The 57,341-nt window shown below is 60.5% G+C and carries 48 protein-coding genes and 3 pseudogenes (1 of these 51 running past the window's edge); 36 read left to right on the plus strand and 15 right to left on the minus strand.

Annotation, left to right across the window (positions count from 1 at the left end):
- Positions 1-329: 329 nt before the first annotated feature.
- Positions 330-1,286 carry a hypothetical protein gene (locus HJB91_RS16005; protein ID WP_221146771.1) on the plus strand — a complete coding sequence of 319 codons (957 nt, stop codon included), beginning with the start codon at positions 330-332 and terminating at the stop codon, positions 1,284-1,286.
- Positions 1,287-1,291: 5 nt separating this feature from the next.
- On the opposite strand, the gene HJB91_RS16010 is transcribed toward HJB91_RS16005, so the two are convergent.
- The gene (locus HJB91_RS16010) at positions 1,292-3,067 is read right to left on the minus strand and encodes a hypothetical protein (protein ID WP_221122586.1); all 1,776 of its coding nucleotides are present in this window, start codon (positions 3,065-3,067) and stop codon (positions 1,292-1,294) included.
- Positions 3,068-3,347: 280 nt separating this feature from the next.
- Here HJB91_RS16010 and HJB91_RS16015 point away from each other — a divergent pair, with 280 nt between their 5' ends.
- Positions 3,348-3,584: a hypothetical protein gene (locus tag HJB91_RS16015; protein WP_210628818.1), complete on the plus strand. Its 237-nt coding sequence runs from the start codon at positions 3,348-3,350 to the stop codon at positions 3,582-3,584.
- 12 nt (positions 3,585-3,596) lie between these two features.
- Here the strand turns inward: HJB91_RS16015 and HJB91_RS16020 are convergent, their stop codons facing one another.
- The 3 genes from HJB91_RS16020 to HJB91_RS16030 are packed head-to-tail and all read right to left on the minus strand — an operon-like array spanning position 3,597 to position 7,348.
- Positions 3,597-4,745, minus strand: a complete 1,149-nt coding sequence (locus HJB91_RS16020; RefSeq protein WP_210628817.1) for an AI-2E family transporter — start codon at positions 4,743-4,745, stop codon at positions 3,597-3,599.
- A 38-nt stretch (positions 4,746-4,783) separates the two neighbouring features.
- Complete coding sequence (gene ppk2, locus HJB91_RS16025; RefSeq protein ID WP_210628816.1) at positions 4,784-5,626, minus strand: polyphosphate kinase 2; 843 nt, start codon at positions 5,624-5,626, stop codon at positions 4,784-4,786.
- Between the two features lie 21 nt (positions 5,627-5,647).
- A complete protein-coding gene (locus tag HJB91_RS16030) occupies positions 5,648-7,348 on the minus strand; it encodes a SulP family inorganic anion transporter (protein ID WP_221124261.1) in 1,701 nt (566 codons plus the stop codon).
- A gap of 557 nt (positions 7,349-7,905) precedes the next feature.
- Here HJB91_RS16030 and HJB91_RS16035 point away from each other — a divergent pair.
- The 3 genes from HJB91_RS16035 to HJB91_RS16045 are packed head-to-tail and all read left to right on the plus strand — an operon-like array spanning position 7,906 to position 10,646.
- The gene (locus HJB91_RS16035; protein WP_210628813.1) at positions 7,906-8,220 is read left to right on the plus strand and encodes a hypothetical protein; all 315 of its coding nucleotides are present in this window, start codon (positions 7,906-7,908) and stop codon (positions 8,218-8,220) included.
- A gap of 39 nt (positions 8,221-8,259) precedes the next feature.
- Positions 8,260-9,678, plus strand: coding sequence for a DUF3300 domain-containing protein (locus tag HJB91_RS16040; RefSeq protein ID WP_210628812.1), 1,419 nt, complete (start codon positions 8,260-8,262; stop codon positions 9,676-9,678).
- Positions 9,679-9,707: 29 nt separating this feature from the next.
- Positions 9,708-10,646, plus strand: coding sequence for a DUF2950 family protein (locus tag HJB91_RS16045; RefSeq protein WP_210628811.1), 939 nt, complete (start codon positions 9,708-9,710; stop codon positions 10,644-10,646).
- 4 nt (positions 10,647-10,650) lie between these two features.
- Here HJB91_RS16045 and HJB91_RS16050 read toward each other — a convergent pair whose 3' ends face one another.
- Both HJB91_RS16050 and HJB91_RS16055 read right to left on the minus strand, forming a co-directional pair.
- A complete protein-coding gene (locus HJB91_RS16050; protein ID WP_221122588.1) occupies positions 10,651-11,139 on the minus strand; it encodes a CYTH domain-containing protein in 489 nt (162 codons plus the stop codon).
- A gap of 35 nt (positions 11,140-11,174) precedes the next feature.
- Positions 11,175-11,642 (minus strand): hypothetical protein, encoded by a 468-nt coding sequence (locus HJB91_RS16055; protein WP_210628809.1) that lies wholly within the window; start codon positions 11,640-11,642, stop codon positions 11,175-11,177.
- A gap of 260 nt (positions 11,643-11,902) precedes the next feature.
- Here HJB91_RS16055 and HJB91_RS16060 point away from each other — a divergent pair, with 260 nt between their 5' ends.
- From HJB91_RS16060 to HJB91_RS16080, 5 genes are all read left to right on the plus strand, one after another.
- A complete protein-coding gene (locus tag HJB91_RS16060; protein WP_221122589.1) occupies positions 11,903-13,702 on the plus strand; it encodes a hypothetical protein in 1,800 nt (599 codons plus the stop codon).
- A gap of 244 nt (positions 13,703-13,946) precedes the next feature.
- Positions 13,947-15,158, plus strand: a complete 1,212-nt coding sequence (locus tag HJB91_RS16065; protein WP_221155564.1) for an alpha/beta hydrolase — start codon at positions 13,947-13,949, stop codon at positions 15,156-15,158.
- Between the two features lie 37 nt (positions 15,159-15,195).
- Positions 15,196-17,349, plus strand: a complete 2,154-nt coding sequence (locus tag HJB91_RS16070; RefSeq protein WP_221122590.1) for a mechanosensitive ion channel family protein — start codon at positions 15,196-15,198, stop codon at positions 17,347-17,349.
- A 60-nt stretch (positions 17,350-17,409) separates the two neighbouring features.
- Positions 17,410-17,892 carry a hypothetical protein gene (locus HJB91_RS16075; protein WP_221122591.1) on the plus strand — a complete coding sequence of 161 codons (483 nt, stop codon included), beginning with the start codon at positions 17,410-17,412 and terminating at the stop codon, positions 17,890-17,892.
- Positions 17,893-17,894: 2 nt separating this feature from the next.
- Positions 17,895-19,121: an HlyD family secretion protein gene (locus HJB91_RS16080; protein ID WP_210628805.1), complete on the plus strand. Its 1,227-nt coding sequence runs from the start codon at positions 17,895-17,897 to the stop codon at positions 19,119-19,121.
- A gap of 206 nt (positions 19,122-19,327) precedes the next feature.
- On the opposite strand, the gene HJB91_RS16085 is transcribed toward HJB91_RS16080, so the two are convergent.
- Entirely contained in the window at positions 19,328-19,909 is a 582-nt protein-coding gene (locus HJB91_RS16085) for a dihydrofolate reductase family protein (RefSeq protein WP_210628804.1), read from the minus strand.
- Between the two features lie 186 nt (positions 19,910-20,095).
- Entirely contained in the window at positions 20,096-21,802 is a 1,707-nt protein-coding gene (locus tag HJB91_RS16090; RefSeq protein WP_221155379.1) for an adenylate/guanylate cyclase domain-containing protein, read from the minus strand.
- A gap of 566 nt (positions 21,803-22,368) precedes the next feature.
- On the opposite strand from HJB91_RS16090, the pseudogene HJB91_RS30780 reads away from it, so the two are divergent.
- From HJB91_RS30780 to HJB91_RS31265, 3 genes and pseudogenes are all read left to right on the plus strand, one after another.
- Positions 22,369-22,565, plus strand: a pseudogene (locus HJB91_RS30780) (hypothetical protein); the annotation flags it as partial.
- A gap of 94 nt (positions 22,566-22,659) precedes the next feature.
- Complete coding sequence (locus HJB91_RS16095) at positions 22,660-23,592, plus strand: L-lactate dehydrogenase (protein WP_221122593.1); 933 nt, start codon at positions 22,660-22,662, stop codon at positions 23,590-23,592.
- Between the two features lie 64 nt (positions 23,593-23,656).
- Positions 23,657-23,911: pseudogene (locus HJB91_RS31265) on the plus strand (tetratricopeptide repeat protein); the annotation flags it as partial.
- Positions 23,912-24,084: 173 nt separating this feature from the next.
- Here HJB91_RS31265 and HJB91_RS16105 read toward each other — a convergent pair.
- Entirely contained in the window at positions 24,085-24,522 is a 438-nt protein-coding gene (locus HJB91_RS16105) for a hypothetical protein (protein ID WP_221155380.1), read from the minus strand.
- Positions 24,523-24,643: 121 nt separating this feature from the next.
- On the opposite strand from HJB91_RS16105, the pseudogene HJB91_RS16110 reads away from it, so the two are divergent.
- Positions 24,644-26,015 (plus strand): annotated as a pseudogene (locus HJB91_RS16110) (transposase).
- A 258-nt stretch (positions 26,016-26,273) separates the two neighbouring features.
- Complete coding sequence (locus HJB91_RS16115) at positions 26,274-26,900, plus strand: tyrosine-type recombinase/integrase (protein ID WP_221155381.1); 627 nt, start codon at positions 26,274-26,276, stop codon at positions 26,898-26,900.
- A 189-nt stretch (positions 26,901-27,089) separates the two neighbouring features.
- Here HJB91_RS16115 and HJB91_RS16120 read toward each other — a convergent pair whose 3' ends face one another.
- Entirely contained in the window at positions 27,090-28,199 is a 1,110-nt protein-coding gene (locus HJB91_RS16120; RefSeq protein WP_221155387.1) for a sulfite oxidase, read from the minus strand.
- A gap of 348 nt (positions 28,200-28,547) precedes the next feature.
- Positions 28,548-29,498, minus strand: a complete 951-nt coding sequence (locus tag HJB91_RS16125; RefSeq protein ID WP_210628799.1) for a LysR family transcriptional regulator — start codon at positions 29,496-29,498, stop codon at positions 28,548-28,550.
- A 98-nt stretch (positions 29,499-29,596) separates the two neighbouring features.
- On the opposite strand from HJB91_RS16125, the gene HJB91_RS16130 reads away from it, so the two are divergent.
- From HJB91_RS16130 to HJB91_RS16170, 9 genes are read left to right on the plus strand one after another with little or no spacing between them, the layout of a single operon-like run.
- The gene (locus HJB91_RS16130) at positions 29,597-30,472 is read left to right on the plus strand and encodes a dioxygenase (protein WP_221146776.1); all 876 of its coding nucleotides are present in this window, start codon (positions 29,597-29,599) and stop codon (positions 30,470-30,472) included.
- Positions 30,469-31,530: a maleylacetate reductase gene (locus HJB91_RS16135; RefSeq protein ID WP_221146777.1), complete on the plus strand. Its 1,062-nt coding sequence runs from the start codon at positions 30,469-30,471 to the stop codon at positions 31,528-31,530. Before HJB91_RS16130 ends, HJB91_RS16135 begins: the two co-directional genes overlap by 4 nt.
- A 56-nt stretch (positions 31,531-31,586) precedes the next feature.
- Positions 31,587-32,867, plus strand: coding sequence for an ABC transporter substrate-binding protein (locus tag HJB91_RS16140; protein ID WP_221155390.1), 1,281 nt, complete (start codon positions 31,587-31,589; stop codon positions 32,865-32,867).
- A gap of 49 nt (positions 32,868-32,916) precedes the next feature.
- Positions 32,917-33,636, plus strand: a complete 720-nt coding sequence (locus HJB91_RS16145; RefSeq protein WP_221155392.1) for an ABC transporter ATP-binding protein — start codon at positions 32,917-32,919, stop codon at positions 33,634-33,636.
- Positions 33,637-33,638: 2 nt separating this feature from the next.
- The gene (locus HJB91_RS16150) at positions 33,639-34,358 is read left to right on the plus strand and encodes an ABC transporter ATP-binding protein (RefSeq protein WP_210628794.1); all 720 of its coding nucleotides are present in this window, start codon (positions 33,639-33,641) and stop codon (positions 34,356-34,358) included.
- Entirely contained in the window at positions 34,345-35,208 is an 864-nt protein-coding gene (locus HJB91_RS16155; RefSeq protein WP_221155393.1) for a branched-chain amino acid ABC transporter permease, read from the plus strand. Before HJB91_RS16150 ends, HJB91_RS16155 begins: the two co-directional genes overlap by 14 nt.
- A 7-nt stretch (positions 35,209-35,215) precedes the next feature.
- On the plus strand, positions 35,216-36,331 hold the full coding sequence (locus HJB91_RS16160) for a branched-chain amino acid ABC transporter permease (RefSeq protein WP_221155394.1): 1,116 nt from the start codon (positions 35,216-35,218) through the stop codon (positions 36,329-36,331).
- Entirely contained in the window at positions 36,324-38,078 is a 1,755-nt protein-coding gene (locus tag HJB91_RS16165) for an FAD-dependent monooxygenase (RefSeq protein WP_221146778.1), read from the plus strand. The genes HJB91_RS16160 and HJB91_RS16165 overlap by 8 nt, the downstream gene beginning before the upstream one ends.
- 7 nt (positions 38,079-38,085) lie before the next feature.
- A complete protein-coding gene (locus tag HJB91_RS16170) occupies positions 38,086-38,976 on the plus strand; it encodes an intradiol ring-cleavage dioxygenase (protein ID WP_221155395.1) in 891 nt (296 codons plus the stop codon).
- Between the two features lie 161 nt (positions 38,977-39,137).
- Here the strand turns inward: HJB91_RS16170 and zwf are convergent, their stop codons facing one another.
- Positions 39,138-40,607: a glucose-6-phosphate dehydrogenase gene (gene zwf, locus HJB91_RS16175; RefSeq protein ID WP_210628789.1), complete on the minus strand. Its 1,470-nt coding sequence runs from the start codon at positions 40,605-40,607 to the stop codon at positions 39,138-39,140.
- Positions 40,608-41,102: 495 nt separating this feature from the next.
- Here zwf and HJB91_RS16180 point away from each other — a divergent pair, with 495 nt between their 5' ends.
- From HJB91_RS16180 to HJB91_RS16195, 4 genes are all read left to right on the plus strand, one after another.
- Positions 41,103-43,064 carry an elongation factor G gene (locus tag HJB91_RS16180; RefSeq protein WP_221155397.1) on the plus strand — a complete coding sequence of 654 codons (1,962 nt, stop codon included), beginning with the start codon at positions 41,103-41,105 and terminating at the stop codon, positions 43,062-43,064.
- A gap of 454 nt (positions 43,065-43,518) precedes the next feature.
- A complete protein-coding gene (locus HJB91_RS16185; protein ID WP_221146884.1) occupies positions 43,519-44,052 on the plus strand; it encodes a TetR/AcrR family transcriptional regulator in 534 nt (177 codons plus the stop codon).
- An 84-nt stretch (positions 44,053-44,136) separates the two neighbouring features.
- Positions 44,137-45,555 carry an MFS transporter gene (locus HJB91_RS16190; RefSeq protein WP_221155407.1) on the plus strand — a complete coding sequence of 473 codons (1,419 nt, stop codon included), beginning with the start codon at positions 44,137-44,139 and terminating at the stop codon, positions 45,553-45,555.
- Between the two features lie 326 nt (positions 45,556-45,881).
- On the plus strand, positions 45,882-46,571 hold the full coding sequence (locus HJB91_RS16195) for an aspartate/glutamate racemase family protein (protein WP_221155409.1): 690 nt from the start codon (positions 45,882-45,884) through the stop codon (positions 46,569-46,571).
- A 54-nt stretch (positions 46,572-46,625) separates the two neighbouring features.
- Here the strand turns inward: HJB91_RS16195 and HJB91_RS16200 are convergent, their stop codons facing one another.
- Entirely contained in the window at positions 46,626-47,552 is a 927-nt protein-coding gene (locus HJB91_RS16200) for an AraC family transcriptional regulator (RefSeq protein WP_221155410.1), read from the minus strand.
- A gap of 78 nt (positions 47,553-47,630) precedes the next feature.
- On the opposite strand from HJB91_RS16200, the gene HJB91_RS16205 reads away from it, so the two are divergent.
- The 5 genes from HJB91_RS16205 to HJB91_RS16225 all read left to right on the plus strand — a co-directional run bounded on the left by HJB91_RS16205 (position 47,631) and on the right by HJB91_RS16225 (position 51,538).
- The gene (locus HJB91_RS16205) at positions 47,631-48,458 is read left to right on the plus strand and encodes an oxidoreductase (RefSeq protein ID WP_221155411.1); all 828 of its coding nucleotides are present in this window, start codon (positions 47,631-47,633) and stop codon (positions 48,456-48,458) included.
- Between the two features lie 59 nt (positions 48,459-48,517).
- The gene (locus HJB91_RS16210; RefSeq protein ID WP_221155412.1) at positions 48,518-49,108 is read left to right on the plus strand and encodes a TetR/AcrR family transcriptional regulator; all 591 of its coding nucleotides are present in this window, start codon (positions 48,518-48,520) and stop codon (positions 49,106-49,108) included.
- A gap of 66 nt (positions 49,109-49,174) precedes the next feature.
- Positions 49,175-49,801: a hypothetical protein gene (locus HJB91_RS16215; protein WP_221146785.1), complete on the plus strand. Its 627-nt coding sequence runs from the start codon at positions 49,175-49,177 to the stop codon at positions 49,799-49,801.
- Positions 49,802-49,910: 109 nt separating this feature from the next.
- Positions 49,911-50,765, plus strand: coding sequence for a cytochrome b/b6 domain-containing protein (locus HJB91_RS16220; RefSeq protein ID WP_210628781.1), 855 nt, complete (start codon positions 49,911-49,913; stop codon positions 50,763-50,765).
- Positions 50,762-51,538 (plus strand): molybdopterin-binding protein, encoded by a 777-nt coding sequence (locus HJB91_RS16225; RefSeq protein WP_221155415.1) that lies wholly within the window; start codon positions 50,762-50,764, stop codon positions 51,536-51,538. The genes HJB91_RS16220 and HJB91_RS16225 overlap by 4 nt, the downstream gene beginning before the upstream one ends.
- A gap of 268 nt (positions 51,539-51,806) precedes the next feature.
- On the opposite strand, the gene HJB91_RS16230 is transcribed toward HJB91_RS16225, so the two are convergent.
- Positions 51,807-54,155, minus strand: a complete 2,349-nt coding sequence (locus HJB91_RS16230) for a PAS domain S-box protein (RefSeq protein WP_221155417.1) — start codon at positions 54,153-54,155, stop codon at positions 51,807-51,809.
- A 343-nt stretch (positions 54,156-54,498) separates the two neighbouring features.
- Here HJB91_RS16230 and HJB91_RS16235 point away from each other — a divergent pair, with 343 nt between their 5' ends.
- The 3 genes from HJB91_RS16235 (at position 54,499) to HJB91_RS16245 (ending at position 56,049) form a co-directional block, all read left to right on the plus strand.
- Complete coding sequence (locus tag HJB91_RS16235; RefSeq protein ID WP_210631676.1) at positions 54,499-54,699, plus strand: hypothetical protein; 201 nt, start codon at positions 54,499-54,501, stop codon at positions 54,697-54,699.
- Positions 54,700-54,701: 2 nt separating this feature from the next.
- On the plus strand, positions 54,702-55,022 hold the full coding sequence (locus HJB91_RS16240; RefSeq protein WP_221146788.1) for a hypothetical protein: 321 nt from the start codon (positions 54,702-54,704) through the stop codon (positions 55,020-55,022).
- Between the two features lie 256 nt (positions 55,023-55,278).
- The gene (locus tag HJB91_RS16245; RefSeq protein ID WP_221155566.1) at positions 55,279-56,049 is read left to right on the plus strand and encodes an SOS response-associated peptidase; all 771 of its coding nucleotides are present in this window, start codon (positions 55,279-55,281) and stop codon (positions 56,047-56,049) included.
- A 572-nt stretch (positions 56,050-56,621) separates the two neighbouring features.
- Here the strand turns inward: HJB91_RS16245 and HJB91_RS16250 are convergent.
- Positions 56,622-57,341: the 3' portion of a sterol desaturase family protein gene (locus tag HJB91_RS16250; protein ID WP_221155419.1), read on the minus strand. 243 nt of this gene lie beyond the right edge of the window; 720 of the gene's 963 nt are visible here — the last part of the coding sequence; its start codon lies beyond the right edge, outside the window — the gene reads right to left on this strand; its stop codon occupies positions 56,622-56,624.

Here is a 57,341-nt window from a genome sequence, read left to right on the forward strand (position 1 = left end):
TTGCATGCCGCTTCAACCCGGAACTCAGCGCCAAATACGACCTCCTCATCAAAGCCGGCAAGCCGCCGAAGGTCGCCATCACAGCCATCATGCGAAAGATCATCCTGCTGGCAAACGCACTCCTGCGGAAAAACCAAAAATGGACACCAAAAGCCGCTTGATCAAAACGGATACTCTAGGCGGTGAAGCGTCCGAGTCGGCTGTGAACCGTCATCTGATCCGGCAATGTCGCTGGCGGCCAGGTCCAGGCTCTCATTTACGTATTGCTACGGAAGTCCTGAACCATCGACAGGTGTATAAGGCAACAGGTGGCGTCGCGGGAGGGCTCGATGGTATCGGATGAGGAGGAAACCAGCCGCGAACCCTACGACCCTGCAGCCGTTCGCGCGCAGCTTGAGCGCATCCTCGCCAGTCCCGAATTTCATGCTCCTGAGCGTGGGCGGCGTTTCCTGCGGTATATCGTTGAGGAGACGCTGGAAGGACGCAGCGAACAACTCAAGGCCTATACGATTGCGCAGGCGGTTTTCGCGCGGGGCGCCTCCTTCGATGCGCAGAATGATCCGGTCGTCCGCATCGAGGCGGGGCGTATCCGTCGCGCACTTGAGCGATATTATCTCGTCAGCGGAAGCAGCGACCCGATCGGGATTACCATCCCCAAGGGAGGCTATTCGCCGCAATTTTCGAGCAGCAATGGCAGCGCGAATCCAGGCGAAGGGAGGGATTTGCAAAACCGCGGAAACAAGAGGGTCGGCCTGGAGCGCTCTGTCGCCTATCGCGATCTTCTGCTGCCGATCGGCGTACCGGCGCTGTTCGGCGTGATCGCGGTTTTGGCTCTCATCCGCCCGTTGGAAGCCTATTTTTCAAGGCCGAGAGCGCCGCCGGCGCCCGCCGCGTCGACGGTCGCGAGCAAGGTCAGCATTGTGGTCGAGCCCTTCGCGGCCCTCGGCGGCAGCTCCGAAGGCGTGAATTTTGCGAAAGGCCTGGCCGACCAGCTGCTGACGAAGCTGATGAAAGCGGAAAATCTTGTCGTGCTCGCGCCCGACAGATCCGACACCCAACCGATCGTTCCGCTGTTCAGTCTGCAGGGAAGCGTGGTTATCGAGGGCGCCGTCCTTCATCTGCATGTCCGAATGATCAATGGCGCCGACGGCACGGTGATATGGGCAAATCAATATGATCGCCAACTGCGCGGCCGGACCTTTCTCGATGTCGAGGACGAGATCGCCATGCAAATCGCTCTGGAGATTTCGAACCGCAAGCAGAGCGCCGCACCGACCAATCGATAGCGGCCTTATCTTGCCGGGGTGGCGTCGATATCAAGTCCCGAGGCACGCAATCCATTCAGGACGCGCTCCTGATCGTCAAGCCGTTGCAAGCGCAGCGAAATTTCCTCGCGGATGTTAGCCATCAATGCCGGCGCATGGCTATGAAGCCAATGCTCTTCCGCTTTGGCCTCCTCGGTCTTCCCGGCGGCCCCCAGAATGGATAGCAGCACGAGACGATGGACGGGGTTCGAGCCGAGATCGGACTTTCGCGACCAGCGCTCCGCCTGTTCGAGATCGCCCTTCATGAATGCACACAGCGCCATGCCGGCTTCGTAGTAGCCACTAGGACCGACGCCCCTGTTGACGGCGATCGAGAGCAGTTCGCAGCCTGATTGCCATTTCCCGGAAAGCGCCAGTCGATAACCATATTCGCCGGCGAGTTCGACGTCACCGGGATCGGCGGCATAGGCCGCCATGCCAGCCTCCAGGGCCTTGTCGATGTCTCCGCGGAAGAAGCTCACCAACATCAGCGCCTGCAGCACGCGGGGATCGCCGGGCGCGAGAGATGCCGCCCGCTCCACCGCAGCGGTTGCCAGTTCGAGCGGTTGAACCGAAGAGGAAGTGCCGAGCTGGTAGCGATATCGCAGCTCGTCAAGATAGACTATGGACAGCAATGTCCAGGACGCAGCGTTATCGGGGAAGCGCTGCGTCGCCTGCCGCAGGCATTCCAGCGTCGAGCCGTGGCTTTGCGCGGTCATGGCCTGACGGTAGCTGTAATAGGCGCGCGTGCAGGCATAGGCATCCTGGTCGCCATTTTGAGCCGGTCCGACGATCTGGTTCGTTCCGGTTTGAAGGATCGCCCCATCAGGATGCGCGATCGCACTGGAGATCTGCCGGGAGATGTTGCCTTGGATGACAAGCTTGCTCTCGGCTTGAAGATCGGCATCGAAGTTCCTGGCCCAGACGACCGCGCCATCCGATTGACGCACCAGCCTGACCGCGGCGCGCAACCTGCTTTTGTCGAGCTGGATATTGCTCTGGAGCGAATAGTCGGCGCCGGCGGCACGCCCGGCGCGCAGCGGATCGGCGACAATGACAATGTCGTCGAAGCGGGCAAGCTGGCCGATCACGTCGTCCCTCAGGCCGCGAGCGATATCCGAACCAGCGCCGGTGGAACCGCTTTCGGAAAAGAATTCGACGATCACCTTCGGATGAGCGGTCGCCGGCGGCGTTGACGCAGTCGGTCGCCCATTCGGAACAGACAATGCATATGCAAGGGCTAAGGCAAACAGAGCAACCACGACGATTATGACGATCCCGAAGCCGTGAGCGGCCGAAAGCATCGGAGCACGCATCTTCCGAGGAGAGCCTTCTTGCGCATTGAACTCTGCGGCCTGGGCCTGCTCCAGGCCGCCCGCCGATGGAAGCGGCAATCCCTGAGCATATTCGAAATGCGGTACATATCCGCCTTTGGGCACGGTGATGATGACCTCGTCCGTGCGCCCCGCGACGAGATAATAGCGCTCGAGCGCCTTTCTGATCCGACCGGCCTCGATCCGGACGACCGGGTCATTCTGCGGGTCAAATGAAGCTTCCCGGCCGAAAACGACATTCGCTATGGTGAAGGCTTTCAGGAACTCCGAGCGGCCGGCAAGCGTCTCATTGACGACGAACTCGAGGAAATCCCGCCCCCGCTTCGGCGCGTGAAATTCCTCGCTTCCGAGAATTCGCTCGACCTGACGGCAGATTTCATCCACCGTCGGCTCAAGACTGCCCAAAACATTGACCTTTGCGTTCCTCATGATCGCCCCACGATAAGTCACGCAATTATCTAAGCTACTTCTAATACATCATAGCGCGCGAGCCCCTGGTTGCAAGCTTTGCTTTAGGGTTCGCCCATAAGGCCACAAATTTGGGCGCGGACCGTTCTTGACGGGAATGAGCGACACCGATTGTCCGCTACCGAACTAAGTTGGCAAGAATGGCTTGCGGTCTGATACAGTAATTGTGACCTCGGGAACAATTCGGCACCTTACTGTCTTCTTATCAATTGCAGACGCGGTACCAATGCGGAGCTAGTTCATGAGCCAAGAACGCGGCCGCAGAAAACTGATGTTGCGGCTTCCAGATATCCGCCATCTGCTGGCGGACGTTACCAACGAGACCCTCGGCGAACTGTTCGAGGCCTACGATCTTGCAGTCGACGCGCTGGCTCGGTTCCGGACCCAGAACCCGAGGGAAGACAAGCTCGTTGCGGAATATGAGGAGCTCTGTCGCGACCTAGAGCAGGAGGTCGTCGTCTACTGTACCAACAGGTAGACCGGCCGTGGCCTATCCGGCACGCTCGGTTTCCACGCTGAGAGCCCGTGCGTCATCATGTTCTGATCCTTCCGCCATTGCCGCAGGCCAGGCCCAGGCTCTCAGCAGCTCGTAAAAGACACTGAGAACGACCGGTCCCAGAAAAAGCCCCAGCAGCCCATGGGCCAGAGTGCCGCCGATCACGCCGATCAGGATGACGGGCATGGGAGTGGAGAGGCCTCTCGCCATCAGGATAGGCTTCAGGATGTTGTCGACAATCGAGATCGGCACCGCAAGGCAGGTAAAGGCAAAGGCGCCGGCGAACGGCCAGGAGAACCAGGCCCAGATGACGAGGGGCAGGAGGACCAGCGCTGGCCCGAGTTGCATGACGCACAGTAAGAAGACGACGAAGGTCAGCGCTCCACGCGCTGGAACGTCGAAGACGGCAAAGCACAGTCCGCAGAGCAGGGTCTGCAGGAAAGCCACGCCGATGACACCGCGTGATACATTCCGCACCGTGCTTCCCGACAGCCGGGCGAAACCGACGCCCTTGTCGCCGGCGACCCGGCTTGCCAGAACCTGTATCGCCGCGGCCAAACGCGTTGACTGGGTGAGAAACAGGCCGGAGAGCATGATGGAGACGACAAAACTCAGCACGTCGCCGCCGATCGAGGCTAGTTTTGCCACAACAGCGCCCATGACCTCACGAATCGGCGCCTGAAACTTGATGATCGTCGAAGCCAGATCGCTGGCGACGCGATTCCAGATATCATGGAGCCGCTCGCCGACGACAGGCCAATTCCTGATGGCGTCAGGCGCTGCCGGCAGGGTAAATTCTCCGGTCCGCAACCTGCCGATCAACGCCTCTACGGTGTCGGCGAAATTGACTGCGACGAGGGCGAGCGGTGCTATGATCAGCACGAGGCAACCGGCGACTATAACGATGGCAGCGATCACCGGCCGGTTTCCGATCAACCGCGAGAGCGTCGCAAACATCGGGTAGAGAGCAACGGCAAGGATGGCGGCCCAGATGAGGATAAGCGCGAAAGGAGCAATCAGCGTCATCGTCCAGTAAGCGAACAATCCGATGATGCCCAAGCGGACCAGATCGCTTACTCTCGCCTCTATCGAAATCTGACCCGCGCCGGTCCCTGGCGTTGTCGTATCAACTGTCTGCTCCATCGTCACATCCGTGAGGTTACAGGCCGGACCCACCATGCCTATGACGTCGTGTCAGGCACGACATGGCGGATGCTGCGGTCCTCAGTGAAGTCGGCCGGTCGTTTCTGCCGTTTCCCCAGATCGGGCTCGTCAAATTTCACTCGTTCATACGGAATGGACTGCAGGATGTGCGAGATGCAGTTGATCCGCGCCCGTTTCTTGTCGTCGGAAGGCACGATCCACCACGGTGCATGGTTGGAGTCGGTCATCCGCAGCATCTCGTCATAGGCGCGCGTATAATCCCACCAGCGCTGGTAGGATTCGACATCCATGGGACTGAGCTTCCATTGCCGCACCGGATCATGGATCCGGCGCCTGAAGCGGCGCTCCTGTTCCTCCTCGGTGACCGTCAGGAAATATTTGAGAAGGATGACGCCGCTTTCGACGATGGCGGCTTCGAAGCGGGGCGCGAGTTCGAGAAAGCGCTGCGCCTTCTTGTCACTGCAGAAGCCCATGACACGATCGACGCCGGCACGGTTATACCAGCTGCGGTCGAATATCACGACTTCGCCGGCTGCCGGCAGGTGGGCGATGTAACGCTGCATGTAGATCTGCGACTTTTCCCGGTCGGTGGGAGCCGGCAGAGCCACAACGCGGAAAACACGCGGGCTGAGCCGTTCCATGATCCGCTTGATCATGCCGCCCTTGCCGGCGGCGTCGCGCCCTTCGAAGATGATGACGATCCTTGCGCCTGACTTCTTCACCCAGGCCTGAAGGTAAGCCAGCTCCACCTGCAGCCGGCCGATTTCCTTGTCATAATCCCAGGATTTCTTCTTCTTTTTATCTTTGCCGTTGCGGGTTGCCTCTGCTTCTGCCTCTCTCGGCTCGTAGTTTTCGTCCATGGCTCTCCCTCCTTCTCTCAACTAGGGTACATTGGCGGCCGGGACGGTGCGGTCGGGCTGGTCGATGTCGCCGATCAGCGTCCGCAAGGCTTCTTCCCTGCCATTGAAAAGATTGTCGGCGCCGATCGCGTTGATCACGCCGGCACGATCAAGAATCGCGCGGCTTTCCTCGCTGAGATCGGCGATCGCGAAGGTGATGTTGCGCTTCGCAAGCATGTCAGCGACAGCCTCGAGCGCGGTCGCGCCGGTGCTGTCGATATAGGTAATGGCGCTTGCATCGAGCACCAGGTATTTGGTTTCGGCGGGAAGCGCCTTGATCACCGAAATCATCCGCAAACGCACGTAATCGGCGTTGTAAAACAGGATGCTGCCCTGGACCGCGAAGACGGCCGCCCCCTCGATCGGACGGGCTTCCGGAAAGCGCTGCAGATCGAAGAAGCCGTGCCGCCCCTCGATGCGGCCAAGAAGGCCATCGCGCGGAAACATCGTCTGACGCAGCAGATAGGCGAAGGTCGCCGCGATCGCGACAATCACGCCGTTAAGGACGCCGAAGCTGATCGCTCCCCACATGGCGATCAGCGCAAAGATGAATTCGATACGGCTGATGCGCCAGATCTTCCTGAGCTCATCGATATCGATGAGGCTGATGGCAGCCGTTGCCAGGATCGCCGCCAGCGCCGGGATCGGGAGAATGCTCAGCGCATCATTCAGGAACACCAGGGCCGCGATCAAGGTGGCGGCCGAAACCAGCCCTGCAAGCTGAGAGACGCCTCCCGTCGACAGGTTTATGGCCGTGCGGGAATCGGACATGCTGATCGGAAACGAGCCGAAAAGGCCAGGTGCGATATTGGCGGCGCCAAGTCCGATCAACTCCTGGTTCGCGTCGACTTCCTCGCCGGTGCGTGACCCGAAGCTGCGCGCCGTCACTATTCCGGCGCCGAAGCTGACGAGAAAAATCGCGGCTGAACCGAGCACGGTCTTGTCGAGAGGCATCTGATGAAATGCTGGCAGGGAGAGGGCCGGCAGACCACTCGGCAGGTCGCCGATCACGGCGATGCCGCGGCCGCGGAAATCGAAGATGGCTGACAGGACGACCGAGACCACCACTACCAGCACCGGGCCTGGAACCTTCAACTGCAGAGCCCGGACGACCCAAAGCAGCGCAAACATGGCAAGGCCGAGGATCAGGGAAGGCCAATGGATGAGGCCGCTCTTGGCGAGCATTTCGAGGAGCGGAGCGATGAGCCCGTCGGATTCGATCTTCACTCTCGTAAAGCGGCCGATCTGTCCGACGAGAATTGAAAGCGACACCCCGGCGAAAAACCCGACCAGAATCGGCCGGGACAGGAAGCTCGCGAGAACGCCGAGCCTCAATAGTTTCGCGGCGATGTAGAAGACGCCGACGCCGATCGCAAGCGCCGAAGCGATCGCCACCCGGTCGACAGCGGTTCCGGGCGGCGCGACCGCGATGATGGCGCCCATGGCAGCGGCAAGCACCGTCATCGTCGCCGCGTCAGGCCCGACGATCAAGAGCCGCGAGGGACCGAAAATCGCGTAGGCGATCGGCGCGAGGATGCTGGCATAGATGCCGGTCTCCGGCGGCAGGCCGGCGATTGCCGGGTAGGCGATGGCGCTCGGCAGGCCGACGGCAGCGATCGACAGCCCGGCGGGGATATCGCTGCGAAGCCAATCCCGGCTGAAACCGCTCAGGCCCCGCAACATTGGAATGCTACCTATCACCGCTGGCTCCTATGCTCTCACCGTTGGTCCTTCCCAGGTCATCACGCTGCTTGGCCGCACGGTCGGGATTGGGCGTCAACTGGCACGGCCGGATCGCAACAACCACCCGTTCGGCAGTGTTCAGCGGCGTGCTGATGGGCGCGGCGTGCTGATGGGGTGGTTTCGTGCGTTGGCGATCAGATCTGGAACGTCGATCGCGATCATGATGCTGATCGAAACACGGCCGCTCCCTTCCGGCCGGTCTGGCACTACCGCTAGATCGCTATCAAACGCCGATATTAGGCCCGTTTCGGAGTCGAGGCTCGTAGCATCGTGTAATCTCTATCGGGTCGCGGCCATCCAGATACTCGAGGAGATCGTCTGCGCTCAGGAGCGGAGGGACGCGACCGGCTTGATACATGCCATTGCGGCCAACGCTTCGAATTCGTCCGGCGCTTGGAAGGCCGGCTACCGTAGGTTCGCGTATTTTACGTCAGCCGCCGCTGCGCCTGTTGTATAGTTTCGACATCTGCTGAGCGCAGTCGGCGGCGGGGGCGGAGATGGCGTCGGGAGATAAAAGTTCGACATATCTATCCGCCCTTGAGACGGCCGAGACTTATTTTCCCAACCAGACGCGGCTGGTACAGCGGCTTTTCTACGTAAACGAGCCCTTTCACAGCATGTGCGAGGATCTCGCGGATGCCGCCCAGGCTCTGGCGCATGTCGAGGCTCTGCCGGAAGCGGTTCGAGAGGCGCGGCGGCTGGAATATGCGGGTCTGGTCGAGGCGCTGCTGCAGGAGATGGGAGAGGCAATCGCCCAATCGAAAGTAGTCGTTCTGGGGCGACCGCCTCTCATCGGTCCGAAGTCTTCATGAAGGCGTCCGTCAAAGTTTGATCCAAGGGAGGTCGGTGCGATGAAAGCAATTCCCCACAAAGTGTCTGGGGCTCAATTTTTCGCCGGCCAACTCATTGCTGGATTGTCGGTGGTTGCGATCATCACATTGCAGCTGGCCTTGCCCGCGCGCGCCCAGGCGCCTGCACCAGCGGCCGCGCCGACCCAGACGGCTGCCGAACAGCCTGCTGCGGCGCTTCTGTCAGACGATGAGCTGGAAGTGCTCGTGGCGCGCATTGCCCTTTATCCGGACGAATTGGTTGCAGCGATTTCGGCTGCCTCGCTCTTCCCGCTGCAGATCGTCGAGGCACAGCGGTTCCTCGAGGCAAAAAAGAAGAATTCCGATCTCAAGCCGAAGAGCGATTGGGACGGGAGCGTCATTTCGCTGCTCAACTATCCCGACGTCGTCAAGATGATGAGCGAAGACCTCGACTGGACGCAATCGCTGGCGGATGCGCTCACCAATCAGCAAAAGGATGTTCTGATTGCCATTCAGCAGCTTCGCGACGAAGCGGTGGAAAAGAACATCATCAAGACGGATGACAAGGTGACCGTCGTTACCGAAAACGAAAATATCATCATCCGACCGACCGATCCCGAGAAGATCTACATCCCGCAATACCCGCCGGAAATGCTTTATGAACCGGGTTATGCCTCGGAGCCCATCTCTTACTATCCGGATTATTACGACAGCTATTATTACCCAGGGGCGGGGTTCTTTGCTGCTGCGGTCACGGGTCTGACCTGGGCAGCCATCGTCAACTGGGACGACTGGGGCGTCTGGGGCGGCCGCTGGGACGGCGATATTGATATCGACTGCAACAATTGCCTGAACGACCGCAATTTCAATGGGAAGCTTAAGTTTAACGACGTCGACTGGAGCAATGTCGACCGCAGCAAACTGAGTATAGGCAAGGACCAGTTTGCGAAGCTGGACCGGTCGTCGATCAAATCCAGTCTCCAGAGCGACAATCGCAACCAGCTGCGCAACAGAGCCAATGATATCCAGGCAAGTCAGAGGCCTGGGAATCGCGGTAACGCCGCACGCGCTGAAGATATCCGCAAGAACACGGCGCAAGGTCTGAAGGCTAAGCCCGCCGCCAATAGACCGGCAGCAAGCGATCGGCAGGGAGCGTCGAGGCCTGAGGCGCGTCCTCAGAAGGCCGCCAATCGCCCCGCCAAGCCTGCCCAGAAATCCGTCAAGAAGGCCAACAAGCCGCAAATGGCTTCGAGACCTGATAATCGCGGACGCCAGCCAAGCGCTCTCGGCAACCCGCAATCCGGTCGCCGGGAGGCCGTCTCCTCGCACCGGGGGGCGCAGAGCATGGGCCAGCGTCCTTCGGCCCGTCCACCTCAGTATAGCCGCCCTTCAGGCGGCGGCGGTGGCCGCGGTGGCGGTGGTCGTGGCGGCGGTGGCCGTGGCGGCGGTGGACGGCGGTAAGACCTGTTTCCAGCTCAGGGAGTGACATCATGAGACGCCAATCGACCGTAATTTCGCTCATGTTCGCAGCAGCGCTGTGCACGTTTTCGGCAACGCCGACGCTCCTACTGGCGCAGACGGATCTCTCCGCGTACAAGGCGGCGACGTCTTCGCCGAAGTTCGACAGCGCGCAGCTTGCGATCGACAAACTGAAGTCGGTGCTGGCTTCCAACAATATCGACGATCTTGCCGCCTTGCTCGGCCTCAACGCCGACAAGCTCCGTTCCAGCAACGAGGCGATGATCGCCTACGGATTGATCCGGGAGGGCGCAGAGCGCCAGGTGGTTCTGAAGGATCTCGGCAATCTGAAGGTCGCCGCGATCGGCGATCGGCTTTGGCCGCTGCCGTTTCCGCTGGCCGAAGACAAGGACGGCAAATGGTTCTTCGACACGCAGCGTGGCCTTGAAGAAATCATCAATCGCCGCGTCGGCGAGAACGAGCTCGCCACCATCGATACCATGCACGAATATGTGGCGGCCCAATACTGGTACGCATCCGAGGATCGTGACGGCGACGGCATCTATGAGTTCGCGAAGAAATTGATCAGCAGCCCTGGCAAGCTCGATGGCCTTTACTGGGATCCGAGCGTCTACCCCGAGGAAAGCCCGGCAAGCGCGCTGGTCGAAACGGCCGCGTTCGGAGCCGCCAAACGCGGCGAGGGTTACTACGGCTATCGCTACCGTATCCTGACATCCCAGGGAGACAATGTCCTTGGCGGCAAGCAAAGTTATGTCATCAACGGCTATATGACCGGCGGTTTTGCGCTGATTGCCTGGCCGGTCAAATATAGGGTGACCGGCGTGCAGACGTTCATGGTCAACGGAATGAGCGTCATCTACCAGCGTGATCTCGGCCCGACGACGGAAGAGCAGGCTGCGGCGATCAAGGATTTCAATCCGGACGCAAATTGGACCGTCGTAAAGGATTAAGGTTTCAGCCGGCGCCGCCCTGCGCCACCGGCTGTTGTGGGGGCGGGGCAGCTGCCATGGCGCGGTTGGAGTATCGCCGCTCGCCCGTGACCTCGCGCCCCAGCCATTGCGGCAGGTTGAACCGGTCATCCTCACTCGCCATTTCGATTTCGGCGAGTATTAATCCCTGGTAAGCGCCGGCGAACACGTCCACCTCCCAGCTTTGGCCGTCATGCAGGACGCGGTATCGGGTCTTTTCAAGGACATGACCTGCGTGGAGAAGGAGATCGCGTGCCTCCTCGACCGGAATGTCATACTCAAATTCCTCGCGGGCTAGGCCTGGCGAGCGGAATTTGATTGTCAGGCGCGCGGAACGCCCGTCGATCAGGCGGACGCGCACGCAGTTCTGATCGACGCCAAGATAGGCCTGTTGCAGGACGCGCGGCGCGTCGGCGTAAACGCGCCAACTGTCGTCCCGGACCAGGAACTTTCGCTCGATCTCTATCGCTTTCAACAGGATATTCCCTCGCTCGTGCCTGCTCTTTGGCGTCAGTCGACAGGGGGTTCCCAAGTGAGGAAGAAGCCGACGTCTCCAGGCATCCCGTCGGGGAAATTGATGATCATCGCCTTCAGACCGTAGCCTTGCGGCTTGGCGACCTCCTCGAACAGTCCATACAGCTCCTTCGCCTTCCCCTGCAGCGTCTTCTGCCATCCGGCAAGGTTATTGTTGATCGCGCGGCCGCTGTCCGTGCAGAAGGTCGATGGAAAGCTGTAGATCAGCGCCTCGTATTTGCCATCCGCGGCCGCTTTCATCACCAGGCGTTTGATGACGGCGCGTTCCGCTTCTCCAATCTGCTTGCGGAAGAAATCCTCGACAAAATCAGCATGTTTCTTCGCTTCACGCGCCTTGATCTTGTCGCTGCGCTCCATTTCCACGAGCTGGAGTTCCAAAGCGCGCTTGCGCAGCTCCTCGGCGCTCGTCATAGCATGGGATGTGGACGTTTCAGGTGATGTCATCGCCGCCTCCTCCGGAATGTTCAGGTGATGATAGAGTGCACGGAGAGACGAAGGCAGTAAAATACATGTCCGCCCCGGTAGGATACGGTATCCTACGCCGGTACGAGCTATACAGGCCTGTATTGGCCCCTGGCGACCGTTGAATAAAGCGATCCTTAATTAGCTTATTCTTCTGAAGAGCATTGCCGTTGTGTCGACGCAGGTCTATCGTCGATGACTGCATGCTGCAGGTTGTTCGCAATCGGAGTCTGGGGGAGCCGATGCCAAATGCAGACGTTGACAGGGCGAGCAGCGACATTTCTTCACCCGAAGAGGTGCAGCGGCAACTTGAGCGTATTCTGTCCAGTCCCGAGTTTCGTCTTCCGGAGCGAGCGGGGAGGTTCCTCGAATTCGTGGTGACCGAGACGCTTGCCGGCCGTCGCGACTACCTGAAGGCATTTACCATCGCGCAGGCGGTTTTCGGCCGAGATGCAAATTTCGATGCTCAGCAGGATCCCTGTGTCCGTATCGAAGCAGGACGACTGCGCAGGGAACTGGAACATTATTACCTGACCGCCGGCGCCGCGGACCGGGTCGTCATTACAATTCCCAGAGGCGGCTATGCGCCTGTCTTCGAGGTGAGGCAAGGAGCCCAGCCTGCAGATATGCCGCAAACCGGACAGGCCGCTCCGCTGACACCTCCGGCAGATGAGGGGCAGCAAGGCGCCCGGGCAGCGGATACGGACGGCCGAGACAAGGCGAACCGGCGTGTGGCATGGTCCCGATATTGGCTTTCCGCAGGAGGCGCGGCGGTCGTGTTCGCCGCCGCCGCCGCGATGCTTCAGCACGGGGGGACGTTCAAAACCGAAAACGACATGCCGTCTGGAGCCGTCGGCCACCCCATCATTGTCGTCGAACGTTTCGAAAGCGCCTCCGGCAGCGGGGTTGCATCCGACATTTCCCGCGGCATCACCGATGACATCATCGAAAAGCTCGTTCCCTTCAATGACATCGTCGTCGCCGCCGCTTTGCCGCGCAATCGGGAGGGCCAGTGGTCGTCGCAACCGATCTATGCCTTGCAGGGGAGTATCAGGCTGGAAGGCGAAACGCTGCGCTCGACGGCCAGACTTGTGCGGCGAGCCGATGGCACCGTCATCTGGGCAAACAATTACGATGCGGACATGAAGGTCCAGGGCGTCTTGCAGGCGCAGGCAGGTCTTGCCGAGGACATTGCGACGGCGGTCGCGCGCCCATTCGGCGTTATATTCGAGGCGGACACCGCCAGCATCGCCGGAAACGCGGACGCGTTTTCCTGCATTCTGTCCTACTACAGCTATCGGAGCGAAATGACCCCGCAGGCGCAGGAAGCGGCAAAATCCTGCCTGCAGCATGCTGTGGAAAAGATGCCCGATGATTCCAATGTCACTGCCTTTCTTTCGCTCACCTATCTCGACGAATTCCGCTTTCCATATCAGCTGAACACGAAACCAACCGCCGCCACGCTGGCGATTGCCAAGGAGCTTGCCGAACGCGCCGTGCGTCTCGATCCGAAGAATGCCCGAGCTCTGCAGGCGTTGATGCTTGCCAACTTTTTCGGCAATGACCCAACCGAGGCCTTGCGGGCCGGCGAAGCTGCGTATGCCAGCAATCCAAACGACACCGAAGTGGCGGGCGAATACGGCCTGCGCCTGGCGATGTCGGGAAAATGGGACAGGGGCTGCGAGCTGATTTCGGAGGCGGTCGGCAAGAATGCCGGACCACAGGGATACTATGAGGTAGGAATGGCGCTCTGCGCCTTCATGCGGGGCGATATCCAGGCTGCCGAATTATGGTCGCGCATGTCGGACCTCAACTACAATCCGATGCATCGCCTCGTCCTGCTTTCGATTCTCGGCACCCTCGGAAAATCGGCGGAGGCAAAGGAGCAAATCGACTGGATCGAGGCCCGATCGCCCGCCTTGATCCCGAATGTCCGGCGGGAGGTCGTCCGGCGGCTGGCAAGAATCGAGGACCAAGAACGATTCTTCTCCGGGCTGGAGGCTGCCGGCCTGCCAGTTCAAAACGGCCAGCCGGCGAATTGACGGCGGTGTGTCCGACCGGCTGTCCTCGCCATCGGCCGAACGACGCGCAGGGTGCTGTTACCTGTAACATACAGGATCATACATGCCTGCGGATGCGTCTTTGGCCCAATCTCTTCCATGCAGGACCGGGTCGACCCCGGCAGCACGCGTCAGGGTGGGGAGCAGTGTGAACATAAGCAACATGCGCGGCACTCAGGCCGCTTTTCGGCAGACGCTTCGACGGCTTCTGGTCTGCGTTACGGTGATGTGCCTGTCAGGCTGCGGCGGGCATCCGAAAGGCGTGCTAACCCCGGTCGCCGAAACCTCCCCCCGCGCCGATCGCGTCGACATGCTGGTCGCCACGACGCGCAGCCGCTCGCCTGTTCCCGGAGAGATGTTCAGCGGCGAGCGCGCCCGCCAGCCCACCTTCGCCGATATCACCGTCTCGATCCCGCCTGGGCGCAAGGAAGGTGAAGTCGCCTGGCCGAAGAAGTTGCCGTCCAATCCCAAGACCGATTTTGCGACGCTCAAGACAACCGAGTTGGATGTCGATGCCGCAAAGGCCTGGCTCAGCGCCAGCGTGCGCAAGAGCCCCGACAAGAGCGTTTTCGTCTTCATCCACGGCTACAACACCCGCTTCGAGGACTCCGTCTACCGTTTTGCCCAGATCGTTCATGATTCCGGCGTTCATAGCGCGCCGGTGCTGGTGACGTGGCCCTCGCGCGGACGGCTGCTGGCCTACGGCTATGATCGGGAGAGCACCAATTACACCCGCAACGCGCTGGAGAAGCTCTTTCAATATCTCTACCATGATCCGGAGATCAAGGAAGTCTCGATCCTCGCCCATTCGATGGGCAATTGGCTTGCTATGGAGGGCCTGCGGCAGATGGCGATCCGCAATGGCCGCCTGCCGGCGAAATTCAAGAACGTCATGCTCGCGGCTCCCGACGTCGATGTCGACGTGTTCCGCCAGCAGATCGCCGACATGGGAAAGCAGCACCCCCAATTCACCCTCTTCGTATCCCGTGACGATAAGGCGCTCGCCGTCTCCCGAAGGGTCTGGGGCGATGTCGCCCGTCTCGGCTCGATCGATCCGGAGCAGGCGCCTTACAAGCAGGAACTCGAGGAATACGACATCAATGTCATCGACTTGACGAAGGTGAAGACCAGCGACCCTCTCAACCACGCCAAGTTCGCGGCTTCGCCCGCGATCGTCCAGCTGATCGGCGCCCGTATCTCGGAAGGACAGACGCTGACTGACAGCCGAGTCGGTCTCGGGGAGAGAATTCTTGCGGCGACGACGGAAACGGCGGCCGCCGCGGGCAATGCTGCGGGTCTGGTGTTGGCGGCGCCTGCCGCCGTCGTCGATCGGGACACACGCGACGCCTATGCCGCCGAGGTCAGCGCGGTTGCCGGGCCCGGCGGCAAGTCGAAGCCGGCCTGTGGCAATGCTTTCAGGACGGAATGCCGGCCATAGGGCGCGCAGTGCGCGATACGCGGGATTGGGAGTGATCATGTCGATAGTTTCATCAAGGAACGTTCTTCGGACGCTGCTCCTGGCGGTGATCGCATCCCTCGCCGCCGCACTGACGGCCATGCCCGCGATGTCGCAGACACCGCCGGCCGCACTGCCGGCCGAACGGATCGAGCAGTTCATAGCCTTGTCCACCGATCCGGCGGTGCAGGACTGGCTGAAGCAGCAGGCAGCGGCAAAAGCCGCTGCCGAACCAGGCGAGGCGAAGCCAACCGATCCCTCTTTTTCCGAATTCGCCACACGCTTCCGCCGGCATTCCTCCGATCTGATGAATGCTGCGACCTCGTTTCCATCGCAGATGATGGCGGCCGCGGCGGTGCTCGAGCGTGATATCCAGGCGAACGGCGGCACCCGGCCGGTGGTGCTCTTGATCGCCTTCATGGCGGCAGGTTTTGCCGCCCAGTGGTTTTTCCGGCGGATCAGCGGCGGCTGGCGCGCCTGGATGGAGCAGGCGTCCTTTTCGACCGTCCGGGAGCGGCTTGTCCTTCTCGGCGCCAAACTTCTCTGGGAAGCATGCCACGTGTTCGCTTTCGCGCTCGGCAGCATCGGCTTCTTCCTCATCTTCGACTGGCCGCCGCTCGTGCGCGAAATCGTCGTCGGCTACCTCTTCGCCTTCGTCGCCTTCCGCCTAGCCGCCGCGCTCCTGCGCATTTGGCTCGCGCCCCCCGCCGCCGCGGCGCAGCCAGGATTTCGCGTGGTCCCCGTCAGCGATCCGGCCGCGGCCCATTGGGCGCGCCGCCTCGCCTATCTCTGCGGCTGGTTCGCCTTCGGCTGGGTGACGGTGCGGCTGCTTGCAACGCTCGGCCTTCCCCCCGCCTCGCGGCTGCTCGTCGCCTATACGCTGGGTGTCGTGCTGTTGGCGATCGCGATCGAAAGCCTGTGGCGCCGGCCGGTGGACGCGCCGGTCGAGAGCCGGATGCCCCGCATCGGCCGGACGATCCGCAATTGGCTATGGACCGCCTATTTCATCGGTCTCTGGGCTCTCTGGGTCGTCGGCGCGATGAAGCTCTTCTGGATCGTCGCGGTGTGCGCCGCATTGCCGGCCATCCTTGCGCTCACCCGCGTCTCCATCGCCAATATTCTGTCCTCTCCCGCCGGCGCGGAAAAGGCCGAGCGGGCAAGCATCGCCTCCGTGCTGGTGGAGCGCGGTGTGCGTGCAGTGGTCATCGTCGGGGCCATCCTCCTGCTCGCCCGTGCCCTCGATGTCGAGTTGACCCGCATGACGATGCAGGACACCCCGATGCTGCGCATCGTCAGGGGCATGCTCAGCGCCGGCATCATCCTTCTCGTCATCGATCTCGCCTGGAGCCTGGTGCGCGTCGTCATCGACCGCAAGCTTGGCGAGACCGATACGCCCCAAGAGGCCGGCAGCGACACGGCCCGCCGCCGGGCGCGGATCCGCACGCTGCTGCCGATCCTGCGCAACGTTCTGATGATCCTCTTTGCCGCAATTGCAGTGATGATGGCGCTGTCTTCGCTCGGCGTCGAGATCGGGCCGCTGATCGCCGGCGCCGGCGTCGTCGGCGTTGCGATCGGCTTCGGCGCCCAGACCGTCGTCAAGGACATCATCAGCGGCGTATTCTACCTGCTCGACGACGCTTTCCGCGTCGGCGAATACATCCAGAGCGGCAATTACAAGGGAAGCGTCGAATCCTTCAGCCTTCGATCGGTGAAGCTCAGGCATCACCGCGGCGCCGTCTACATCGTGCCCTTCAGCGAATTGGGCGCGATCCAGAACATGAGCCGCGACTGGGTGATCGAGAAGATGACGGTCAGCGTGGCCTATGATTCCGACGTCGAGAAGGCCCGCAAGATCATCAAGAAGATCGGCCAGGAACTGTTCGCCGACCCCGAGTTCAAACCCATCACGATCGAGCCGCTGAAAATGCAGGGCATCGACAGCCTGGGCGACTCCGGGTTGCTGCTACGCATGAAGTTCATGACGCTTCCCGGAGAGCAGTTCACGCTGAAGCGCCGGGCGCTGCGGATGATCTATGAGGCCTTCCATGAAAACGGCATCCGCCTTGCCGTGCCGACCGTCCAGGTCGCCGGCGACAAGGTTGCCGATACGGCCGCAGCTGCTCAGCAGGCTCTGACGGCGCACAAACAGGCCCTGGTGGCAGGCGCCGGCTGACATGATCCATGCGGCCTGCCGGCTGGCAGGCGACTATCGCGTTCAGGAAAGGAGATTTCGATGGAAGACTATCACTCCGCTCTCACCGATCACGTGCCCGGCTTCATCACCGAGCCGGGCCAGACCGACTATTTGTTTGTCGGCGTCATCGTCTTTCTGATCGTGATGATTCTGGTGGTCGGCAACCTCTACTTCCAGCTTCACGCCATCCCCGAACGCATCGCCCACCGCACCAACAAGGTGCAGATGGAGATTGTCGCGGTTCTGGCGCTGATCTCGCTCTTCACCCACAATCACCTTTACTGGATCCTTGGTCTGCTCCTGGCCTTCGTTCGGTTTCCCGATTTTACGACCCCGCTCTATTCGATCGCCCGCTCGCTCGCCAGGCTCGCCGGACGCGACCCGGACGAGCTCGAGGATGAGGCGCCGGTCGCAGCCGATCACCCGGAACCGGTCCGCGCGCCGACGCCAGCGCCAGAATCAGTGGCAGAGGCACCACCCGCCCGGACGCCCGCCAAGACACTGCACGAAGAGGGGATCTGATCATGTTCGAATTAATGCTCTGCTCAATGCTGACCATCTTCCCGGACTATCTCTATCGACGCTATGTCCAGGGCAAGCGCATCGGCCAGGAGATCACCCTTTACAGCATGTGGTACGAACTGCGCTGGGGCATTTCCGCCTGCCTGATCCTGACCGTTTCGCTGATCACCATGATCTTCTATTTCCATCCCTCGACAAAAACGGTCACGGCCATATTCCGCACGGTCACGATCCTGCCGGAGGCCTCCGGCCGGGTGGATGAGGTCTTTGTCGGCGTCAACGAAAAGGTCGCCGCCGGCGCGCCGCTCTTCCGCCTCGACGATTCACAGCAGAAGGCGGCATTCGAAACCGCCAGCCGGCAAATCGCCGAAGTCGAAGCCGAAGCGAAGGTCGCGCAGACCGAGCTTGCAAGCATGGACGGCCAGATTCAGGAGGCCGACGGCGCCCTGAAAGTGGCTGAGGACGAGTTGGAGATGAAGACCCAGCTCCTGAAAAACGATGCCGTCGCCCGCCGGGAGGTGGTCCGCCTCACCAATACGGTCGAAGGCCGCAAAGGCTCCCTCAGCGCTGCGCTTGCCAAGAAACAGACGCTGGAAACCAAACTCAGCGTTCTCCTGCCGGCGCAGAAGGCGAGCGCCGAGGCCGCCCGGGCGGAGGCGCAGGTGGAACTCGACAAGACCGTCGTCAAGGCGGGGGTAGCGGGCACAGTCCAGCAATTCACATTGCGCCCCGGCGATGTGCTGAACACCATGCTGCGTCCTGCCGGCATCCTGGTGCCGAGCGAAGCGGGCCGCGGAACGCTGATCGCCGGTTTTGGGCAGATCGAGGCGCAGGTGATGAAACCCGGAATGGTCGCGGAGGCCGTCTGCGTCGGCAAGCCGTTCACCATCATCCCGCTCGTGGTGACCGAGGTGCAGGACGTGATCGCGGCCGGCCAGCTGCGCCCCACCGACCAGCTGCTCGACGTACAGCAGCTGGCAAAACCCGGCACGCTGACGGTGTTCCTGCAGCCGCTGTTCGACGGCGGCCTGGATGATGTGCCGCCAGGCAGCAGTTGCATCGCCAATGCCTATACCAACAATCACGATGCGCTCGCTGATCCCAACATCAGCACCCCGCGCTGGTTATTCCTGCATGTGGTCGACACGGTCGGTCTCGTGCATGCCATGATCCTGCGTATACAGGCGATGTTCCTGCCGGTTCAGACCCTGGTTTTCGCCGGGCATTGAGCTCGATGCGCATTGTCCGCCAGGACGCCACGGCCCATTTCGATGGTGCTGGCCTTTTACGGCCATGTATGGCCAGAGGCTGACCGGCGTGAGCAGCCGATCGAATGGCCGTCGGCGGACCAGCTGAAAATGCGCCTTTGCATCGAGCAGATGTTCGTGGCTGCCCAGCTTCAGGCAATAGTAGGCCGCCGCGGTCTCGTCAGACGCTAGGAACTGGATTGGCGACGGACACGATAGCGGATGTGTGTCGCCGCCGGCGTGTCGATTACCCTGACAAGCTCCAGTTCGATCTCTGACGGCAAAACATCGAACAGCCGGCGGCCGCGACCGAGCAGCACCGGGATTAGATGGATCTGGATCTCGTCCAGCACCCCGGCCCGGAGTGCTTCTTGCGCCGTATAACCACCCCGCAGTTGTACGTCCCGATCGCCGGCCGCAGCCTTCGCCAGCGCCATCGCGCTCTCGATTCCGTCATTCACGTAGGTCACCAACGGATAACCCCAACGGGCGGCGGGCGGCGGAGGCCGGTGACTGGGCACGAAGATCGGGGCGCCGCCATGACTGCCTCCCCAGTGATCCATGAGCTCGGCGGTCCGCCGGCCGGCAAGGACTGAACCGGCCGCCTTCCATTCGGCTTCAAATTCACGCACGGGCCCGGCCTGAGCGGATCCCCCGTCGGCGTCCGCCCAGTGGTGCAGCCGCTCTCCATCCTCGCCTCCAAGATAATCGTTATCGTCGGCGATATACCCATCGAGGGACATCGACATGTCGAGGATGGATTTGGACATTTCGTTCTCCTGTGACGACTTAAGGTCAAGTGTGCGAAGGGTGCTGTCGGCAGGTGCTGTGGGCGCCGTGCCGGGGTTCGATCGTTCGGCGCGTTAGACGTATTCACGACGATCAATGTTGCACGGCAATTGGACTGTCGAAAGAACCGATTGTCACCAACCCGTCGGGATTGTCCCCGCCCGCTGTCACGTCTCCGGCAGGCCAGCCTTTCGGAAGCCGTCGACAAAGTGGTCTCGTACAGATGCATCGCGCAGCGGCTGGGAACTGAGCCAATGAGCGATCGTGAAATGAGGGTGGGCGATCAGGAACAATTCTGCTTCTCGCCGCGCCTCCTCGCGGTGGCCCAACTGCGCAAGCGCAGCAGCCAGGAATTTGCGTGAGTTGGTGCGATAGGTTTCTTTCCTGCGGAGTGTAGCGGTTGCCGCCTCGTAGTCACCTGCGGCGTATTGCGCCTGCCCAAGATGACAAAGATACCAGCAGGCCGGATAGGGATTGAGCCGCAGAGCTTTTTCGATCTGCGCCAGTCCGTCGGCAATCCTGCCGTCCAGCACGGACATATCAGACATGGCGGCCCAGGTGTCGGCGTGATTGGGGTCGAGTTTCAGGGCCATGGCGAAAGCGGCATCCGATTCCTCCCATCGCCGCTCATAAGCCAAAATGGTCCCCAGAACGTAGCGGCAGCCGGCATCGTTGGGATCCAGGTCGACCGCCTTCTGCGCTGATGTCACCGCCATCCGGCGGTTAGGATCTTCGGGCTCGCCGAAATGCGTCCAGGCAAGCCAACGGTTATAGGCGAGCAGACCGAGCGCCTCGGCATAGGATGGCTCGAGCTTGACCGCGCGTTGGAGCAGCATATAGGCCTCACGCTCGGTTTGCGGCGACTCCTCCGTCAGGAGACGGGCGCGCACACACAGATCGTAGGCCTCGAAGTTCTTCGGCCGATTGCGCGGCGTCGGGATGGTCAGCCGGCCGACGAGGGCTTCAACAATCTTGGCGTTGACCTCATCCTGTAATTCGAAAACATCTTCCACCGTCCTGTCGAACCGTTCCGCCCACAAGTGCTGGCCGCCAAGCGCGTCGATCAATTGGGCATTGATGCGGACACGGCCCATTGCGCGTCTGGCGCTCCCCTCTAGGACGTAGCGGACGCCGAGTTCCTGGGCGACCAGCTTTACGTCGACCGGCTTGCCCTTGTAGCCCCACACGGAATTGCGCGCGATGACGAACAGGCCAGCCGTGCGGGAAAGGTCGGTGATCAGGTCTTCGGTCAAGCCGTCGACGAAAGGCGCGTCCGCTTCATCCCCACTCATGTTCGTGAACGGCAATACAGCGATCGAGGGACATTCGGGCAGCGGCAAAACGCTCTGCAGCGCATCCGGCCAATGCCACAGGTGGACCGGGCGAGTGAGGTTCTTCAGGTAGCGTTCGCCTGCATCGAAGAACCGGTCGCCGATCTTGCCGACGATCTCGCCGTGAACGCTGGCTGAAATGCAGATGCCTCCCGGCGCGGCCAGCGTCTGGAGGCGCGCCGCGACATTGACGCCGTCGCCGAGGACGTCCGAACCGTCGTCAATGACATCTCCCAGATTGACGCCCACGCGCAAAAGCAGGCGCCGGTCTTCGGAAGCCTCAACAGCAGTGGCGGCCCGCTGCATTTCCAAGGCTGCTGCGACCGCGTCCACCGCGCTGCCGAATTCGATCAGGAAGCCGTCGCCCGCGACCTTGAAGATGCGACCGTTGTGACGCATCACAGCCGGCTCGATAACGCCGGAACGGAGTTCCCTGAGGTTCTCAAGCGTTGCGGCTTCATCAGCCTCCATCAGGCGTGAATATCCCACCACATCGGCAACGACGATGGCGGCAAGGCGACGCTGAAGAGAATGGTTCGTCATTTGAGGACAAGCCCAACGACCGGGTTCTTAACGTATTGTTCAAGCGCGGGTGAGTCAACAAATGGTAAGAGGTAATGCCCGGGCGACCTCCACCTCCATCAGGCCGTCATCCCTCTTTGTGACCGAGGACGTCGAAGTAATGAGTATCCACGGAAAGCGGACGGTTCTTGAACGTCCGGTGATGGGCGCCCAGGCGGCTGGTGGCGAGCGGCGGTTTCCGCTGAGATGGGAGTGAAAAGTGCGCGCTTCTTCAGCGCGCATACTCGGATATCCAGGCTCAAGGCCCGGAATGACGGAGGCCGGAGGTGCGCTTCCATCCAACTCGCCAGCGGCGCGGCGTCTCGCAAATCGCCACAATGATCGGCTTTGGCGCAATCATCGCTAGCGCTGTTTGCTTCGCACCTTGACTAAGCGCGTGTTGCCGTTTCGAATAATAGCGCTGTGACAGTTATGGCAGCTTTGCGCCCCAAAGCCGCCGTTCCACGTCCCGCGCTATTTGTCGGCAGGTGATTTCCGAAGCGAGGCGCATAAATTGGCAACCTTCAAGATGAATGGAGGATGTACCGATGCTCCGCTTTCTTGCCGTTTACACCAGAAGCCCGAGGACTTGGCGTCCTTTCGAAACCTGTCCAAAGCCGAGCAGGATGCAGTCGACGCCGTCGGTATAAAAGAGTGGTCGGCGTGGGAAGAAAGAAATGCTTCGTCCATCCTTGATCCTGGCGGAATAGTGGGCAAGACGACTCCCATGACCAAGGAGGGCGTCGTCACGCGGTGAATTGCGGGAACTCCGCTGACGGCCTGTTAATGGCGAGCTTCCGCGCTAAGTCTTACTTAACTCCGACAGGGAGGCAAACGGGATGAAGGTCGGCATTGTTGGAGCCGGCATGGTTGGCAGCGCGACTGCGTACGCCCTTGGCTTACGCGGTGTCGCGAGCGAGGTTGTGCTGGTCGATCTCGATCCAGCTCTGGCCGAAGCACAAGCCCTTGATATCGCACATGCGATGCCGTTTGCCTCAGGAACCTCGATTTCTCATGGAGACTACGATCATCTTCGGAATGCTGGTGTTGTCGTAATAGCCGCAGGGGTCGCGCAACGATCCGGGGAGACGCGAACCGATCTGCTGAGCCGCAACGCCGCGGTCTTCCGAACAGTTGTAGGCGAGATCATGCGTGTCTGTCCCGACGCGATTTTGCTGGTTGCATCCAACCCGGTCGACATCATGACACAGATCGCCGAAGCGTACTCCGGACTGCCAAACCATCGCGTGATCGGATCGGGGACAATTCTCGATACCGCGCGGTTTCGTAGCCTGCTGGGGGCTCACCTTCGTGTGTCGCCGCGATCCATTCATGCCTATGTGCTGGGCGAACACGGCGACAGCCAAGTCTTGGCGTGGTCCGGCGCCAGGGCAGGTACAGTTCCGATTGCTCTCTTCGGTGCACAGATTGGCGCTCCCATTACCGAAGCTGTCCGGACAGATATCGACAGCAAGACTCGCAACGCCGCCTATACCATCATCAAGGGCAAAGGCTCTACCTACTACGGGATTGGAGCAGGTCTTGCCCGGATCGTCGGCGCGGTAAGGCAGGATGAACAGGCGGTGCTTTCAGTCTCGAGCGTCACCGCGCTGATCGAAGGTGTGCGCGATGTAGCTTTATCGGTTCCCCGCGTTGTGGGCCGCGAAGGCATTTCCACTGAATTGCTTCCTGACCTTGACACACATGAGCGCGCTGCGCTTCAACGAAGCGCTTCTAAACTTAGAGGCCTGTTCGAGGCGGTGACGCTCTGATTCGAACCCATGCTGAGCGCGTGCGTGGGCGGACGTCGGCGTCGGCGCCGCCCATTTCGTCGACGGGCGATACGACGATGCGATTACCTGGATCCAAAGAGGCCTTAGCCAGCAGCCTGACGCGAGTTGGGCTCTGCGGTGGCTCGTCAGCGCCTATGTGCACGCCGGCAGATTGGATGAGGCACGACGTGCCTGCCTTCGACTGCGAGAGAGCCATCCCGACCTTACGCTTGCCAAAGTCAGGGATACATGGTGGCCCTCTGCTTTTATGGCGCGGATCTTATCGGGTCTGCGTGACGCTGGCTTGCCCGAAGGCTGACTGGACCGGCTCAACCGAGGTCTTCACCGAGATCCACAAACTTCATCGAAGGTCATGAATCCCTCCTTTGTGCCGTTCCGGTATTGCAATCCAAACGGCAGCTTCGGGCGGATATCGTTGAAAAACTAAATCCAGCGGGCCAATTGATGCCGAAGGTGCGGCGTTGACCTGACCTATCTCAACTCGTAGCATTTTGGAGAAACGCGGAGTGCCGCTCCCCATTGCTGCTTCACCATGGTGGCAAAGTTCCCGTAATGTAGCTCGTCGCCGTAGTTCCAGATGCAAAGCATTGTCGTTTCGTTGTGGATGAAAGCTAGTCCGACGACACTATTGTTTCCGTCCAGAATCTCGTTCAGCGTGGCGATCTCAGAGCTTAAAATCGCTTCGTCGATGTGATCTGTAAGTTGGTGGACCTCAATCTTTCCGAACCCTGCCATGTCAACGGGGCCCTCAAGAGCTTGATTGTCCGCGATGAGACTCTCTCCATCACTGGAGCAGCGTACTCTGATTGCAAATTTATTTGAAAGCTCGATGCGGATCGCGACAGGGTTCGTCCAATCCAGGTTTCCTTCAAAGCTGAACAGATCTGCAGAGATCGAGCGTATCTTCATACAGCTAAGATATGCATAGATAATGTGACCCGGACAAGAACTGACGTCGCTAGGCCGAGCCAATTGCCCAACTTCACATCCCATGATTCAATAGCCGCACTGATTTGCGGAGGATTGAGCGATGATGGGATGTCAGGCGGCTCCGGCGCAGCTCTTCTACGACTTCTGCCTTGATGATCACGTCCCCGTCGACCACATGTTGCGCGGGATCGACCGCCATCTCGAACTCGACAGCACGCGAGCGCAATTGAAGCCTTTCTACAGCACCACGGGTCGCCCTTCGATTGACCCTGAGCTGATGATGCGGATGCTGATCATCGGCTATTGCATGGGTATTCGCTCGGAACGGCGGCTTTGCGAAGAGGTTCACCTCAATCTTGCCTATCGCTGGTTCTGTCGCCTCGGACTGGACGGCAAGGTGCCGGACCATTCCAGCTTCTCGAAGAACCGTCATGGCCGGTTCCGGCAGAGCGACATCCTGCGGCATATGTTCGAGACGGTGGTGGAGCGTTGCCTGGCACAGGGTCTTGTCGGTGCTGAAGGCTTTGCGGTCGATGCCAGCTTGATCGCGGCGGACGCTAACAAGCAGCGCTCGGTGCCCGGCTCAGAATGGGAGGTCAAAGACGACGCCAGCCGCTCGGTCCAGGAATATCTGGCGGTTCTCGATGACGCCGCTTTCGGTGCTGCCTCTCCCGTAACGCCGAAGTTCATCTCCCCATCCGATCCGGCAGCGCAATGGACCGGTGCCCACAAAGGCCATGCCTTCTTCGCCTATGCCACCAACTATCTGATCGATACCGACCATGGCGTCATCCTTGATGTGGAGGCGACACGTGCGATCCGCCAGGCGGAGGTGGGAGCATCCCGTACGATGCTTGACAGGACCGAGAACCGCTTCGGCTTGAAGCCGGACTATCTCGCTGCCGACAGTGCCTACGGTTCTGCCGACAATCTGGCCTGGCTGGTCAAGGAAAAGAAGATCGCGCCGCACATTCCGGTCTTCGACAAATCGAACAGGACGGACGGCACTTTCTCGCGTTCAGACTTCACCTGGGAAGCCGAGAAAGATCGTTACATCTGCCCAGCGGGCAAGGAGCTGAAGCAGTTCCGGCGAACCTATGCGAAACCCCGATCGGGGATCACAGCGGAGGGGGACACGGCTTTACCGTGCCAGCAAGAAGGACTGTGATCGCTGCGAACTGAAGTCTCGTTGCTGCCCGAAAATGCCGATGCGTAAAGTGCCGCGCGATCTCAACGAAGATGCCCGTGATGTCGCCCGAGCAATTGCCGCGACGCCGGAATACGAGCAGTCACGGCATCGCCGAAAGAAAGTTGAGATGCTCTTTGCACACCTCAAGCGCATCCTGCGGATGGCGCGTTTAAGACTTCGGGGACCGTGCGGTGCACGAGACGAATTCCTGCTCGCAGCAACCGCACAAAACCTCAGAAGGCTGGCCAAACTCAGGCCAGCAAATGGCGTCATTGCCGCCTGAGAGCGGCATAGATCGAGACCCTGCGCCGAGGCGCAGGGCGAGTGGCATACCCGCTCCGCTCAGAAGAAAGAAACGGGCGGGTGAGCAGCCAATCCTATGAGTTTTTCGACGGTATCGGTCAATCCCAGACTTTCGCGGCAAGTACTTTATGTCCGCGTGTTGAGTGTCCAAGGAGCGGACGGTCGGCCACCGGCCCCGTCATATAACCAGAAGGTGCGCGTTCTCCCTCTGGCCAACGGTGGCCATAGGAGAACTGGAATGGGTGTCTCGCAATATGATCCTGCCGCACTGGGTCGACCGGCTTGGAACGCAGGCAAGGAAGTTGGCGTCAAGAAGCCCCTCAAGCAGCGCCAGATCTGGGCAGTCCGTTTCTTCCTCGACCGAGGAGGAAGGATGAGAGATCGCGCGCTTTTCGATCTCGCCATCGACAGCAAGCTCCGCGGCCGCGATCTGGTAAAACTGAAAATCGGGACTCTCGTCACGGGGCACGAAATTCGAACTCGCGCAATGGTCGTCCAGCAGAAGACTGGACGGCCCGTGCAGTTCGAAATCACGACCGAGGTTAGAGCTAGTCTGCTTGCCTGGCTTCAACGAAGGGGAGGAACAGTCGATGACTATGCCTTTCCCAGTCGGATCGACCACGGTAATCATCTCAGTACTCGGCAGTACGCCTGGCTGGTAGATGAGTGGGTGACGGCGATCGGCCTCCGTCGGGAGGATTACGGGCCGCATTCCCTGCGGCGAACGAAGGCCGCCACGAACTCTAAGGCCCGGCAACCGGCGATCCAGATCCTGCTTGGCCATACCAAGATCGAGAACACGGTCAGGTATCTTGGCGTCGACATTGAGGATGCACTGGAACTGGCCGAGCGGACTGAGATCTGAATAGAGACTGCCCTGCACGTCGTGGGGCCGTTCCTCTTTGCTCTGAGAGGCTCTAACGAGATTCGATCAGCTTTGCGCCTTTCTCATGGTCATTCAGCCAAAGGGGCGCTATTGCTGCAAAGCGACATGACGCAGTGACAACGCGGGTCACACTTGCGCCGAGAGCCCCATTCCGCACCATGCGGGTGATTAGATCACGAATTCCTCCTCGTATTTTCGTTGCTCGAGAACGACGGTAACCTCCACCGGAACGATCCAATTGGCCGCGTAGCTCTCGCAGTCGGAACGCGGAAGGTCGGGCTGCACGCACCCCGCCCCATCGATCGCGCGACATCGCAGTGTATATCGCCCCACTTCTTCAGGGGTCCATATGTACTCCCACAAGCGCCATGCAAAGGGACGTTCTGTTTCGAGGAGCCTTCCCTCGCGCCAGCCCCTGCCATCTCCCGTGCAGACCTGCACCTGCCGGATAGCAGCCTCTCCGCTCCAAGCGGCTCCGAAAATCCGGTAGGGTTGGCCGGCAATGAGGTGCGCCCCCTCTACGGGACGCGCGATCTGCGCTTTGACCTCCATCTCCGCAAGGGGAACCAGCGTGGGTTCCCCGAGGCTGCGTTCCCAACGGAAATAGTCGCGCGCCTGCCAGTAGCCGAGGAACGGTTGTTCCACAACCGTGATATCCGTAATCCACTTGATCCAAGCCATGCCGAACCAGCCACCCACCACCGCTCGTAGTGGGTAGCCGTGATCGCGCGTCAACGGCTCCTCGTTCATCGAATAGGCAAGGATCGTGCTGTCAGCGATGGCCTTCTCAAGCGGTAAACTGCGCGCAAAAGCGATGGGGCCAGGAGAAGCCGTTTTCTTGTTCGTGTCGACGACGCCGCTGTCGGCGCCTGTCAGCAGAACCTCACGTGCGGTTCGCTTAACGCCGGCCATTTCCAAAACCTCGCGCAGAAGAACACCTGTCCAGGCGGCGTTGCCGACGGCTCCGTTCTGCCACTGTAACCCCTCCTTCGGTGGCACATAGTAGACGCGCCCGTTCCCTGCGCACTCCACGACGGCAGTGAAAGTCGTGCTCCGCATCGCCTTGATGCTGTCGAGGTCAAGTTCGATCGGCCGCTCTACCGCCCCGCCAACGCGCAGTCTCCAGTCTCGCGCATCGAGCTCCGGCGACGGGAAATGGTTTCGCACGAAGAACAACTCGGCTGGGATCAGCCAATCGGAGAGCGACGCAAACGGAAACTCGATGTTCGGTGGGGATTTCTGTCGAACTATTAGACTGGGTTGCTGTGGTGTCGCCATCGTCCTCGTCTCCCCTCCAAAAGTACAACGTCGGCTCTCCGTCGCGCGTATTTCGGATCGATCACAAGCCCGTCGCAGTGCGTCTGTCGCATTCCGCCGGCCGCATACTAGCACATACCGCACGTCCTCGGATCGATCTCGAGCGGCAGCAAAAGGGGTCAATCTCAGGCCTCGGCGGCAATAATTCTGATGTCCGCTTTTGGTGTTGGGTGTCTCGTAGCGGACGGTCGGCCACCGGCCCCAAATCGGTCATTCCTTCTCGGCCTCAGCCGAGCCTGCTGCTGGAACATCGGAGATATGGGACTTCTAGCCAAGGACGCGGTCCCGGTTCGTATCCCATGGGGGCTCTCAAACGCCCCAAATCACCGACTCCTCATGACGTTTGATCAGATGCCGAAGATCTTGGAAACCCAGGCGGACGAATTCGGCAAATTGATCGACTGCGGGAGCTCGTGGAGCATCGACGCGCTTGAGGATCGCAAGGGCGCGCTCTGGATGAGGGATGGTGATTGGCAGTGCGGTGATCGTCTTTTCCTTGCGCTGCGCGAAGACGACGCTGTGCGGCATGACGGTCAGCGCATCCGCCGATTTCAGGTAGTTGATTACACTCATCAGCGAGCCGCCGGTATAGCGGATCTTGATCTCGGTGGCGCCGAAGGAGAGCAGCAGCGCGCGCAGGTCCGCCAGCAGCGGGCTTCCCGGTGGCGGCGCAATCCACGGATAGTCGAGCAGTTGGCTCGGCTGCGGCCGCCGTTTCAGAAGCAGCGGATGGGTTACCCGACAGGCCACGACATTGCGGCCTGGGAGAATCTGCTGGAATTCGAGCCCGGAACCCTCGTCGAGTATGTCGATCGGGCATATGGCGAGGTCGATCTGATCTGCCTTCAGCGCTGCGCGCAGATCCGGGAAATAACCGTAGCTTTGATCGATCCGCACGTCCGGACGGCTTGTCTGAAACTCCGCGCACAGCCCGGCAATCAGCGCATCCATGAAGAAGGGCGTGCCGCCGATCCGTACGACGCCGCTCTTGCCGACGCGGAAGCTTTCGACGAGATCGGAGGCCTTGCGTGAGGCTGCGAGCATGACGAGGCCGTGTTCGGCGAGCGAAAGACCAAACGGCGTCGGCTGCAATGGCCGGCGACCCTTGACGAAGAGCGGCTCGGCCACCCTTTTCTCCAACATGGACAAGGTGCGCGAAACGGCAGGCTGAGCGAGGCCCAGCAAGGCCGCGCCTTCGGTTACGCCGCCTGTTTTGACGACGGCGGCAAGCTGGATCAGGTGACGTTCATCGAACTTCATAACGATCCGTTATATTGTTTTGCAACAAAATCATCAATCCATGCAATTCCGGCTGTTAGTATCAACCTCGGGTACACGTGAGATCGTGGAGGATGAGCATGGCGGAGCGGGCAAAGGCGCTCACATTCAGCGAGGCGACGTCGGCGGAGGTTTTCTCGGAACGCTTCTCCGCTGGCAGTGACGGCAATCTTTCACGGCTGATCGCTGCCGCCGTCATCCATGTTCATGATCTCATCAAGCAGTTTCGCCCGACCCAGGACGAGTGGCGCAAGGTCGTTGCCTTCCTGACCGATGTCGGCCATGCCTCGGACGAGCGGCGACAGGAATGGGTGCTTCTGTCGGATCTCATCGGCGCGTCGGCCCTGGTCGAGGAAATCAATTCGCGGCGGCCGAAAGCGGCGACGCCGAATACCATTCGCGGACCGTTTTTCCGCAATGATGCCCCAGAAAGGGTATCGGGTTCTTCGATCTCGCTCGACGGGATCGGCGAGCCGCTGGCGGTGTCCGTGCGGGTGCAGGATCTCGATGGCCTGCCGATCGCAGGCGCCGAGGTCGTAACCTGGCAGGCGAATGCCGAGGGCTTTTACGAGAACCAGCAGCCGGATTTGCAGCCGGAACATAATCTGCGCGGCCTCTTCCATACCGATATCAACGGACGGTTCCATTACCGCTCCGTCATGCCGTCGGGTTATGGCGTGCCGGACGATGGCCCGGTCGGGCGGCTGCTCGCCGAGGCGGGCTATCCGCTGCGCCGCCCGGCGAACCTGCATTTCGTCGTTCGTGCCAAGGGCTTCGAGACGATCACCACCCAGATTTACGATGCGAGCGATCCACACCTTGGCGAAGACGCCCTCTTCGGCGTGCGGCCCGAGCTCATTGCCTGCTTCGAGCCGTCCGAGATCGATGGACAGCGCGCCAAGGCGTTGAGCCTCACCTTCGTGATGGTGCGAGCAAAGCCGGGGAGGGCGGCATGACCCAGGATTTTTCCTATGCGGGCAGTCCCGCCCAAATCGTCTTCGGTGCCGGCAGCCGCAACCGGGTCGCGCAATGGGTCGCCAAAGCCGGCTGCAAGCGGGCCCTGATCCTCTCGACGCCGCAGCAGAAGGCTGATGCACAAGCGCTGGCCGAAGAGATCGAGCCGCTTGCCTGCGGCGTCTTCTCAGGCGCGACCATGCACACGCCCGTCGAGGTGACGGAGGCGGCGATGCGGGTGGTCGAGGAAACCGCGGCGGACTGCGTCGTCTGCCTCGGCGGCGGATCGACAACGGGGCTCGGCAAGGCGATTGCCTATCGCACCGATCTTCTCCAGATCGTCATTCCCACGACCTATGCCGGGTCGGAGGTGACGCCGATCCTCGGGCAGACCGAAGGCGGCCGCAAGACGACGGTGCGCGATGCCAGGATATTGCCGGAGATCGTGATTTACGATCCCGCGCTGACGCTCGGCCTGCCGGTCGCCATGAGCGTGACGAGTGGGCTGAACGCCATGGCCCATGCCGTCGAAGGGCTTTACGCGCAAGACCGCAATCCGATTTCGAGCCTGATGGCGCTGGAAGGCCTGCGCGCCTTTGCCCGAAGCCTGCCGGTTATCGTCAACGATCCGAAGAACGCTGAGGCGCGCAGCGATGCCCTTTACGGCGCCTGGCTCTGCGGCTCGGTGCTCGGCACGGTCGGCATGGCGTTGCATCACAAGATTTGTCACACCCTCGGCGGTTCCTTCGATACGCCGCATGCCGAAACCCATGCGGTGATGCTGCCGCATACGGCCGCTTTCAATGCCGCAGCCGCGGCATCGGAGCTGGCAGGAGCGGCCGAGATTTTCGGCGGCGCCATCGGTGGCGGGCTCTGGGATTTCGCCAGGGCGATCGGATCGCCCCTATCGCTCAAGGAATTCGGGCTGACAGAAATCGATCTCGATCGCGCGGCTGCGATCGCTGTCGAGAATCCCTACTGGAATCCGCGGCCGATCGAACGGAGTGCGATCCGCCAGCTTCTGCAGGACGCTTGGGAGGGCCGACGGCCTATGGAATGAGACACAGGCGCCTGCGGGCGCACTCTTTGGGAGGAGAGACAATGGGAGGAGGAAACATGTTCACAAGACGCGATTTTCTGAAGACGACGGCGGCCGGCGGCGCATTGATTGCAACCTCGGGCCTGCCCATGCCGGCGATTGCCAAGAATGCGGCAATCAAGCTCGGCTATGTCAGCCCGCAGACGGGGCCGCTCGCCGCTTTCGGCGAAGCCGACAAGTTCGTCATCGATGCCTTCCTGGCGACAACGAAGGCAAAGGGCCTGAACTACGAGGTCGTGGTCAAGGACAGCCAGTCGAACCCGAACCGCGCCGCCGAAGTCGCTAAGGAGCTGATCGTCGACAGCCAGATCAACCTGATGCTCGTATCCTCGACACCGGAGACGACCAATCCGGTTTCCACGACCTGCGAGGGCGAGGAGATGCCCTGCATTTCCACGGTCGCGCCGTGGCAGCCCTGGTTCATCGGCCAGCAGGGCAATCCCGGCGATCCGGCCTCCTGGAAGCCCTTCAATTACGCCTATCATTTCTTCTGGGGCCTTGAGGATATCATCGCCGTCTTTACCGGCATGTGGAGCCAAATCGAGACGAATAAAAAGGTCGGTGGCCTGTTCCCGAATGATGGTGACGGCAATGCCTGGGGCGACAAGGTCGTCGGCTTCCCGCCGGTCCTGGAAAAGCTCGGCTACGGGCTGACGGATACCGGCCGCTACCAGAATCTGACGGATGATTTCTCGGCGCAGATCAATGCCTTCAAGCAGGCAGGCACCGATATCCTGACCGGGGTGATGATCCCCCCCGACCTCACCACTTTCTGGAACCAGGCCAAGCAGCAAGGCCTGAAGCCGAAGGTCGCCTCGATCGGCAAGGCGCTTCTCTTCCCGCAGACCGTCGAAGCGTTGGGAAATGCCGGGCACAATCTCTCGACCGAGGTTTGGTGGACCCCGACGCATCCGTTCAAATCGTCGCTGACGGGCGAGACCGCTGCCGCCGTGGCGGCTGCCTTCACCAAGACAACCGGACGCCCATGGACCCAGCCGATCGGCTTTGCCCATGCACTGTTCGAGCTCGCCGTCGATGTCATGACGCGGAGCGAGGATGCGGGCGATGCCGATGCCGTCGCCAAGGCGATCGGCGAAACCAAGCTCGACACGCTCGTCGGGCCGGTTGCCTGGGGCAATGAGAAGCTGCCGCCGTTCGCGCAAAAGAATGTCGCCAAGACGCCGCTGGTCGGCGGCCAATGGCGGCTGAAATCCGGCGGCGGCTATGATCTCGTCGTCGTCGAAAACGGCCTGGCGCCGAACGTACCGCTTGGCGGCAAGCTCGAAGCCCTTGCGTGAAAGCAGGGTTGCCCGGCACTCGGTCGGGCGCCTCCAACGGAGAACGACAATGCCCCTACTGGAATTGAAGGGAGTCTCGAAGGCGTTCGGCGCGCTCGTCGTCGCCGAGGATATCGGCTTCTCTGTCGAGCCTGGCGAGGCGCTCGGCGTCATCGGGCCGAACGGCGCCGGTAAATCGACGCTGTTCAACCTTATCAACGGCAATCTCTCCGTTGCCGGAGGATCGATCCGGTTCGACGGCCGCGATGTCACCCATGTGCCGCCGATGCAACGTTGCCTTGCCGGCATGGGCCGCACCTTCCAGATCCCGCAGCCTTTCGCGCGTCTGACGGCCTATGAAAACCTGCTGGTTGCCGGTGCTTTCGGTGCCAAGGCGAGGGAAAGCGACGTCTCGGCTTCGTGCGCGGACATCCTTGTCGAGACCGGCTTGATCGCCAAAGCCAATGTGCCTGCCGGATCGTTGACCCTGCTTGAACGCAAGCGGCTGGAATTGGCGCGTGCGCTCGCCACCCAGCCGAAGCTGTTGCTTCTCGACGAGATCGCCGGCGGACTGACGGAAGGCGAATGCCGCCAGCTCGTCGCGACGATCAAGCGGGTTCACCAGCGCGGCATCGCCATCATCTGGATCGAGCATGTGCTGCATGCTCTTACAGCTGTGGCCGAGCGCATCCTCGTGCTCAATTTCGGCCGGGTGATCGGCATCGGCAAGCCCGACGCGATCATGGCGTCGAGCGAGGTGCGCGAAATCTATCTCGGGATGGAGGTCTGACGATGAGCCTCATCGAAACTCGCGGCCTCACGGCCTCCTACGGCGATTTTCAGGCCGTGCTCGGCGTTGATCTCAGGCTCGAGGCCGGCGAGACCATCGCCATTATCGGCGCCAATGGTGCGGGGAAATCGACATTGATGCGCTCGATCGCCGGTGTCATCGCCAACAAGCCCGATATGGTCCTGCACCATGGCGAGCCGATCGGGGCAATGCTTGCATCCGATGTCGTGCGGCGCGGCATCGCGCTCGTGCCGGAGGGGCGGAAGCTGTTCCCGTCGCTGACGGTGGAGGAAAATCTGAAGATCGGCCGCTATGGCCGCCGCGTCGCCGGACCCTGGGCGCTCGACAGCATCTATTCGCTATTTCCCGTCCTGAAGGAGAGACGCCGCAATCCGGCGACGGCGCTCTCGGGCGGGCAACAGCAGATGGTCGCCATCGGCCGGGCGCTGATGTCCAATCCGGAGGTTCTTCTGTGCGACGAGCTGAGCCTCGGCCTCGCCCCCGTGGTCATCAAGGACATTTATGCCGCCTTTTCCCATATCCGCGCCGCGGGTGCGGCCACCGTCATCGTCGAGCAGGATATCGCCCAGGCGCTGAAGGTGGCCGATCGCATCTACTGCATGATGGAGGGCCGCATCACCCTGACAGGCCGCCCCGCAGAACTCGATCGCGCCGATATCCATGCGGCCTATTTTGGAACGGACACCCATGAACTGGCTTGATACGCTTCTGCAAGGTGTTCTGCTCGGGGGGCTCTATGCGCTGTTCGCGGCAGGTCTCAGCCTCGTCTTCGGCATCATGCGCCTGGTCAATCTCGCCCATGGCGATCTCATCGTCCTGGCGGCTTTCCTGATCCTGGTACTTGTCTCTTTGTTGGGGCTCAATCCCTTCCTGGCTGCGCTGATCGCCGCACCCTTGATGTTCGCCGTCGGTTGGCTGCTACAATATCACCTGCTGAACCGAACCCTTGGCAACGACATCCTGCCACCCTTGCTCGTCACCTTCGGCCTGTCGATCGTCATTCAGAACGGTCTGTTGGAGGGCTTCACGGCCGATAGCCGGCGGATCTCTGCGGGCGCCCTCGAAACGGCTTCACTGCAATTCGGGGGTGTCGGCGCCGGCCTGATGCCGCTCATTACCTTTGCCTCGGCAGTCCTCGTCATCGTCGGTCTCAACCGGCTCATCTACCGCACCGAGCTCGGCTGCGCCTTCCGAGCCACCTCGGACGATGTGGTGACGGCGAGCCTGATGGGCATTCGGCCGAATACGATCTTCGCCGTCGCGACCGGCCTTGCGATGATGATCGTGACGGTTGCTGCGCTTTATCTCGGTATGCGGGCGAACTTCGATCCGACGGCTGGGCCGGCGCGGCTGATCTACGCCTTCGAAGCCGTCATCATCGGTGGTCTCGGCTCGCTTTGGGGCACGCTTGCCGGCGGCGTCATCCTGGGAGTTGCCCAGACGGTCGGCGCTGCGGTCAATCCCGAATGGCAGATTCTTGCCGGGCATATCGCCTTCCTGCTCGTGCTGGTCTTCCGGCCGCGCGGTCTTTTCCCTCGCGCCGTGGATTGAGGGCGCCATGACTCCGGGTTTCGAAACAATGCCGACCGAAATTGCTGCACCGCCGGGCTGGCGGGTGGAAACGCGGACGCGGCTTTCGAGCATCTTCATCATCCTCTCGCTTGTCGCGGCGGCCGCGCTCGCCGCTGCACCCTTCGTGGTGTCGCGCGGCGTCGTGCAGGATCTGTTCTTCATCCTGACGATGCTGGCGCTGGCGCAGAGCTGGAACCTGCTTGCCGGTTATGCCGGACTGATCTCGGTCGGGCAGCAGCTCTTTGTCGGCTCCGGCGCCTATGCGCTGTTCGGCTTCGTCATTCTTGCCGGTGTCGATCCGATCCTTGCCATTCCGCTCGCCGGCCTCTTCGCAATGCTGATCGCAGCGCCGGCCGCATTCTTTTCCTTCCGGCTTTACGGCCCCTATTTTGCGATCGGCACCTGGGTCATCGCCGAAGTCGGGCGGTTGCTATTTGCCCAGTGGAGGATGCTCGGCGGCGGAACGGGAACTTCGCTGCCGCGCGAAGCCACCAAGGGTATGCTCGGTATTTCGGTGCTGCAGAACTGGTTCGGCATGCGCTCCGCGGCCGCGGCCGATGCACTCACCTATTGGCTGGCGCTGGCTCTCGTCGCGCTGACGATCGGCTTCATCTATCGGCTGCTGCGCAGCAAGCAGGGCCTTGGCCTTGCCGCCGTGCGCGACAATGAGACAGCGGCCCGTGCGCTCGGCGTCGATGCGCGGCGGCTGAAGATCGTTGTCTATCTGGCAACCGCTTCCGTGACCGGCATGGTCGGTGCGCTCATCTACCTGCAGAAGGCGCGCATATCGCCGGACGCCGCCTTCTCGCTCACCGACTGGACCGCCTATATCGTGTTCATTGTCGTCATCGGCGGCATCGGCACCATCGAAGGGCCGCTGGTCGGCGTGCTCGTCTTCTTCCTGCTGCAGAATGCCTTTTCGAGCTACGGCTCCTGGTATCTCCTTGCGCTCGGGGCGCTTGCTATCGTCACGATGCTGTTCGCGCCGCGGGGTCTCTGGGGTCTCATATCCAGCCGTACCGGTTGGGAACTCTTTCCGGTCCGTCGCCTGCTGAGAGGCGGATCCACGCTGCATGATGAAAAGGGAGGGCCAAATGGCTGACATCACCACCGACGTTCTGATCATCGGGACGGGACCCGCCGGCTCGGCGACCGCGGCGCTGCTTGCGACCTACGGCCTCGAGCCGATGGTGATCAACCGTTATCGCTGGCTGGCAAGCACGCCGCGCGCGCACATCACCAACCAGCGGACGATGGAGGTTCTGCGCGATCTCGGTCGCGACGTCGAGGAGGAGGCCTATCTCTTCGCGGTCGAACAGGATTTGATGGGGCAGAATGTCTTCTGCACGGCGGTTGCCGGCGAGGAAATCGGCCGCATGCAGAGCTGGGGCAACCACCCGCTGTCGCGTGCCGAGCACCTTCTTTCATCGCCCGCCCACATGAACGACCTGCCGCAGACTTACATGGAGCCGCTGCTGTTCAAGACAGCCTGCTCGCGCGGCGCCCAGGCCCGCATGTCGACCGAGTATGTGAGCCATGTTCAGGATGCCGAAGGGGTCACGACCACCTGTCTCGACCGCTTGACCGGCAGGGAGCTGGTTATCCGCTCGAAATTCCTGATCGGCGCCGATGGCGGCAACTCCAAGGTGGCGGAGCATGCCAATCTGACCTTCGAAGGCAAGATGGGTGTTGCCGGCTCGATGAACATTCTGTTCGAGGCTGATCTCTCGCGCTATGTCGCCCATCGCCCGTCGGTGCTTTACTGGGTGCTGCAGCCCGGCGCCGATGTCGGCGGCATCGGCATGGGCCTTGTGCGCATGGTGCGGCCATGGAACGAATGGCTGATCGTCTGGGGCTACGACATCAATCAGCCCGCGCCTCAGGTCGACGATGCTTTCGCCACCAAGGTCGTGCGCGAACTGGTCGGCGTTGCCGATCTCAAGCCGAAGATCAAATCCGTCTCGACCTGGACTGTGAACAACATGTACGCGACGAGCGTGTCGAACGGTCGGGTGTTCTGCATGGGTGATGCCGTCCATCGCCATCCGCCTTCGAACGGCCTCGGCTCCAACACCTCGATCCAGGATGGCTTCAACCTCGCCTGGAAGCTCGCATTGGTCCTTAAGGGTCAGGCGGGCATGGCCCTGCTCGAGAGCTACCAGGCCGAACGTGCGCCAGTCGCCAAGCAGATCGTTACCCGCGCCAACAAGTCGATCGAGGAATTCGGCCCGATCTTCAAGTCGCTGGGTCTGCTCGATTCCGTCGATCCGGTGAAAATGCAGCAGAACATGGATGCGCGCTGCGATGATACCGCCGATGCCGAACGCCAGCGCACGGCAATCCGCGAGGCGATCGCCTATAAGGTCTACGAGTTCGACGCGCATGGCGTGGAGATGAACCATCGCTACGCTTCGAATGCCGTCATCAAGGACGGGCAGCCGGAGCCAGCCTACGAGAAGGATGCCGAGCTGCATTTCCAACCGACGACGTGGCCGGGCGCGCGGCTGCCGCATGCCTGGCTGTTCAACGACAGCGGCAGGAAAGTTTCGAGCCTCGATCTCACCGGTCATGGCGTCTTCACCCTGTTGACCGGTATCGGTGGCGACGGCTGGATTGCGGCGGCGAGGGCTTTGTCGAAGGAGTTCGGCCTGCCGATCACGGCTCATAAGATCGGCCCGAGGCAGGAATGGCAGGACCTGACGGGAGACTGGGCGCGCGCCCGCGAAATCCGCGATGCCGGCGTTCTGCTCGTGCGTCCGGACCATCATGTCGGCTGGCGTTCGCATGCCGCAGTCGCCGATCCGGAAAACGAGCTGCGTCGTGTATTGAGAGCAATTCTGGATCGGTGAGGCGACGATGAGCATCGAAGAAAAAGGCTATTTCACTGAGGAAAACTCTGTCGAGGTCGTCACCGGCCGCAACACCAATGCACGCGATGCGCGGCTGAAGCAGGTGATGGAGGTGGTGACCCGCAAGCTGCATGAGGCGGTGAAAGAGCTGGAGCCGACCCAGGACGAATGGATGGAAGCGATCCTCTTTCTCACCCGCACCGGTCACACCTGCACCGACTGGCGGCAGGAATTCATTCTGCTGTCGGACGTGCTCGGCGTATCGATGTTGGTCGACGCAATCAACAACCGTAAACCATCGGGCGCGTCCGAAAGCACGGTTCTCGGCCCCTTCCATGTCGCGGATGCGCCGGAACTGCCGATGGGCGCCAATATCTGCCTCGACCAAAAGGGTGAGGACATGGTGATCAGCGGCCGAATCCTCGATACTGAAGGCCGCCCGATCGAAAATGCGGTGCTCGACGTCTGGCAGGCGAACGACGAAGGGTTCTATGACGTCCAGCAGAAGGGAATCCAGCCCGATTTCAATTTGCGCGGTGTATTCCGCACCGGCAAGGACGGGCTCTATTGGTTCCGCGCGGTGAAGCCGAAATACTATCCGATCCCAAACGATGGTCCCGTTGGGCAACTGCTCGGTGCGCTCGGCCGTCACCCCTACCGACCTGCCCATCTGCACTATATTATCAAGGCGGACGGGTTTGAGACGCTGACGACCCATATTTTCGATCCCGACGATCGCTACATCCATTCCGATGCGGTCTTCGGCGTCAAGGAGAGTTTGCTGGCCGAATTCAAGCTGATGGACGATCCCACAAGGGCAAAGGAGCTCGGTTTCGCAGGATCATTCTGGCAGGTCGAGCACGATTTCGTGCTGGCGCCGGAACGAAAGCGAAAATAGTCCAGCCTCCGAGCTTTCGCGGCGCTGCAGGCGCAGACGAGCTCCCGGCAATGTTTGGAGCGGTTGAACCGCTTCGGCCACCTGCGCGCAATCTGGCATTGGGATCTTTGGCAATTGGTCGGCGCCATTCTGGTCGCCGGCACCGATCCAACGGTTGACGCTCAATCACGCTTTGCCGCATCCCTCCAGGCGCGCTCGAACGGTAGGCGCCAGGCGTGCGGGGCAATGAGTTGGTGGATCGACTTCGGCCCCCAGCCGCCCTGGTCGTAGAGGCGTACGGGCGGCGGGTTATCGAGGAGAGATTGGGAAACCTCCCAGAGCCGCTCAATACCCTCGGCCGTAGTGAACAGCGTGTGGTCGCCGCGCATGGCGTCGAGGATCAGACGCTCATAGGCCTCCAGAACTTCGCCAATCAGGCCGGTTTCGCTCATGGCAAATTGCAGCGAGAGCTTGTCGAGCCGGAAGCCCGGTCCAGGGCGCTTGCCATAGAAGGACAGCGAGACCTTGGAGGCATCAGCAAGGTCGAAGGTAAGGTGGTCAGGGCCCTGTGCCCCCACGCCAGAGCCCGGAGGGAACATCGATTTCGGGGGCTCGCGGAATGCGATCGAAATAATGCGCTGCCCCTCTGCCATGCGCTTGCCGGTACGCAGGTAGAAGGGCACGCCAGCCCAGCGCCAGTTGTCGATGGCGCATTTCAGGGCGATGAAGGTGTCCGTGTCGCTTTCGGGATCGACGCCAGGCTCCTTACGGTAGCCGATGTATTGACCGCGCACCACGTCGCGCGGCTCAATCGGCAACATGGAGCGGAACACCTTGTTCTTCTCTTCCGAGATTGGCGCAGGCTCAAGGGCAGTGGGCGGCTCCATCGCCATGAAGGCGAGGATTTGGAAGAGGTGGGTCACCACCATGTCACGATAGGCGCCGGTGGTCTCGTAAAAGGCGGCGCGGGTGGAAAGGCCGAGCGTCTCCGGAACGTCGATCTGGACATGGTCGATGAAGTTGCGGTTCCAGATTGGTTCGAACAGGCCATTGGCAAATCGGAAGGCCAGGATGTTTTGCGCCGGCTCCTTGCCGAGGAAATGGTCAATGCGGAATATCTGCTTCTCGTCGAACACCTCGTGCAGCTTGTTGTTCAGTTCAACGGCACTGGCAAGGTCCGTGCCGAAGGGCTTTTCCATGATGATACGGGAGCGTTCAGTCAGCTCGGCCTGGGCGAGAAGTTGCACGGCCGGAAGGGCGGCGCTTGGTGGCACGGATAAATAATGCACGCGCCGCGTCTCGGCGCCCAGTGCTTTCTCGGCTCTATCGACCGCTTCCTTGAGAGCATTGGCGCCGGCAGCGAGCGGAACATAGTCGAGCGATGCGGCAAATGCTTCCCATTCGGACGGCGAGAACTTGCGAGTCAAGAATTTGTCCAGTGAGTCACGGGCGATGGTGCGGAAGGCATCGGCATCGATGTCGTCGAGCGAGACGCCGATAATGCGACATCCTGGGATGAAGCCCGCATTGGTGAGGTGGAACAGCCCGGTCAGTAGTTTGCGCCTTGAGAGATCGCCCGTCGCGCCGACGAGCACAACGACCTGTGGGTAGCCGGGGCCAACCCGAGTTGAATTCTTGCGCGCAACACTCATCCTCAAGCCTTCCGTTGTCGCTTGGGGATGGAGGTCGACCCCAGTTCCGCGCTGCCGCGAAGCGGCTATCTTCGTGCGTGATGCCATGACGTTGAAGCTCACCCCTCTAAGGTTAAATAGAGGCATGGATCGTGTAGCGGAGCAAGGGGGCGGCGATACCCTCTCGAAGTGCCTCGTCTTAGCGAGGTCCGTCGTTCCTTGTCGACTTTATTGATAACAATGTCCTGGCTCCATAGTCAGTAAGATGACCCAGCTCAGAGGCGCAGGGCGGTTATTGACAGCAAAACCAAAGCTGACAGCAGTCGTCGCTTCGATACAGTTGCCTTTGAATGCCGTTTGTCAAAGACCGAGTTTTGTAGTCGCTGACAATTCGAGAACAGCTCCTACGTCTATAGGTCAAAGCGTTGTGAGACTGAACACCTCTGGCGCCTTGCCGCGGTTCAGGGCATCCTATGACGGCTGAGAATTGTGTTTATGGCAGTTGGAGGAATGCCGATGCGCTGCTTTACCGTGCTTGGACCCTCGCAGACGGGAAAATCAACAGTCGTGGAAAGGCTCGGCTCGCTGGAGGGAACGCCGAGAAAATCCAGCTCCCCTTATGGACTGAACCTCACAGAATTCACCTTTGGAAACGAGGCTTGGTGCGCGCTTGATGCGCCAGGACCGAACGAAGCCCTGGCGCATGTGCAGCACGCGCTTCTTGCCAGCGACGCCTGCATCCTGTGCGTTTCATCGGCACCCGAGGAGGCTGTGCTCGCCGCGCCCTATTTGCGGATTATCGAAGCCTCGGGGACGCCGTGCATCCTCTTCGTCAACCGGATGGACGAACCGAGAGGGCGGCTGAGGGATGTGATCGCCGCGCTTCAAGACTACGCCAACCACACGCTTTTGCTTCGCCAGATCCCGATCCGCGAGGGAGACAGGGTCATCGGCAGTTGCGATCTGATTTCGGAACGGGCGTGGCGCTACCGCGAAGGCCAGACTTCGGCGCTGATCGCAATCCCCGAAAGCGCTGCCGAGCGCGAGCACGAAGCGCGCAGCGAGCTGCTGGAACACCTGTCCGAATTCGATGACTGGCTTCTCGAAGAACTGGTCGAAGATCGCGAGCCGCCCAGCGACGCCCTCTATGCCATTTCATCGCGGGTTCTGAGCGAAAACAGGGTCATTCCGGTCCTGATCGGTGCCGCAAGCCACGGCAACGGCATGATGCGGCTGATGAAGGCGCTGCGCCACGAGGCGCCGCCGGTCACGATTCTCAGACAGCGCCTGGCGCGTGCGGTCAATGTCGATGAAAACAAGCTGACCGCCGTGAGCTTCCATGCCTATCATCGTCAGAATATCGGCAAGACGGTGCTGGTGCGTGCGTTTGGCGAGGGACTGCGGCAAGGCGCATCACTGGGCGGCTCCAGCCTCGGCGCCGTGCAGGATCCTGCAAACGGACGGTCCAGCTCGGCGATCACGCCTGCACCGGGAGATGTCTTCGCGACGGTCAAGTCCGACCACTTGCCCGTCCCGTCGCTGTTGACATCAGACGCGACGGTCGCCCCGCCCGAATGGACCGAGCCACCGACGCCGATGCTTGAAAGGATCCTGGTCCCGGGCAGCGACCGCGATGAAAACAAGCTCTCCGAAACGCTGGCAAAACTTTCCGAGACGGATCGCGGTCTTGTCGTTTTGCAGGAGGAAGGCACGGGCGCCCAGCTCGTCCGCGCCCAGGGACCGGTCCATCTGCGGGATCTCTGCCGAACCCTGTCCGAGGTCTTCCACATCGAGGTAACCGATCGAACGCCCAGTCCGATCTACCGCGAGACGATCGCCAAGCCCTCCGAGGTTCACTACCGGCATCGCAAACAGACCGGCGGCGCCGGACAATTCGCGGATGTGAAGCTCAGCATCCGCCCCAACGAGCGCGGCCGGGGTTTCACCTTCAGCGAAACCGTCAAGGGTGGGGTCGTTCCGCGCAACTACATCCCTGCCGTCGAAGCCGGCGCGCGCGAAGCGATGGAGAAAGGGCCGCTCGGCTTCCAGGTCATCGATGTCGGCGTAACGCTGTTCGATGGTCAGCACCATACCGTCGACAGTTCGGAACACGCCTTCAGGACTGCGTCGAGAATGGGAGTGCGACAGGCGCTATCGGAAGGGTCGGCGGTTTTGATGCAACCGGTGTTCCGCAGCGAAATTCACATTCCGTCGATCTATTCCGGCAGCCTCGTCCAGATCGTCTCCGCCCTCAAGGGTCAGGTTCTCGGCTTCGACCGGGATGAAACCGCCAAGGGATGGGACATCTTCCGGGCGCTTGTTCCGGGCAGTGCACTTGACGATCTGGCCCGGGCGCTGCGCTCGGCGACGCAGGGCATTGGTTACTTTTCCAAGACCTTCGATCACTTCGAGGAGCTATACGGCAAGGAAGCGGACGCCATCGTGAGGGCACACGAGGAACCAGGCGCCGCACACTGAAACCTTGGCGCCACTTCATGCTCGTTCGCAGAACGGGCTCATGTCGTTGCGTTAACCGGGTTGTTCCTCACTTTGTGTGGAGGGTGGTAGCATTCGGCCCTCGGCACCTGCCCGACCATACATTGCGCGCTTGAAGGGCTTGAGGCGGTCGATCTGGCCCTCGGCCTGTCCGTTGCTCCCAGGGCAGCTCGATGGCGTTGCTGACGGCATCGATGTCGCCTCGACTGATTGATTTCCGGGGAGCAGGGACTTGTTTCTTCAGGATCGCTGGCCTCGGCTGCTCAGACCATTGTTTCCAGTTTCATCCAGCCGTGTCCCCCCTGAAGTTCCGAAAATATCCCTTGCATTCGGAACCAAATGGTTCCATATAGCCCGCATGGCCAAACGCACTCAGACATCCCCCTCCGTTGGTCGCCCTCGCGAATTTGAACTCGATGATGCAGTTCGCAAGGCGATGGGCGTATTCTGGGAACGTGGATATCACGATGCGTCTCTTCCCGACCTGCTCGAAGGCATGGATCTGTCCAGAGGCAGTTTCTATAAAGCTTTTGTAGACAAGCGGGGCGTCTATCTCAGTGCTCTTGACGTCTATATCGAGGATGCCGTTCGCACGGTGGGCGAAACGCTGCATTCCAACCCATCGCCAAAAGGCGCAATTCGCGCAGCATTTTCGCAGCAGGTTCACTTTTCTTCCGGCAAAGAGGGATTGCGCGGATGTTTTGTTGTCTTGGCAGCTGTCGAGATGCTTCCAGCAGATGAAGAAGTTTCAGCTCGAATTTCCCGCCTGTTTCGACGACTGCAGGACCTTTATGCAGCCACGATTATCAGGGCTCAAGCTGCAGGCGAAATTGATCCCGCGTTGGACGAGCGGACACTTGCGAGGTTCCTCGTCTGCCAGATCCAGGGCATGCGGGTCCTGGGCAAGGTAGGAGCGGATCGCGAGGAGACGAGGGCCATGATCGACTTTGCCTTAAAGGCGCTTGACTGACTTCAATTTGGAACTGAATGGTTCCTAAATACTGTCGTTGCGACCGCTTTTCGGCGGACGTTTACGGACTTCAAGGAGATAAATGTGGAACGTTCCTGCAACCCCGAAGACAAGCTCGATCCGCGCAGATGGGTCGCGCTGGTCATCCTGTTGGCCGGGGCTTTTTTGCCGCCACTCGATTTCTTCATCGTCAACGTGGCGCTGCCCTCGATCCGGGACGACTTCCGGGCTTCTGCATCGACAATGCAGCTGATTATCTCAGGCTACGCCACCACCTATGCGGTCATGCTGATCACCGGTGGCAGGCTTGGAGATCTCTATGGTCGCCGGAATGTCTTTCTCTCTGGAATGGTAGCGTTTGCCGCCGCATCCGCCTTATGCGGATTTGCCTGGTCTCCATCGGTGCTGATCGTCGGCCGGGTCCTTCAAGGCTTTGCTGCGGCAATCATGGCACCGCAGGCTCTGGCGTCAATAAATGCAATTTTCCCAGACCACGAAAAATCAAAGGCGCTCAGCTTTTACGCCCTGACATTCGGTGTCGCATCGATGGCTGGTCTGTTTCTCGGTGGAGCGCTGATTGCACTGAATATCTTCGGTCTTGGATGGAGGGCCATCTTTCTGATCAACCTTCCGGTGATCGCGATCGCCGCGCCCTCCGCCTCTATCATGTTGCGCGAAACCCGATCGGAGCACCCAAGCAAACTGGATCTGGGCGGTGCATTGCTGATTGCGCTGGCGCTTTTTGCACTGATCGCGCCGCTGATCGAGGGCCGGGAGCAGGGGTGGCCGATCTGGTTGCTTCTGATGCTTGCCGTTTCCCCGCTGCTTTTTCTGCTATTCTGGCGCCATGAGCGAAACCTGGAGGCGGCGGGAGGAGATCCCATCCTTGCACCGAGCCTGCTTGAAGTTCCGGGATTGAAGCGCGGGCTGATAGCTGCCCTATTTTTCTATTCGCTCGCAGCATTCTGGCTGGTATTCTCGGTATACGAGCAGAGCGGCCTTGGTCGCACACCTTTCGAGGCCGGGCTGGCGATCCTTCCCGCAGCAGTCGGTTTTGTCCTTGGCCCTTTCGCAAGCGAGCGCATCCTCATCGTCTTCGGAAGATATTCCGCTGCCGTTGGCATGGGGCTGCAAGCTGGCGGCTTGTTTGCAACAGCGGCCCTGATCTCAAGTGATCATGCGCAATTCCTCTTTCCTGCGCTCTTTCTCATCGGGATCGGGCAGGGGATCGCGCTTCCAAACCTTTTGAAAAGTGTCGTGCAACGGGTCGGCAGAACAGAGTCCGGATTGGCCTCCGGCCTCGTCAACTCGATGCTTCAGATTGGCGGTGCATTCGCGGCGGCAGTCGTCGGCGGGTTGTTCTTCTCGATTTTGGGGTCTGCAACGGACGTCGATTCCATCGGCCGGGCGTACAGCGTCGCAGCAATCGCGATAGCAATCTGTCTTCTCGTCGCCGGATGGTTTTCCGCCGGCCTTTCATCGAACAAAGCGGTCCGGCGATGAACACGAATATTGCTGGGTTTAATCATTGGCTCGTCCGCTGACGGCGTGACCATTCATACAGTCTCGGTCGGTCACCGGCAGACCATCATTTCTCTACAAAGCGAAACGGAAACTTTGAGGTACCACGCCATGATTCATATTCATTCGCGCTGCAAAAATGGGAGACAATCAAGGAATATACACGCCTTGGAAATAGCGGCCTCTGTCGTTGGGTCTTCCTGACGACATGGTGTTGGTGCCGAGCTTGGCGGCAGGAGCGGGCCTGATTTCTGGTCAAGCGCCGGTTTGGCGGCAACAGACGAAACACGTGAATATGGAAAAAGCCTATGAAGACGATCGGCATACTTGGTGGAATGTCCGTGGCCTCGACCCAGATTTATTATCGTGAACTTTGCAGGCTTACGCGTGAGAGGCTCGGCGGACTGCATTCGCCGGAGCTTCTCATACGATCTGTTGACTTCGAAAAGATCGAAAAGCTACAGGCATCCTCCGATTGGGATGCGGCGGCAAATATCCTGAATGAAAAAGCCATTGCTCTGGAGCGCGGAGGTGCCGACCTCCTCATCATGGCGACGAATACCATGCACAAGGTGGCGGACAAGATCTTGGGCGGGGTGTCGATACCGTTCGTACACATCGCGGACGCAACTGCGACAGCTATCCTTGACAGCGGTTTTCGCAGGCCGGGGCTGATGGCGACCGCCTTCACGATGGAACAGAACTTCTATACCGATCGCCTGACCGCTCGAGGGCTGTCGCCAACAATTCCTGAGGCCGACGATCGAGCGGAAACCCATCGCATCATCTATGACGAGCTGTGCCGCGATGTTGTTCGCGAGGAAAGTCGCTCGACGTATGAACTGATTGCGCAGCGACTGATCGATCGAGGCTGCGACTGTCTTATCCTTGGGTGCACGGAGGTAGGGATGCTGCTGAACCAGGATAATGTGGGCGTCCGCGTCTTCGATACAACCCTGGTTCATTGCGAAGCCGCCCTTCGAGCTGCTTTGCAATGACGTGCCGCCCATTTTGACTATTCGACCGGCTTGCGAAAGAGTCCCGGGCAATGGTCAGACCTGTTCTCCAAGGTGCTGCTGGACCCACTTCACCTCTTCCGATGCGGTACGCCCGAAATGCCGTTTGAAATCGCGACTGAAATGCGCCGGGCTGACATAGCCAACTGAAGCTGCCACCTCCGCGATCGTCCCGCTCTGGCGGGCGATCAAAAGTCTCGCCTCATGCAGGCGCATCGCCTTCACGTATTGCATCGGACTTGAGCCTGTCAGGTTCTTGAAATGAACGTGGTAGGAAGGAACGCTCATGCCCACCTCTCTGGCCAGATCCGCGACGGCAACTTCGCCGGCGTAGTTCTGCCGCAGCCACGCCACGCTCTCAACCAGTTTTCCGGACGTCCCTTTTCGCTGTAGAGCCGCGATGACCGCGCCGCCTTGGGGGCCGACCATGACCCGGTACTGCAGTTCACGCAGGATGGAGTCTCCAAGCACGGCGACCTCGACCGGGCTGCCGAGAGCCCTCAGCAAGCGCAGCAGGACGTCTTCGATACCGCTATCCATTCTGCTCGAGAGGAGCCCTCTCGGCTTGGCGTCTGCGGGACCGGCAAGTTTTTCGACCTGCATGGCGATCTCAGCCGCCAACTGCATATCGAACTCCAGATAGACCGCTAGCAGTGGCCGCTGTGGACTGGCCTTGGACGTCATCCGGAATGGGACCGGCACCGAGACGGCAAGATAATGGTCCTCGTCGTAGAGGTAGACTTCCCCTTCGAGAATACCCTGCTTGCTCCCCTGCAATACGAACACGGCCCCAGGCTTGTAGAGGACTGGAATGTCGTTCAGCACCGCCTCGGTGCGCAGGATACGGACAGAACTGACCGCAGTTTGATTGTACCCGATACGCGGGGCAAGTTGTCCGGCCAGTGCGACGAGTCCTTCATGTGTGGAATGCCGTTTTGTGCCATTCATAGGATTTGACAACAATCTCAGAGAGTTCGCAATCGATCTACCTGTCCCTTGATATTATCTGGCACGTGCACGATTGATCAAGGAGTTTCGAAAATGTCGGGCAAGACCTTCTTCATTACAGGAGCGAATTCGGGCATCGGGCTGGCCATCGCCACTGCCGCCATCGAAGCCGGCCACACGGTCATCGGGACCGTCCGCTCCGAGGCCTCGCGTGAAGTGTTGTCAACCACGCTCCCCGCACTTCACCCGGTCCTTTGCGACGTCACCAATTTCGACCGCATCCCGGACGTGATTCAGCAAGCGGAGGAAGAACACGGCCCAGTCGATGTGCTGATCAACAATGCAGGATACGGGCACGAGGGCGTACTCGAGGAATCGCCGATCGATGAGATGCGCCGCCAGTTCGACGTGAACGTGTTTGGCGCCGTCGCGGTGGCCAAGGCTTTTCTTCCGAGGTTCCGTGAGCGCCGCCGCGGCTTTATCGTCAACGTCACGTCGATGGGCGGCATGATCACCATGCCCGGCATCGCTTACTATTGCGGCAGCAAGTTCGCGCTTCAGGGTATTTCCGAGGTCATGCGTTCGGAAATGGCGCCGTTCGGCATTCATGTGACAACCCTTTGCCCGGGCTCATTTCGGACAGATTGGGCGGGGCGTTCCATGATCCGCACAAAGAGGTCTATTGCGGATTACGACAGCCTGTTTGATCCGATCCGCGAGGCCCGACAGGCCGTGAGCGGCAAGCAGCTCGGTGATCCGCAAAAGCTGGCTGCTGCCGTTCTGAGACTCGTCGGTTCTGACAATCCTCCACCGCAACTTCTCCTTGGCAGCGATGCCCTCCGCCACGTCACAGCGCGGATCGATCGTTTGCAGGAGGAGATCGAAGCGTGGAAAGCCGTCACAGTTTCGACAGACGGATGACGGCAGAATGTTGAACTTTTTCCATTGACGTTCTGCCTACTAGAAGGTAGACAGTTCGCATGAGCAATCTTTCGACCACCTCCGACGATATCCTGGCCACCGCCCGAAACCTCATCATGAGCGGCGGCTACAATGGCTTCAGCTACGCCGATATCTCGGAGGTCGTCGGCATCCGCAAGGCCAGCATCCACCATCACTTCCCCAGCAAGGTCGACCTGGTGCGTGAGCTGGTCAAGCGTTATCGGGAAGATGGCCAGGCGAGCGTGGCGGCCCTTGAACAGAACGTTCCAGACGCATTGGACATCCTTAAAATCTATGCGAACCACTGGGCGAAATGCATCGAGGATGCGAGCAGACCTTATTGTGTTTGCGCCCTGCTTGCCAGTGAACTGCCATCCCTTCCACCGGAAGTCGCAACAGAGGTTACGGCATTCTTTCGCTTTATCTCCTCGTGGCTGACGTCGGTCATGGAGCGTGGCTCCAGGGAAGGCTCCCTGGACCTCACCAGTGAGCCTCACGTCGAAGCCGAAGCATTTCTGGCGACGGTATACGGCGCAATGCTCTCTGCGAGAGCCTACGGGAAGCCGGAGGTATTCAGCACAATACTGACGCCCGCGCTGGACCGAATGACCCCAACCGTTTCTCACTAATCCTGCGTGGCCAGGCTACTCAGGCAAATCGCGCCCTCAAAACTACCAACTAGTAGGAAGAATCGAATGAAGAACGTGTTCCCCGCCTTGGCCCTTGGGCTGACCAGCATTTTTTCTGTGACAACCCTTGCGGCACCCGTCTATGCCGAAGATCAGAAAGCCGCGCCGATCCATGTCCGCGGCAGCATCGTCACCTATGCGGGATCCACGCTCAAGGTGAAAACGCGCGAAGGCGAGACCGTCGATGTCGCCCTGGCCGACGACTGGAAAGTGGCAAGCGTCGCAGATGCCAAAGTCGCCGACATCAAGCCGGGTGATTTTGTCGGCATCGCATCCTTGCCAAAGGCCAGCGGTGGCGATGGCGCGCTCGAAGTCCTGATCTTCCCGCCGGCGATGAAGGGTCTTGGCGAAGGCAGCTACGGTTGGGATCTGAAGCCCGACAGCAGCATGACCAATGCGACGGTCGCCGATGCCGTCAAAGGCGTCGATGGTCGGACCGTCACCGTCACCTATCACGGCAAGGAAAAGAAGATCGCCATTCCGGATGGGACACCTGTCGTGACCATTGCTGCTGCAACCAAGGATGATCTCGTTCCCGGCGCCGTGGTCTTCATCACCGCCGAGAAATCTGCAGCCGGCCCCATCGCTCATCAGGTTGTGGTCGGCAAGAATGGCGTGGTTCCCCCCATGTAAAGCCACGTCGTCACTGGCCGGAGCAGCCGCCCCAATGCATCGGCCAGCGACTACAGATCGATGCTGCTTGATCTGCAGCCGTGAGATGTCACAGACGAAAGACGCTGAGATGAGCGAAGACGCCTCCAATGACAATGTTCAATATCCTCGGACGATCTTCATCCGCCGCCACTCCGTTGTGACCCGGCTTACGCACTGGCTGAACGTTCTCTGCCTGAGCTTCCTTCTCTTGAGCGGACTGCAGATCTTCAATGCCCACCCCGAGCTCTACTGGGGTCATTACGGCGCGAACGGCGATCCCGCGGTGCTGACAATCGGCTCCAATGATGAAGGCGGCATGCCAAACGGGTTCGTGCGTGTCGCGGGGCTACAGATTCCCACGACCGGCGTCCTCGGCGTTTCCAATGTTGATGGGGAGCCGACCGCGCGAGCTTTCCCGTCCTGGGCAACAATCCCATCCTTCCAGGATCTCGCGTCGGGACGTCGCTGGCACTTCTTCTTTGCCTGGCTGTTCGTCATCAACGGTATTCTCTACCTAAGCTTCAGCTTGCTGAACGGACATTTCAGGCGAGACCTGGCGCCGAAGGCCCGTCAACTCTCGCCGCGCCATCTCGCCCGGGAGGTTCTGGACCATGTCCGTCTTCGCTTCCCCGAAGGGGAGGAGGCCAAACATTACAATGCGCTTCAAAAGCTCACTTATCTAGCTGTCATTGTCATTCTGCTGCCGCTGATGGTCCTCACGGGTCTGACCATGTCGCCCGGGATCGACGCCGCAATTCCCGCTCTGGTCGATATCTTCGGCGGGCGCCAGTCCGCGCGCACGATCCACTTCATCACAGCATCAGCACTTGTCATCTTCGTTATCGTCCATGTGGCGATGGTCGTGCTTTCCGGGACCTGGAACAACATCCGCTCGATGATCACCGGACGCTATGCGATCGAGGAAAAAGGCCCTAAGTCATGAGTAAGCTTCTCACCCGACGCCGCTTTCTGATTGGCGGCACACTTGGCGCCAGCGCGCTGACCCTTTCAGGATGTGACCTGCTTGAGCAGAACGCAGACGTCGCCAACGTCCTTCGTTCAGCCGAGCACCTTACCATGACGGTGCAGAGACTGCTTCAGGGGCGCGATGCCCTGGCGCGCGAGTTTGATGAAAAGGACATTTCCCCGTCGTTCCGGGTGAATGGAACGAGTGCTCCCGACAGCGATGAATACGTTGAACTGGCGGACGGCAAATTTGCAGCCTGGCGGTTGAAGATCGACGGTCTTGTCGATCGGCCTGGAGAGTTTTCGCTCGCCGATCTCAAGGCGCTTCCGGCCCGCACGCAGATCACCCGCCATGACTGTGTGGAGGGCTGGAGCGCCATCGGCAAATGGACGGGCGTTCCGCTTGCCAGCCTGCTGCGTCTGACCGGGCTCAAGCCAACGGCGCGTTATGTCGTGCTACATTGTGCCGACGAGCTCGAAAAGACGCTCGACGGGAGTGGCCGCTACTACGAGAGCATCGATCTCATCGATGCGGTTCATCCTCAAACCATCCTCGCTTACCAGATGAACGGCCAGGACCTCAGCGTCGGCCACGGCGCTCCCTTGCGCCTCAGGGTCGAACGGCAGCTCGGTTACAAACAGGTAAAATACATCATGCGCATCGAACTGGTCGACAGCTTCGCCGGTCTGTGGGGCGGAAAGGGCGGTTATTGGGAAGACCGCGGGTACGAGTGGTACGCCGGCATCTAATGCGATCAAGGTGAACCGCAGGGTGACAGTTCATGAGCAGACGCGAAGTTCAGAAAGTCGTGCCGATTTCAGCGACCGCTTCTTCATGACAGGTCGAGATCAGCCAAACCAAATGCGAAACACGGGTTGCGCTGCAACGCTTCATCATGCCGTTGAGTTAACCGGGTTCTTCCTCACTTTGTGTGGAGCGGTGGCAGACTAATCCCGCAGTTACAGAGATGGCAGAAATGCGCGCCAAAAGGAGACATGTGCTGACACAGGTTTCGTCCTACAGTTTGCTGACCGCCTCGACGACATCACCCAGCGTGAACGGCTTTTGGAGCCTGGCGACATCAGCCAGTTCATCGGGGATCACATCCGGATTGTACCCCGTCAGGAAAACGAATGGCGTCCCGCGCTCAAGAAGTTTATGTGCGATCTCGAACCGCGGGCCACCTCCGCCAAGATTCAAGTCGAGCACAACTGCAGTTGGCGTCTCTTCATCGAGAAACCGCAGCGCGTCCTCCTCGGTCGGGCACGGGCCAAAGACCTCCGCACCGGCTCCTCGCAATGCTGCCGCCGTGTCAGATGCGATGTAATAGTCGTCCTCGACCACGAGAACGGTCTTTCCAGTGAGGTCCGGCGCTCCGGTCATGTCGAGAGTTCCTCCGTATAGTCGCGTTGGCGCCGGGGCGTCAGTCTCCAGTATGCTTTCAGCTTCTCTGAGCGGAAACTCAATGTGGCAGTGAGCACCGCTTGGCTCAATCGACATTTTGCCTGTGCCACGAAGTTCGTAGGGTATTTTCGCCTCGATCAATTCGGAGCCGAAACCGCGGCGGGTCGGTGGCGGCCGCGATGGCGCGCCTTCCTCCACCCAGTCGATGGCGAGCCACGGCTTTTCCCGCTTCTCGAAGGGTGTCCACGTGACCGATACCTTGCCGCCATGGACCGACAAGGCGCCGTATTTCCAAGCATTGGTGGAAAGTTCGTGGAACGCCAAGGTCAAGACTTCGACGGCCTTGGGGGAGAGCATAAGATCGGGGCCGGTCAGTTCATACTGGTTTTCGGAATGCGCCTGCGCTCCGATTTCGCTCTCGAGGATACCGCGCAGCGATCCGCCGGCATTGGCTTGACACGTGAGCAATGTCTGAACCCGGGCCAAAGCCAACAGCCGACCAGCGAGCGACGTCTGGTAGCCCTGGACGTCGACAGCGCCGTCGGCAGACCGCACCACGGTGGATCGAATCATCGCCATGATGTTTCTGACGCGATGCTGCAGTTCGGCAAGCAGCACGCCCTGGTGCTGGACGGCCATCTTCGTCTCGGTGACGTCCTCAGCGATGCCGCCAACGCGCTCCACGTTGCGCTTCTCGTCATAGAGCGGGAAGCCTGTGTCCCTGATCCAACGGAATGAACCATCGTTCCGCCGGATGCGGAATTCATCGACGGCCGGCTCGCCGTGGCGCGCCTGATTGATGTGGTTCATGGCGGTCGCCCGATCCTCAGGTACGATCATCGCGGCCCACCGCCTGATGTCGCCGATGAAAGTGTCGGGTTCGGCGCCATAGATTGTCGCGATGGCCGGGCTGACGAATTCCATGTCGAGCGTCTCGGCGTCTCGGATCCACAGCGCTGCTGCGGAGGCGTTGGCGAACTGCTGAAACCGCTCTTCGCTCTCGCGCAGCGCCGCTTCGGCGCGGGCGCGCTCGACGGCCGCCCATGTTCGCTCCGCTGTTTCCTCAGTCAATTGGATCTCGTACGGCGTGAACGCATGCGGCGTGGCGTAGTTGACCCCCAGCCAGGCGACGAGTCTTCCCGCCTTTACCAACGGTACATCAAGGGACGCACCGATGCCCGCCTCGGCGAAAGCTCCTCTCTCCGCTTCGCTCAACCTTTCGTCCTGAGCCAGGTCGGGCTGGATGCGGTTATGCCCGGCGCGCAGATCCGCCAGGATGTCTGACCCGTAGTCAGCGTAGCGGAACGTCCCGGCCATGTCGGGCGCGCCATCGACGTAGTTCGGGGACACGACGAAGCTCTCGCCATCCTCAGTGTCTTCTCCATAGGCGACGCGGCTTGCGCCGAGATATCGACCAAGGACCGTTGCGGCAGCGAGCCGGATCGCTGCCGGGTCCGCCAGGGGTCGAAGCGTATCGCTGAGTTCGAGCAGGAATGCCTGCCGCTCCCCGCTTTCGCGCAGGGCGATCTCGGCGCGTTTGCGTTCGGTGATGTCATAGAAAACGCTGACCAAGCGCCTGCTTCCAGAGCCGCCGACGCGTGCTGTAGAACTATGGATCCATCGTCCGGTGGGTTGGTGCCACCTTTCAATCTGCTCGGCCTCTCCGGTTTCAACCACCCGGCCAAATGTCTCAATCCAATATGCCTCCGTTCCAGGCATGACCTCACTGGCCAACTTGCCTGCGACATCCTTCAATCCGCTCTGTTTTTCGTAGGCAGCATTTGCTTCCAGAATCTTCCAGTCTACGGGCCTGCCAAGGTCGTCATAGATCATCTCGAAAATGCAGCAGGCTTCTGTCATGGTTTCAAAAACGGCACGAAACTTAGCCTCGCTCTCCCGCAAGACTGCGTTCTCAGCCCTGCCGTCCGCGAGGAGTCGCTCTAATTCCCGTACGTCAGCCACCGCAAAGCTCCTCGAGTAGAACCTCGCCCACGAAGTCGATAAGCTGCACCGTATCACACAAGCTGGCGGTCGCTTGGCTCTTTCACTGCCAAAGCGGGACGCATTTTATCTCGTGGACGACAGGAAGCTGGACGATGCCTTTCAAGTGCTGGCGGGGAAAACATCTCGGCTGCCTTGTGACCCCTCAGCTTCCCTAGAGGACGGAACGGCCCTCCACGCCGCCAAGACGTCGGCCGCCCTCGAAAAGAAACAGAGGATTATTGACTCCATCGCGCGCGTGAACATAATAAGAACATCGGGCGAGGCGGCCGCCAATCTGAAAACTAAAGTATGGAGCACGGATATGCGCGAGCAGCCGATCGGCGAAGCCATTGTTGATGATGAGATTGCCGAGGTGCTTGCCTATCACAAAGGCGATGCGCAAGCGGCGATAGGAACGCTCCTGGCAGACATCCGTTACCTTCGCTGGCAGCTAGTGCTGACCGAAGGCGCGATGGGCCGAGGCATCACGCGCGGGTGGCGGCCGAGATACGGCCGAGACTGACAATGCCGGAAATGAACTATTCCAAGAAGTTGCGCGGGTGGACCCTGCGCGACGCGGCTGACGCTAATCAATTGCTCGAGGTGACGTGCCAGCTTTGTCGAAGGACTTACCGGTTTTTTCCGCGAGATCTGTTGAAGCTGACGAAGGACGTGAGCCTCGATCGCGTGGCGGGCCGGTTCCGTTGTCAGCTCTGCGACCGAAGGGAATACATGAACCTGAAGGTCGTCCAGATTTGGGGGTCTGAAATCGGCAAGCTTCCAGTGCGCCGACTGGTCAAAGTGACGTCGGTCAAAAAGCCAATTTGGGAAGACGGAGTTTTGTAGGATGGCGTCGCGTCGAGATAAGCCAGGCGGCGAACACCGCTATTCTGTTCGAGATCGAGGCAAGGTCATCACCTCGGCGCTCGTACTGGACAGCAGATCGAAGAGCTATAGCGCGTCGATCGAGTAGGATAGCTATCTTGTCTTTTGCTTCGGCAGCCGCGAAGCTGCGGAGCAATTCCGGGATTGTTGGAACGGCCAGTTCATCGACGCGAACGAAGTGGACAACAATGGCGTATGGACGCCGAGGGAGGGAGATGTGTGCAATTTATACCGGATGGACGCGAAGGATTGGGTGAATAAGTGGACCCAAGACGTCGAGAGTCTGGTCAACTTGATGCCGGCCTACCAGATGAACCCGGACCAGATGGGCCCGATCGTCCGCAACACAGCAGATGGCCGCAAGCAGCTTGTCCATGCGAGGTGGGGTCTTCCCTCGCCATTTTTCGTAATAAAGCAGGCGGCCGAGGCTCGGGCAGAGAAGTTGCGCCAGAAGGGCAAGCCCGTCGACATGGACATGCTCATCCGTATGGAGCCCGACAAGGGCGTTACCAACATCCGGAACCTGAATGTTCCCCACTGGAAGAAATGGTTCGGTGTCCAGAGCCGTTGCATAGTGCCGGTGACCAGCTTTGCCGAACCCGACCCCGCCAGCAAACAGGACGGGGGAAGCACCCCGAACGCTTGGTTCGCTCGTGACGAAGGCAAGCCGCTGATGTTTTTCGCGGGCGTCCACGTTCCGCAGTGGCAAAGCGTCCGCAAAGTCAAGGACGGATTGACGACCGACGACCTTTACGCGTTCCTCACAACCGAGCCGAACGATGTTGTACGGCCAATCCATCAAAGGGCGATGCCTGTGCTGCTGCTGACACAAGAAGAAGTCGACGTGTGGATGCGCGCCCCGTGGGAAGAGGCAAAGGCGCTCGCCCGCCCGCTGCCGAACGACGCAATCAGGGTGATCTCGCGCGAGGCCTACGGTTCGACCATCGTCAGCAACGCCGGGGAGCCGGTGCAAACGAGTTTGCTATGATCACTATTCGTGGAGAAGGGCATAAGGGCATTCAGCAGCGCCGGGCGCTAACTGACCATCGAGCACTATTGCAGTGTCGCCGGCTGCGCGAAGTGGGAAAGCTTCGGCTTTTCCCAATCGAGGACGGTCGAAACGCGCTGTCATTTCTGTCAATCGGAGCTAGAGCTTTTCCGGGTTAGATTGAAGCATTCTGCCGGAGCAGGTTTTCGTCAGGGCGAAGGCGATTGGCGACGGGCATACCCCAGGTACGTCCGAGCCGATCGCCTTTGATCCTGGCTAGAGATGCCCGGCCCACCGGCCGCACCGCTTCGCCGTGTGCGAAGCGACAAGTGCGTCCGGCGATTCCAAGGTCTTGCAGATTTGCCAGGCAAATCTGCGGGAGGGTTGGCTGAAACGGGCCGGCTGATCGACCGGCCGGCTTGGCCGTAGAACTGGGCTACGACGCGCGCCGGCCGGTCGACCATCCGACTCCGTTTGAGCCAACAGAATGCTTCAATCTAACCCGGAAAAGCTCTAGTTCGTTGATTCCAGAAAGCTGTCGCTTATCACAACAGAGCGATGCCAGCTTCGCGCTACCGGCGCTGTTTGTGGCCCGACAGCCCCCGCGGCGAGGCAGGTTTTCCCCTTATGGGGCTTATGCCGCACTTGGCCTTGGCAGCTTGCCACGCGCGTTGGAAGAAACGAATTTCCGTGGCGATGGTTTCGCGGAACGGATCGGTTTGGTTGAAGTAGTCGCGGTCCAGACCGAGCTTTGCACCGTCTGCATCGCCCTCGTAATAGGTGCCGAACAAATGATCCCAGATCGGGAAATAATTGGCGAAATTCTTGTCGTGATGTTCCGGCACTCGGGAGTGATGGATGAAGTGGTCGCGTGGTGACTGGATCACGTATTTGCCAAACCAGCCATGCCAGGGAATGGCACTGTGCTTGACCAGACCAATGGCGCCAAAGGTGATGGTCACGAAGGCGAATTCGGCCGTTGGCAGGCCGATAAGCAGCGCCGGAACGACCATAATGGCCATGTTTATGGCCTTCTCCAGCGGATGCTCCCGCGACGAAGTCAGCGCGTTGAACTCTTCGGCTGCGTGGTGAAATTCGTGCAGCCGCCATAGTACGGGCAGCCGGTGCATCAACCGATGCTGCCAATAGCTCAAGAAGTCTGACAGCACTAGGAACAAGAGAACATGTGCCAAGCCAGGCAGCCTCCGGGCAAGGCCCAGGTGGGGGGCATCCTGAGCCGCGTGGGTGATGGCATAGGAAAGACCAAATGATGCGAGGGCCGCGAATAGCGT

This window comes from Rhizobium sp. NLR10b (assembly GCF_019685435.1).
GTDB lineage: Bacteria > Pseudomonadota > Alphaproteobacteria > Rhizobiales > Rhizobiaceae > Rhizobium.

What these genes read in the sequence shown, in the direction of transcription:
- HJB91_RS16005 (WP_221146771.1), top strand. Translation starts at nt 330, where the DNA reads ATGGTATCGGATGAGGAGGAAACCAGCCGCGAACCCTACGACCCTGCA.
- HJB91_RS16010 (WP_221122586.1), bottom strand. Translation starts at nt 3,067, where the DNA reads ATGAGGAACGCAAAGGTCAATGTTTTGGGCAGTCTTGAGCCGACGGTG.
- HJB91_RS16015 (WP_210628818.1), top strand. Translation starts at nt 3,348, where the DNA reads ATGAGCCAAGAACGCGGCCGCAGAAAACTGATGTTGCGGCTTCCAGAT.
- HJB91_RS16020 (WP_210628817.1), bottom strand. Translation starts at nt 4,745, where the DNA reads ATGGAGCAGACAGTTGATACGACAACGCCAGGGACCGGCGCGGGTCAG.
- ppk2 (WP_210628816.1), bottom strand. Translation starts at nt 5,626, where the DNA reads ATGGACGAAAACTACGAGCCGAGAGAGGCAGAAGCAGAGGCAACCCGC.
- HJB91_RS16030 (WP_221124261.1), bottom strand. Translation starts at nt 7,348, where the DNA reads ATGTTGCGGGGCCTGAGCGGTTTCAGCCGGGATTGGCTTCGCAGCGAT.
- HJB91_RS16035 (WP_210628813.1), top strand. Translation starts at nt 7,906, where the DNA reads ATGGCGTCGGGAGATAAAAGTTCGACATATCTATCCGCCCTTGAGACG.
- HJB91_RS16040 (WP_210628812.1), top strand. Translation starts at nt 8,260, where the DNA reads ATGAAAGCAATTCCCCACAAAGTGTCTGGGGCTCAATTTTTCGCCGGC.
- HJB91_RS16045 (WP_210628811.1), top strand. Translation starts at nt 9,708, where the DNA reads ATGAGACGCCAATCGACCGTAATTTCGCTCATGTTCGCAGCAGCGCTG.
- HJB91_RS16055 (WP_210628809.1), bottom strand. Translation starts at nt 11,642, where the DNA reads ATGACATCACCTGAAACGTCCACATCCCATGCTATGACGAGCGCCGAG.
- HJB91_RS16060 (WP_221122589.1), top strand. Translation starts at nt 11,903, where the DNA reads ATGCCAAATGCAGACGTTGACAGGGCGAGCAGCGACATTTCTTCACCC.
- HJB91_RS16065 (WP_221155564.1), top strand. Translation starts at nt 13,947, where the DNA reads ATGTGCCTGTCAGGCTGCGGCGGGCATCCGAAAGGCGTGCTAACCCCG.
- HJB91_RS16070 (WP_221122590.1), top strand. Translation starts at nt 15,196, where the DNA reads ATGTCGATAGTTTCATCAAGGAACGTTCTTCGGACGCTGCTCCTGGCG.
- HJB91_RS16075 (WP_221122591.1), top strand. Translation starts at nt 17,410, where the DNA reads ATGGAAGACTATCACTCCGCTCTCACCGATCACGTGCCCGGCTTCATC.
- HJB91_RS16080 (WP_210628805.1), top strand. Translation starts at nt 17,895, where the DNA reads ATGTTCGAATTAATGCTCTGCTCAATGCTGACCATCTTCCCGGACTAT.
- HJB91_RS16085 (WP_210628804.1), bottom strand. Translation starts at nt 19,909, where the DNA reads ATGTCCAAATCCATCCTCGACATGTCGATGTCCCTCGATGGGTATATC.
- HJB91_RS16090 (WP_221155379.1), bottom strand. Translation starts at nt 21,802, where the DNA reads ATGACGAACCATTCTCTTCAGCGTCGCCTTGCCGCCATCGTCGTTGCC.
- HJB91_RS16095 (WP_221122593.1), top strand. Translation starts at nt 22,660, where the DNA reads ATGAAGGTCGGCATTGTTGGAGCCGGCATGGTTGGCAGCGCGACTGCG.
- HJB91_RS16105 (WP_221155380.1), bottom strand. Translation starts at nt 24,522, where the DNA reads ATGAAGATACGCTCGATCTCTGCAGATCTGTTCAGCTTTGAAGGAAAC.
- HJB91_RS16115 (WP_221155381.1), top strand. Translation starts at nt 26,274, where the DNA reads ATGGGTGTCTCGCAATATGATCCTGCCGCACTGGGTCGACCGGCTTGG.
- HJB91_RS16120 (WP_221155387.1), bottom strand. Translation starts at nt 28,199, where the DNA reads ATGGCGACACCACAGCAACCCAGTCTAATAGTTCGACAGAAATCCCCA.
- HJB91_RS16125 (WP_210628799.1), bottom strand. Translation starts at nt 29,498, where the DNA reads ATGAAGTTCGATGAACGTCACCTGATCCAGCTTGCCGCCGTCGTCAAA.
- HJB91_RS16130 (WP_221146776.1), top strand. Translation starts at nt 29,597, where the DNA reads ATGGCGGAGCGGGCAAAGGCGCTCACATTCAGCGAGGCGACGTCGGCG.
- HJB91_RS16135 (WP_221146777.1), top strand. Translation starts at nt 30,469, where the DNA reads ATGACCCAGGATTTTTCCTATGCGGGCAGTCCCGCCCAAATCGTCTTC.
- HJB91_RS16140 (WP_221155390.1), top strand. Translation starts at nt 31,587, where the DNA reads ATGTTCACAAGACGCGATTTTCTGAAGACGACGGCGGCCGGCGGCGCA.
- HJB91_RS16145 (WP_221155392.1), top strand. Translation starts at nt 32,917, where the DNA reads ATGCCCCTACTGGAATTGAAGGGAGTCTCGAAGGCGTTCGGCGCGCTC.
- HJB91_RS16150 (WP_210628794.1), top strand. Translation starts at nt 33,639, where the DNA reads ATGAGCCTCATCGAAACTCGCGGCCTCACGGCCTCCTACGGCGATTTT.
- HJB91_RS16155 (WP_221155393.1), top strand. Translation starts at nt 34,345, where the DNA reads ATGAACTGGCTTGATACGCTTCTGCAAGGTGTTCTGCTCGGGGGGCTC.
- HJB91_RS16160 (WP_221155394.1), top strand. Translation starts at nt 35,216, where the DNA reads ATGACTCCGGGTTTCGAAACAATGCCGACCGAAATTGCTGCACCGCCG.
- HJB91_RS16165 (WP_221146778.1), top strand. Translation starts at nt 36,324, where the DNA reads ATGGCTGACATCACCACCGACGTTCTGATCATCGGGACGGGACCCGCC.
- HJB91_RS16170 (WP_221155395.1), top strand. Translation starts at nt 38,086, where the DNA reads ATGAGCATCGAAGAAAAAGGCTATTTCACTGAGGAAAACTCTGTCGAG.
- zwf (WP_210628789.1), bottom strand. Translation starts at nt 40,607, where the DNA reads ATGAGTGTTGCGCGCAAGAATTCAACTCGGGTTGGCCCCGGCTACCCA.
- HJB91_RS16180 (WP_221155397.1), top strand. Translation starts at nt 41,103, where the DNA reads ATGCGCTGCTTTACCGTGCTTGGACCCTCGCAGACGGGAAAATCAACA.
- HJB91_RS16185 (WP_221146884.1), top strand. Translation starts at nt 43,519, where the DNA reads ATGGGCGTATTCTGGGAACGTGGATATCACGATGCGTCTCTTCCCGAC.
- HJB91_RS16195 (WP_221155409.1), top strand. Translation starts at nt 45,882, where the DNA reads ATGAAGACGATCGGCATACTTGGTGGAATGTCCGTGGCCTCGACCCAG.
- HJB91_RS16205 (WP_221155411.1), top strand. Translation starts at nt 47,631, where the DNA reads ATGTCGGGCAAGACCTTCTTCATTACAGGAGCGAATTCGGGCATCGGG.
- HJB91_RS16210 (WP_221155412.1), top strand. Translation starts at nt 48,518, where the DNA reads ATGAGCAATCTTTCGACCACCTCCGACGATATCCTGGCCACCGCCCGA.
- HJB91_RS16215 (WP_221146785.1), top strand. Translation starts at nt 49,175, where the DNA reads ATGAAGAACGTGTTCCCCGCCTTGGCCCTTGGGCTGACCAGCATTTTT.
- HJB91_RS16220 (WP_210628781.1), top strand. Translation starts at nt 49,911, where the DNA reads ATGAGCGAAGACGCCTCCAATGACAATGTTCAATATCCTCGGACGATC.
- HJB91_RS16225 (WP_221155415.1), top strand. Translation starts at nt 50,762, where the DNA reads ATGAGTAAGCTTCTCACCCGACGCCGCTTTCTGATTGGCGGCACACTT.
- HJB91_RS16235 (WP_210631676.1), top strand. Translation starts at nt 54,499, where the DNA reads ATGCGCGAGCAGCCGATCGGCGAAGCCATTGTTGATGATGAGATTGCC.
- HJB91_RS16240 (WP_221146788.1), top strand. Translation starts at nt 54,702, where the DNA reads ATGCCGGAAATGAACTATTCCAAGAAGTTGCGCGGGTGGACCCTGCGC.